General features: G+C 59.6%; 44 protein-coding genes. 11 read left to right on the forward strand and 33 right to left on the reverse strand.

Annotation, left to right across the window (positions count from 1 at the left end; genetic code table 11):
• The 4 genes from KGA82_RS17970 to cmoB form a co-directional block, all read left to right on the forward strand.
• The coding region (locus KGA82_RS17970) for a protease inhibitor I42 family protein (protein WP_223451664.1) at positions 1-391 on the forward strand (391 nt) is incomplete at its 5' end.
• A 2-nt stretch (positions 392-393) separates the two neighbouring features.
• Positions 394-1,029 (forward strand): lysoplasmalogenase, encoded by a 636-nt coding sequence (locus KGA82_RS17975; RefSeq protein ID WP_223451666.1) that lies wholly within the window; start codon positions 394-396, stop codon positions 1,027-1,029.
• Between the two features lie 152 nt (positions 1,030-1,181).
• Positions 1,182-1,961 carry a carboxy-S-adenosyl-L-methionine synthase CmoA gene (cmoA, locus tag KGA82_RS17980; RefSeq protein WP_177318187.1) on the forward strand — a complete coding sequence of 260 codons (780 nt, stop codon included), beginning with the start codon at positions 1,182-1,184 and terminating at the stop codon, positions 1,959-1,961.
• Positions 1,958-2,914 (forward strand): tRNA 5-methoxyuridine(34)/uridine 5-oxyacetic acid(34) synthase CmoB, encoded by a 957-nt coding sequence (gene cmoB / locus KGA82_RS17985; RefSeq protein ID WP_223451668.1) that lies wholly within the window; start codon positions 1,958-1,960, stop codon positions 2,912-2,914. Before cmoA ends, cmoB begins: the two co-directional genes overlap by 4 nt.
• Before the next feature lie 113 nt (positions 2,915-3,027).
• On the opposite strand, the gene tadA is transcribed toward cmoB, so the two are convergent.
• The 7 genes from tadA to treP all read right to left on the reverse strand — a co-directional run bounded on the left by tadA (position 3,028) and on the right by treP (position 12,372).
• On the reverse strand, positions 3,028-3,525 hold the full coding sequence (tadA, locus tag KGA82_RS17990) for a tRNA adenosine(34) deaminase TadA (RefSeq protein ID WP_223451669.1): 498 nt from the start codon (positions 3,523-3,525) through the stop codon (positions 3,028-3,030).
• Positions 3,525-4,901, reverse strand: a complete 1,377-nt coding sequence (locus KGA82_RS17995; RefSeq protein WP_223451671.1) for a multicopper oxidase family protein — start codon at positions 4,899-4,901, stop codon at positions 3,525-3,527. The genes tadA and KGA82_RS17995 overlap by 1 nt, the downstream gene beginning before the upstream one ends.
• A 125-nt stretch (positions 4,902-5,026) precedes the next feature.
• Positions 5,027-5,317 (reverse strand): PTS transporter subunit EIIB, encoded by a 291-nt coding sequence (locus KGA82_RS18000; protein WP_008042402.1) that lies wholly within the window; start codon positions 5,315-5,317, stop codon positions 5,027-5,029.
• A gap of 2 nt (positions 5,318-5,319) precedes the next feature.
• Positions 5,320-7,854, reverse strand: coding sequence for a phosphoenolpyruvate--protein phosphotransferase (gene ptsP / locus KGA82_RS18005; protein WP_223451673.1), 2,535 nt, complete (start codon positions 7,852-7,854; stop codon positions 5,320-5,322).
• 62 nt (positions 7,855-7,916) lie between these two features.
• Positions 7,917-9,140: a maltoporin gene (locus tag KGA82_RS18010; protein WP_008025558.1), complete on the reverse strand. Its 1,224-nt coding sequence runs from the start codon at positions 9,138-9,140 to the stop codon at positions 7,917-7,919.
• Between the two features lie 104 nt (positions 9,141-9,244).
• The gene (gene treC, locus KGA82_RS18015; RefSeq protein WP_223451675.1) at positions 9,245-10,894 is read right to left on the reverse strand and encodes an alpha,alpha-phosphotrehalase; all 1,650 of its coding nucleotides are present in this window, start codon (positions 10,892-10,894) and stop codon (positions 9,245-9,247) included.
• A gap of 35 nt (positions 10,895-10,929) precedes the next feature.
• On the reverse strand, positions 10,930-12,372 hold the full coding sequence (gene treP / locus KGA82_RS18020) for a PTS system trehalose-specific EIIBC component (protein ID WP_223451681.1): 1,443 nt from the start codon (positions 12,370-12,372) through the stop codon (positions 10,930-10,932).
• Between the two features lie 238 nt (positions 12,373-12,610).
• Between treP and treR the strand changes: the two genes are divergently transcribed.
• Both treR and KGA82_RS18030 read left to right on the forward strand, forming a co-directional pair.
• Positions 12,611-13,315: a trehalose operon repressor gene (gene treR / locus KGA82_RS18025; protein ID WP_192420129.1), complete on the forward strand. Its 705-nt coding sequence runs from the start codon at positions 12,611-12,613 to the stop codon at positions 13,313-13,315.
• A gap of 99 nt (positions 13,316-13,414) precedes the next feature.
• Entirely contained in the window at positions 13,415-16,468 is a 3,054-nt protein-coding gene (locus KGA82_RS18030) for a membrane-targeted effector domain-containing toxin (RefSeq protein WP_223451683.1), read from the forward strand.
• A 71-nt stretch (positions 16,469-16,539) separates the two neighbouring features.
• Here the strand turns inward: KGA82_RS18030 and guaA are convergent, their stop codons facing one another.
• The 4 genes from guaA to KGA82_RS18050 all read right to left on the reverse strand — a co-directional run bounded on the left by guaA (position 16,540) and on the right by KGA82_RS18050 (position 21,284).
• Positions 16,540-18,117, reverse strand: coding sequence for a glutamine-hydrolyzing GMP synthase (gene guaA / locus KGA82_RS18035; RefSeq protein ID WP_008025547.1), 1,578 nt, complete (start codon positions 18,115-18,117; stop codon positions 16,540-16,542).
• 84 nt (positions 18,118-18,201) lie between these two features.
• Complete coding sequence (gene guaB, locus KGA82_RS18040) at positions 18,202-19,671, reverse strand: IMP dehydrogenase (RefSeq protein WP_008042411.1); 1,470 nt, start codon at positions 19,669-19,671, stop codon at positions 18,202-18,204.
• A gap of 207 nt (positions 19,672-19,878) precedes the next feature.
• Positions 19,879-20,427 (reverse strand): hypothetical protein, encoded by a 549-nt coding sequence (locus tag KGA82_RS18045; RefSeq protein WP_008025543.1) that lies wholly within the window; start codon positions 20,425-20,427, stop codon positions 19,879-19,881.
• Between the two features lie 89 nt (positions 20,428-20,516).
• Entirely contained in the window at positions 20,517-21,284 is a 768-nt protein-coding gene (locus tag KGA82_RS18050; protein ID WP_008042415.1) for a sulfite exporter TauE/SafE family protein, read from the reverse strand.
• 100 nt (positions 21,285-21,384) lie between these two features.
• Between KGA82_RS18050 and KGA82_RS18055 the strand changes: the two genes are divergently transcribed.
• From KGA82_RS18055 to KGA82_RS18065, 3 genes are all read left to right on the forward strand, one after another.
• A complete protein-coding gene (locus tag KGA82_RS18055; protein ID WP_008042417.1) occupies positions 21,385-22,332 on the forward strand; it encodes a LysR family transcriptional regulator in 948 nt (315 codons plus the stop codon).
• Positions 22,333-22,410: 78 nt separating this feature from the next.
• Positions 22,411-23,790, forward strand: coding sequence for an exodeoxyribonuclease VII large subunit (gene xseA / locus KGA82_RS18060; RefSeq protein ID WP_032832722.1), 1,380 nt, complete (start codon positions 22,411-22,413; stop codon positions 23,788-23,790).
• 3 nt (positions 23,791-23,793) lie between these two features.
• Entirely contained in the window at positions 23,794-24,615 is an 822-nt protein-coding gene (locus KGA82_RS18065) for a M23 family metallopeptidase (RefSeq protein WP_008042419.1), read from the forward strand.
• A gap of 126 nt (positions 24,616-24,741) precedes the next feature.
• Here KGA82_RS18065 and KGA82_RS18070 read toward each other — a convergent pair whose 3' ends face one another.
• Positions 24,742-25,098 carry a hypothetical protein gene (locus KGA82_RS18070; RefSeq protein ID WP_192420772.1) on the reverse strand — a complete coding sequence of 119 codons (357 nt, stop codon included), beginning with the start codon at positions 25,096-25,098 and terminating at the stop codon, positions 24,742-24,744.
• A gap of 387 nt (positions 25,099-25,485) precedes the next feature.
• On the opposite strand from KGA82_RS18070, the gene leuA reads away from it, so the two are divergent.
• Positions 25,486-27,165 (forward strand): 2-isopropylmalate synthase, encoded by a 1,680-nt coding sequence (gene leuA / locus KGA82_RS18075; RefSeq protein WP_008025530.1) that lies wholly within the window; start codon positions 25,486-25,488, stop codon positions 27,163-27,165.
• A 194-nt stretch (positions 27,166-27,359) separates the two neighbouring features.
• Here the strand turns inward: leuA and KGA82_RS18080 are convergent, their stop codons facing one another.
• From KGA82_RS18080 to trmJ, 21 genes are all read right to left on the reverse strand, one after another.
• A complete protein-coding gene (locus KGA82_RS18080; RefSeq protein ID WP_223451685.1) occupies positions 27,360-28,151 on the reverse strand; it encodes an amidohydrolase in 792 nt (263 codons plus the stop codon).
• Positions 28,139-29,287 carry a pyridoxal phosphate-dependent aminotransferase gene (locus tag KGA82_RS18085; RefSeq protein ID WP_223451687.1) on the reverse strand — a complete coding sequence of 383 codons (1,149 nt, stop codon included), beginning with the start codon at positions 29,285-29,287 and terminating at the stop codon, positions 28,139-28,141. The genes KGA82_RS18080 and KGA82_RS18085 overlap by 13 nt, the downstream gene beginning before the upstream one ends.
• A 240-nt stretch (positions 29,288-29,527) precedes the next feature.
• Entirely contained in the window at positions 29,528-30,997 is a 1,470-nt protein-coding gene (der, locus tag KGA82_RS18090) for a ribosome biogenesis GTPase Der (RefSeq protein ID WP_008025521.1), read from the reverse strand.
• Positions 30,998-31,136: 139 nt separating this feature from the next.
• Positions 31,137-32,288 (reverse strand): outer membrane protein assembly factor BamB, encoded by a 1,152-nt coding sequence (gene bamB, locus KGA82_RS18095; RefSeq protein WP_032828591.1) that lies wholly within the window; start codon positions 32,286-32,288, stop codon positions 31,137-31,139.
• The gene (locus KGA82_RS18100) at positions 32,281-32,922 is read right to left on the reverse strand and encodes a tetratricopeptide repeat protein (RefSeq protein ID WP_192228439.1); all 642 of its coding nucleotides are present in this window, start codon (positions 32,920-32,922) and stop codon (positions 32,281-32,283) included. The genes bamB and KGA82_RS18100 overlap by 8 nt, the downstream gene beginning before the upstream one ends.
• A 42-nt stretch (positions 32,923-32,964) precedes the next feature.
• Entirely contained in the window at positions 32,965-34,254 is a 1,290-nt protein-coding gene (gene hisS, locus KGA82_RS18105; protein ID WP_008042422.1) for a histidine--tRNA ligase, read from the reverse strand.
• Positions 34,255-34,277: 23 nt separating this feature from the next.
• Positions 34,278-35,387, reverse strand: coding sequence for a flavodoxin-dependent (E)-4-hydroxy-3-methylbut-2-enyl-diphosphate synthase (ispG, locus tag KGA82_RS18110; protein ID WP_007903603.1), 1,110 nt, complete (start codon positions 35,385-35,387; stop codon positions 34,278-34,280).
• A gap of 3 nt (positions 35,388-35,390) precedes the next feature.
• Positions 35,391-36,467, reverse strand: coding sequence for a helix-turn-helix domain-containing protein (locus KGA82_RS18115; protein ID WP_223451689.1), 1,077 nt, complete (start codon positions 36,465-36,467; stop codon positions 35,391-35,393).
• The gene (gene pilW, locus KGA82_RS18120; protein ID WP_223451691.1) at positions 36,467-37,225 is read right to left on the reverse strand and encodes a type IV pilus biogenesis/stability protein PilW; all 759 of its coding nucleotides are present in this window, start codon (positions 37,223-37,225) and stop codon (positions 36,467-36,469) included. The genes KGA82_RS18115 and pilW overlap by 1 nt, the downstream gene beginning before the upstream one ends.
• A gap of 17 nt (positions 37,226-37,242) precedes the next feature.
• Complete coding sequence (gene rlmN, locus KGA82_RS18125; protein ID WP_008025507.1) at positions 37,243-38,385, reverse strand: 23S rRNA (adenine(2503)-C(2))-methyltransferase RlmN; 1,143 nt, start codon at positions 38,383-38,385, stop codon at positions 37,243-37,245.
• Between the two features lie 28 nt (positions 38,386-38,413).
• Positions 38,414-38,839, reverse strand: a complete 426-nt coding sequence (ndk, locus tag KGA82_RS18130) for a nucleoside-diphosphate kinase (protein WP_007916882.1) — start codon at positions 38,837-38,839, stop codon at positions 38,414-38,416.
• 88 nt (positions 38,840-38,927) lie between these two features.
• Positions 38,928-39,128, reverse strand: a complete 201-nt coding sequence (gene iscX / locus KGA82_RS18135) for a Fe-S cluster assembly protein IscX (protein ID WP_008025505.1) — start codon at positions 39,126-39,128, stop codon at positions 38,928-38,930.
• 14 nt (positions 39,129-39,142) lie between these two features.
• On the reverse strand, positions 39,143-39,484 hold the full coding sequence (fdx, locus tag KGA82_RS18140) for an ISC system 2Fe-2S type ferredoxin (RefSeq protein ID WP_008025503.1): 342 nt from the start codon (positions 39,482-39,484) through the stop codon (positions 39,143-39,145).
• Positions 39,484-41,349, reverse strand: a complete 1,866-nt coding sequence (gene hscA / locus KGA82_RS18145; RefSeq protein WP_008025501.1) for a Fe-S protein assembly chaperone HscA — start codon at positions 41,347-41,349, stop codon at positions 39,484-39,486. Before hscA ends, fdx begins: the two co-directional genes overlap by 1 nt.
• Positions 41,350-41,400: 51 nt before the next feature.
• A complete protein-coding gene (gene hscB / locus KGA82_RS18150; protein WP_223451692.1) occupies positions 41,401-41,922 on the reverse strand; it encodes a co-chaperone HscB in 522 nt (173 codons plus the stop codon).
• A gap of 8 nt (positions 41,923-41,930) precedes the next feature.
• Complete coding sequence (gene iscA, locus KGA82_RS18155; RefSeq protein WP_003227904.1) at positions 41,931-42,254, reverse strand: iron-sulfur cluster assembly protein IscA; 324 nt, start codon at positions 42,252-42,254, stop codon at positions 41,931-41,933.
• Between the two features lie 34 nt (positions 42,255-42,288).
• A complete protein-coding gene (gene iscU, locus KGA82_RS18160; protein ID WP_003443374.1) occupies positions 42,289-42,675 on the reverse strand; it encodes a Fe-S cluster assembly scaffold IscU in 387 nt (128 codons plus the stop codon).
• 86 nt (positions 42,676-42,761) lie between these two features.
• A complete protein-coding gene (locus tag KGA82_RS18165; RefSeq protein WP_008025496.1) occupies positions 42,762-43,976 on the reverse strand; it encodes an IscS subfamily cysteine desulfurase in 1,215 nt (404 codons plus the stop codon).
• A gap of 50 nt (positions 43,977-44,026) precedes the next feature.
• The gene (gene iscR / locus KGA82_RS18170) at positions 44,027-44,518 is read right to left on the reverse strand and encodes a Fe-S cluster assembly transcriptional regulator IscR (RefSeq protein ID WP_008042436.1); all 492 of its coding nucleotides are present in this window, start codon (positions 44,516-44,518) and stop codon (positions 44,027-44,029) included.
• Between the two features lie 253 nt (positions 44,519-44,771).
• Entirely contained in the window at positions 44,772-45,548 is a 777-nt protein-coding gene (gene cysE, locus KGA82_RS18175; RefSeq protein WP_008025494.1) for a serine O-acetyltransferase, read from the reverse strand.
• Positions 45,549-45,550: 2 nt separating this feature from the next.
• Positions 45,551-46,321, reverse strand: a complete 771-nt coding sequence (gene trmJ, locus KGA82_RS18180) for a tRNA (cytosine(32)/uridine(32)-2'-O)-methyltransferase TrmJ (protein ID WP_008045111.1) — start codon at positions 46,319-46,321, stop codon at positions 45,551-45,553.
• Positions 46,322-46,627: 306 nt separating this feature from the next.
• On the opposite strand from trmJ, the gene suhB reads away from it, so the two are divergent.
• A complete protein-coding gene (gene suhB, locus KGA82_RS18185; RefSeq protein ID WP_008014726.1) occupies positions 46,628-47,446 on the forward strand; it encodes an inositol-phosphate phosphatase in 819 nt (272 codons plus the stop codon).
• The last annotated feature ends 146 nt before the right edge of the window (positions 47,447-47,592 follow it).

The raw sequence follows: 47,592 nt of genomic DNA on the forward strand, positions 1-47,592 counted from the left end.
GTCCCCCACCCGCCTGTTTGTCCCCCTCGCCCTCGCCTTGCTGGCCGCGTGCGCCACGCAACCGAAACAGAACGTGACCGTGGAAAAACAAAGCGAATGCCCCGTGCAACTGCACAACGGGCAAAACCTGATCCTGTCCCTGCCGAGCAACCCGACCACGGGTTACCGCTGGGCGATCCAGGATTCGGCCGGTGGCGTATTACGCGCTCTGGGGCCAGAAGTTTATCGAAACCCGGAAGATGCCGGTGTCGTGGGCGCAGCCGGTGTGTCGACCTGGCGCTTTCAGGCGTTCGCGGCCGGTTCGGGGCGCTTGCGCCTGACTTCGCAACAACCCTGGGCGCCGGAAGTGCCGGCGGTGGAAACCTTCGACTGCGCGATCTCGGTTAACTGATCATGGGCTGGCTGATTCTGGCGCTGATGGGCGCGGTGACCTTTCTTTACGGCCTGAGCGTGCACGCCGCGCTGCTCTGCCTGCTGGTCAAACCGTTGCCCGTGCTGGCCTTGCTCGGCTGGCTGCACGATGCACCGCCCAGCGAGTATCGACGCTGGATCAGCCTGGGTTTGATCTTTTCCCTGTTGGGCGATGTGTTGCTCGCGTGGCCGGGGGATTTGTTTGTGTTCGGCCTCGGGGCGTTTTTGGTCGCGCACCTTGCCTATCTGAAAGCGTATTTGAGTGATTGCCGGCGGTTGGCGGTGCTGCCGTTGATCCTCGCGCTGGGCGTCGGCGCGGTGCTGTTGGGGATATTGATTGCCCACGGACTGGGGCCATTGCTGATTCCGGTGATCGTCTATGGCCTGGCGATCAGCGCCATGCTCTGGCGTGCGCTGGCTCGCCTGGGCACCGATGTACCGAAGCGCTCTGCGCTGCTGGCGGCTGCGGGTGCGTTGGCGTTTGTGTTTTCAGATAGCGTGATTGGTATCAATCGGTTTGTTGCGCCGTTTCATGCCGCGCCTTACGTGATCATCCTCAGTTACTGGCTGGGGCAATGGGGGATTGCGGCATCCGCGTTCGGCACCAAACCGCGCTGAACTCATCGCGAGCAGGCTCGCTCCCACAGGTACAGCGCAATCCCTGTAGGAGTGAGCCTGCCCGCGAAGCAATGTCCCTGAACACGAATATCTAAAAGCCTGCCCACCGCTTTATCAGACAACCCGCGCATCCCCGCGCCAAGTTGGCTAAAATGCCGGCCTTTTCCACATACGCCGCTGGAACCGCCGTGAGCAAAGAACCCGATCGCCTTTTCGCCCAGCCTTTGGCCCAGGTGCCCGACTTCGCCTTTAACGAGGACGTGGTGCGGGTGTTCCCGGACATGATCAAGCGCTCGGTGCCAGGTTATCCGACCATTGTCGAAAACCTCGGCGTGCTCGCCGCGCAATTCGCCCAGCCCAACAGCGTGCTCTACGACCTCGGCTCGTCCCTCGGCGCCGTGACCCAGGCGTTGCGCCGTCACGTGCGCACCGACGGCTGCCGCGTCATCGCTGTGGATAACTCGGCGGCGATGGTCGAACGCTGCCGCGAATACCTCAACGGTCAGGACTCGATGTTCCAGGAGTTGCTGCCGGTGGAAGTGATCGAAGGCGACATCCTCGCCCTCGACTTTCAGCCAGCCTCCGTAGTGGCGCTGAACTTCACGTTGCAATTCATTGCTCCCGAGCAGCGCACCGCGTTGCTGAGTCGCATCCGCCAGTCGCTGCTTCCCGGTGGCGCGCTGATTCTGTCGGAGAAACTGCGCTTCAACGACCCAGAAGAACATGCGCTGCTCACCGACCTGCACGTTGCCTTCAAACGCGCCAACGGCTACAGCGAACTGGAAATCGCCCAGAAGCGCAGCGCCATCGAAAACGTCATGAAGCCCGACAGCCTCGAAGAACACCGCGAGCGCCTGTTGGCCGCCGGGTTCTCGAAAGTCGTGCCGTGGTTCCAGTGTCTTAACTTTGCCTCGTTGATTGCCTTGCCATGATTGATCTGTCCCCCCTCGCCCGCCGTCTGGCCGGTACACCGCTGGCCGAATGGGCCAACACCCTGCAAGCGCAACTCGACAAGAAAATGGAAAAGGGTCACGGCGACCTGGAGCGCTGGCAGAGTGCGCTGGACGCCTTGCCAAAAATCCAGCCGAGTGAAGTCGACCTACTGAATGGCCTGACCCTGGACACCGATTGCGACGCTGAGACCCGCGTGCAAATGCGTACCGCATTGATGGGGTTGTCACCGTGGCGCAAGGGCCCGTTCGATTTGTTCGGCGTGCATGTCGACACCGAATGGCGTTCGGACTGGAAATGGTCGCGAGTCGCGCCGCATCTGGACCTGAAGGGCAAACGCATCCTCGATGTCGGCTGCGGCAATGGTTACTACATGTGGCGCATGCTCGGCGCCGGCGCGGACAGCGTGATCGGCGTCGACCCGAACTGGCTGTTCTTCTGTCAGTTCCAGGCGGTTCAGCGCTATTTGTCCGAGCCGAATGCCTGGCACCTGCCGTTTCCTTTTGAAGACCTGCCACCGGAACTCGAAGGCTTCGACACGGTGTTTTCCATGGGCGTGTTCTACCACCGCCGCTCGCCGATCGAGCATCTGTTGGCGCTGAAGGATTGCCTGGTCAAGGGCGGCGAACTGGTGCTGGAGACGCTGGTGATCGAAGGTGATCAACAGCAGGTGCTGGTGCCGGAAGACCGTTATGCGCAGATGCGTAACGTGTGGTTTTTGCCGTCGGTGCCGGCGCTGATGCTCTGGTTGCGGCGTGCCGGTTTCACGGACGTGAAGTGCGTGGATGTCAGCGTGACGACCGTCGAGGAACAGCGCGGGACGGAGTGGATGAAGTATCAGTCGTTGAGTGATTTCCTCGATCCCGAGGATCACAGCAAGACGATTGAAGGACTGCCGGCGCCGATGCGTGCCGTCATCGTCGCCCGTAAGTAAAAGCTTCGCGGGCAAGCCTCGCTCCTACAGGTTATGCGTCGGTCGCGGAATTGGCGTACGACACAACCCTGTAGGAGCGAGGCTTGCCCGCGAAGGCTGCTTCATTGTCGCCTCTAGTCTGCGGGTTTGGCGCGCCGGGCCTTGAAGAATTCGCTGAGCACCGCCCCGCATTCCTCGGCCAACACCCCACCTTCATACAGCACCCGGTGATTCAAAAAGCCCTGGCTAAAGAACTGCCCCTGACTCTGCACAATCCCCGCCTTGGGCTCCAGCGCGCCGTACACCACCCGCGCAATCCGTGAATGAACGATCAGCCCGGCGCACATACTGCACGGCTCAAGCGTCACGTACAGCGTACTGCCGGGTAAACGGTAATTACTGGCGGCCAATGCCGCTGCGCGGATCGCGACCATCTCCGCATGCGCGCTCGGGTCGTTGCCGCTGATCGGGCAATTGAAGCCACGGCCGATGATTTCACCGTCCTGCACCAACACCGCGCCCACCGGCACTTCACCCAGCGCAGCGCCTTGTGCGGCCAGCGCCAGCGCTTCGCGCATGAAGTCGCGATCACGACTGCGGTCGATGATCGCGGCGGGACGAATCTGACGCATCACGCCACCTCGATCGCGGCCATCAGGCCGGTTTCCATGTGGTCGATCACATGGCAATGGAACATCCACACCCCAGGGTTATCCGCTACCAGCGCCACTTGCGCCCGCTCGTTCTTGCCCAGCAAATAGGTGTCGGTGAAATACGGGATGACCTTGTGCCGGTTCGAGGCAATGACCTTGAAGCTCATGCCATGCAGGTGAATCGGGTGCTGATACTGAGTCATGTTCTTCAATTCGAAAATGTAGCTTTTGCCCTTCTCGAGCTTGGCAATCGGGCGATCGGCGCAGGTCTTGTCGGTGATGTCCCAGGCCTTGCCGTTGATCTGCCACAGGCTCGGCGGCCGGCCGTTGTCGACGTTCACCGAAACCGAGCCGACCCATTCGAAATTGAAGTTGAGTTTCTCGGCATTGGCCAGGTCCGGCTCGGCCACCGGGTTGGCGGGCAGCGCGGGCGGCCACTCGGTTGGGGCATCGGTGTTCGCCACAGAGCGGAACGTGCCCAAACGTACCGGGCCGTTGCGCAGGGATAATTCTTCACCGGCCACAGGTGCCTTGATTGCCAGGCAAATGCGCATGCCCGGCCCGAGCCAGTATTCCTTGCCCAACGGACGCGGCTCGACGGGATTGCCGTCCAACGCGTAGATCTGCGCCTCGACACCGGGAATGTTGAGGCGATAGGTCAAGGTGTTATCGAGATTGAGCAGGCGCACGCGGGTGATCTGCCCGGCCGGCAAATCGATGACCGCTTGCGGCACACCGTTGATCGTCGCCAGACGCCCCGCCGTGCCGCCCCGGGCCGCTTCCCGGGGAATGCTGAACTCGACGAAATTGCCCACCTCGTCGACATGCCAGCTCTTGAGGCTCAAGGTTTTCTCGTACTTGAAACCGGTCGGCTCGCGCTCTTCGACAATCAGCGGCCCCACCAGACCTCGGCCCAGTTCTTCGCTGCTGTTCACATGCGGGTGATACCAGTAGCTGCCGGCATCGGGCACGCGGAATTTGTAGTCGAAGTATTCACCCGGCAGCACCGGCAACTGCGAGACGTAGGGCACGCCGTCCATCTCTAGCGGCAGGCGGATGCCGTGCCAGTGAATGGTGGTCGCCACCGGCAAGTGGTTGATGAACCGCACCCGCAACCATTCACCCTGACGCACGCGCAACTCGGTGCCCGGTGCCGACGGGCCGAACGCCCAGGCTTGGGTCTTGTGCCCGGCCACCAGTTCGACGTCCAGCGGCGCCGCAATCAGCTCATAGTCGTGGCCCGCATCGGCGTCGGCCATCTTGCCCAGCCAGTAACGCGATGCGCCCCCCGCACCGACGCCAACGACAACAAGACCGGCCAGGCCACCGAGGATTTGGCGACGGGTAAAGGACATGAACTCAACTACCTCACGTATCAGCGACAGGTCCGGGGACCTGGAAAAGGCGAATACGATACACCTGCGGTTGAGAAACGGTAAGGGCGACCGAGAGACGCACATCATCTGTGTCGAGGGATCGGTTATGGCTGAAGGCCAGTGATCAGGTGCACCACGCCGCCCTCCAGCATCATGACGCCTGGCACACCTGCCAGATTCAAAGCCTGTCGATTCATCCGCCCCACATCGCGCAATTCCACCCGAACCCGGGTCAGCGCCACAGGCTGCTGCGACTTGAGGTTATCCACACCACCCAACGCAGCCACCACATTCGCTGCCAGGCCAGGTGCCGATGGCGCAGCCACCTTCGGTTCATCCACGATCAGATCCGGCGTCAAGGCTTTCCAGAACGCTCGCTGCATTTTCTCGAACATGTTCAATTCTCCATAACCAGTGAAGTTTCGACCGTCGCGTCGCGATACAGCCTCAAGACATCGCGTACTTGCCCGGCACTTTCCAGACCCAGGATCTGTTGGGCCATGGCCTGGCAATCCGCCAGGTCCACTGTGCGAACCGCCGCTTTGACCGCCGGAATCAACGGCACACTCACCGACAACTCATCCACGCCCAGCCCCAGCAAAAGCGGCGTGGCCAGGGTTTCGGAGGCCAGGGCGCCGCACACGCCCACCCACTTGCCGTGGCTATGGGCGGCTTTCACGGTGCTGGCGATCAATCGCAGCACCGCAGGATGAAAACTGTCAGCCTGACTGGCCAGCCGCGGATGATCGCGGTCCATGGCCAAGGTGTATTGGGTCAGGTCATTGGTGCCGATGGAGAAAAAATCCACTTCGGGCGCAAACAGATCAGCCATCAGCGCCGCTGCTGGCACCTCGATCATGATCCCCAGCTTCGGCAGTTCCGTGAGGCCCAGGACCAGCGCCTCCTCTTCGAGCAGTTGACGAGCCACACGCAACTCCGACAGCTGCGTCACCATCGGCAGCATGATGTGCAAACGCGTCAGTCCCGCACAGCTCAGGATTGCCTTGAATTGATCGCGCAACAGCTGCGGACGCTCCAGGCACAGACGAATCCCGCGCACGCCCAGAAAGGGGTTGGTTTCACTGTCCATCGGGACATAGGCCAAAGGCTTGTCACCGCCAACATCCAGCGTGCGCACCACCAGATTACGCGCAGGCCCGAGAGCTCGGGCGATGGCGCTGTAGGTGGAGGCCTGCTCGTCCTGGCTCGGCGCATGATGGCGATCCAGATATAGAAACTCCGAACGCAGCAAACCTACACCCGCACCTCCCAGCGCCATGGCCTGTTCGGCTTCAGCCAGCGAAGCGATGTTGGCTGTCACCTCGACATGATGTCCGTCGCGAGTACAGGCAGCCAGTGACGCCTGCGCCAATTCATGACGCTGACGTTGCTGCGCAAGCGCGCGCCTGGCTTGAAGTTCTTCAATGGCGGACAGATCCGGGTCGAGCTGCAACTCCCCCTTATCGGCATCGAGCAACACCTGGGTGCCGTTGACCAGCGCCAGCACTTGCACCGGTAACCCACAGATCGCCGGCAAACCAAACGCCCGCGCCAGGATCGCGACATGGCTGGTGGCGCCACCGCCGACCGTGGCAAAACCCAGCACCTTACGGGTATCGAGCCCGGCGGTCTGGGACGGTGTCAGTTGTTCAGCAATCAGAATGGCGCCTTCAGGCAACTCCAGCTCGCGGTCCCGCACGCCGAGTAGCAACTTGAGCACTCTCTGACTGACATCGGCCAGGTCTGCCGCTCGTTCGGCCAGCAGCGCATTACCCAGGCTTTTGAATAAGGTTGCCGTCGACCCGGTGGCCGCACGCCAGGCGAATCCGGCGCTTTTGCCTTCGTCGATCAGCACATGAGCCACCTCTAACAAACCCGGGTCTTCGAGCAGTTCCTGATGCGCCCTGAAGATCTCTGCCTGAGCATCGCCCGTGGCGTTATCACGCATCTGCTGCAACGCTGAAATTGCCTCGGTCAACGCTGCGGACAGGTGATCGCGCTCAACCCGCGAACTCTCACCCCATTCGCTGACATCAAGGACCTGCTCGGCGATCTGTACCACTTGGCCAAATGCCGAACCCGCCGAAGCACATACCCCACGCAGCACCTTGGGCGATGATGCCTCCAGGGGCTGCGGGGCAACATCCGCCGTCACGGGCACGGTCTCGCCGCATCCGGCGGTCAGCAGCTCGGCCAGTGCCTTGATCGCCTCCTCAGCATCCGGGCCGACCGCACTGATTTGCACAACATCATTGTGAACGGTCTGCAATGCCATGATCGCCACCAGGGATTTCGCATTCGCACTCTCCTGCTGTTTATGCAGGTGAATGCTTGCCGAGAAACCTTTCGCCGCTTGGGCGAACACCGCCGCAGGACGGGCGTGCAAGCCGTTCGGGTTGGGCAACGTCACCGGTTTGGAGAACAGCGCCTCGCCCTCTTTAGCCACAGACTCATCCGTTGTCAGCTCGACTGAATTCAAACCCAGCAACGGCTGACCACTGTCTACCCACCCGGTTTCCGCCGTCAGCCAAGTGAACGGCTCACCGCTGACCACCAGCATCAAGGTCAGCAGGCTGCGTGCATTCAACGCAACAAAATCAGCATCGAACTCGATCAGCGACTGCCCGACGGCAACCTGCTGCCCCTCCTCCACCAACCGCGTGAACCCCTTTCCTGCAAGGTTCACCGTGTCGAGCCCAATGTGCATCAACACCTGCACGCCATTTTCATCGGTGATGCTGACCGCATGCCCACTGGCCTGCACATTGCTGACAACCCCTGCCAGCGGCGCGCACAACGTTGTTGACGTCGGATCGATGCATAGCCCATCGCCGATGATCCGGCTGGAAAAAACTCGATCGGGCACAAGGTCCAAGGGCATCAATACGCCGGACAGGGGTGCGTGAAGCTGCAATTGTTGGGGTGTGGCCATGACTTCACCTGCTGTTCTGTTCTTTGAAGTGCCGATGGAGCGCGACGCTCCGACAGCATCGCTTATTTCCACCAGTACTCGACCTGCAATCCGACGTTCGCACCGTGTCGCGCCGTGCCGAAGGCTCCGGTGTCGGACAACGCTGAACCCGCTGCCAGTTCATTGGCCGCACGCTTGGCCGCCTCGTTCCAGCTGGCATAGGTGTAATACAAGCGCACTTCGGGCCGCGCCCAGAATTCAGGCCCCTTGGGCGACCAGGTCGGGGCAAAGGTGAACTTGCTCAGCTTGCGCGTGCCACCTGTGGCTTCGACCTGATCGTGACCCAGCTCGGTCACCAGTTTGAACTGCTCGGTAATCGCGTAGGCCGGCCGAACGCCCAGGGAAATCCAGTTCTGGTCTGATCCGTCGGGGCGAATATCCTTCTGGTAAACCGCTTCGACCTGCCCGCCAAACCGGGGCGTCACCTGCCAGTCGAAGAACTCCACCACCCGGTAGCTTTTATTGCTGTCATCCAGCTTCACGTTACCGGTATAGCCCAACCCGGTGCCCGGCCCTTCACCGTACTGAAACGCGAGTTTGTTCTTGCCACCCAGAAATCCTTTTTGCACATGCTGAGTGGTAATCGCCCAGCCACGATGAGCGTCGCGGCTGTCGGGTTTGTCGATGTAGCTCAGGCCAAACTCCAGCTCACCGCCAGGGTTAGTGTTGAAACCGGCAACGTTGAAATCGTGACGATTGATGTAATCCTTCTGGTACAGGTTGTCCTTGCGCGAAAAGGCGTAGCTGTATTTCAGATCTCCGATCAGCACGTCCTCGATGCCGCCGCCGGTGGCGCTCTGGTTCCAGTAGTAGAAGTCGGAAATGTGGATGTCGTTCCGTTTGTAATAGCGGCGACCGGCCCACAGCGAACCGCCGTTGAGGCCAGGCATGTTCGACCATTGCGCGTACAGCTGCGGCAAGCGCACCGAGCCGTTGTCGCCATTGAACGTCAGGTCCTTGTCGTACTGGTTATACAGTGAGGCCATGCCATCGACACTTAGCACCGAACCGTCATCCAGCGTGTACAAGTCCTGACGAAGTTCCAGTTCCCCATATTGCTCGCACTCGTTACCGAGGCGGTATTTGGTCTGTGCTCCGGGCAGTTGGAAACACTGTTGTTTACCACTGTTGACCGACGTACCGACGCCGCTGCGCAGGTAACCGCCGAACTCCAGCGCATGGGCCGTCAGTGGCAACGCCAGGCAAATGCCAGCGGCTGCAAGGCCGCGATTTATTGTTGTTTTCAAGAAACACTCCATTATTTTTATTGTGTGCAGCAGCAAAATCGGCGCGCAAAACTCCCCCGCGCAGCGTTCTGCGTGTTTTTGAAACGGTGTTTTTTTGTGAGGGGTCAGTGGTCAGTCAAGTGCAAGACAAACGACTCATACGGTCGTAAAAACACCTGTCGATTTCGCGGCGGACAGTCCGCATAGTTGCTGATGACCAAGCGCTGACTCATGAATTCAGCGATCACTGCATCCGGCAATTCAACTTCGCAAGGCGTCCCGTAAAAGTTGTTCAATACCAGCAACCGTTCGCCGCTTCCTTCCCGTACATAAGCCCAAACTTGCGCGTGCTCAGGCAACAGCTGACGGTAAACACCGTCGGATATCAGCACTTCGGTACGCCGCAAATTGATCAACTGGCGGTAGTGATGCAGCACTGAATTCGGGTCGTCGAGTTGAGTGGCGACGTTGATCTGCGCCGAGTTGGCCGGTACGCCGATCCAGGGTTGCGCCGTGCTGAAACCAGCGTTCGGTCCGGTATTCCAATGCATCGGCGTACGGCCGTTGTCGCGGGACTTCTGCATGATCGCCGCCATGTTGTCGGCATCGCTCGCACCCGCCTCGCGCTTGAGCCGGAAGATGTTCAGGGTCTCGACGTCTCGATATTGATCGATGTGATCGAAACCCGGATTGGTCATACCCAGCTCTTCGCCCTGATACACAAATGGCGTGCCCTGGAGAAAATGCAGCGCGGTGCCGAGCATCTTCGCCGACACCACACGGTGCACGCCGTCATGACCAAACCGCGAGACCACCCGAGGTTGGTCGTGATTACACCAGAACAGCGCGTTCCAACCTCCGCCGGCCTGCATGCCGGTTTGCCAGTCGGAGAGGATGCGCTTGAGCTCGAGGAAGTCGAAATCGGCGCGAATCCACTTTTGCAGGTTCGGGTAATCGACTTTCAGGTGATGGAAGTTGAAGGTCATCGACAGCTCTTTGGAGCCCGGCCGCGAATAACGAATACAGTGTTCGAGACTGGTAGACGACATCTCGCCGACATTGATCAGGTCATGGCCTTCGAACACTTCGCGGTGCATTTGCTGCAAGTATTCGTGAACATTCGGCCCGTCGGTATAGAAGCGTCGGCCGTCGGTATTGTCCTCGGGAAAGTCCGCCGGTTTCGAGATCAGGTTGATCACATCCAGCCGGAACCCGCCCACACCTTTATCCCGCCAGAATCTCATCATCTTGAAAACTTCGGCGCGCACCTTCGGGTTGTCCCAGTTCAGGTCGGCCTGAGTGTGATCGAACAGGTGCAGGAAATACTGGCCGGTCTGAGCCTCGTACTCCCATGCCGAACCACCAAACTTGGACTCCCAGTTATTGGGCTGATCGCGCCAGATGTAGAAGTCACGATACGGATTGTCGAGACTGCTGCGCGCCTGCTGGAACCAGGTGTGCTCGATCGAGGTGTGGTTGACCACGATATCGAGCATCAATTTGATCCCGCGCTTGCCGGCCTCGGCGATCAGCAATTCACAGTCGGCCATGGTGCCGTAGCTCGGATCGATGGCGTAGTAATCGCTGATGTCGTAACCGTTGTCACGCTGGGGCGAACGCAGGAATGGCGTGATCCACAGGCAATCGACGCCCAGCCAGTGCAGGTAGTCGAGCTTGGCCACGACGCCGAGCAAATCACCCGTGGGATTGCCTGCGTGGCTGTAAAAACTCTTCGGGTAGATCTGGTAGATCACCGAACGTTGCCAGTCTTGCATGGCTGTATTCCTTCTTGAACTGCGATAGCGATCTATCAGGCGACCCGATACCCAGGCCGAACAATCTTCATGCTCAACCCACAGGTCAAAACAAACGGCACGACCATGGCGATGATCATCCCGATCACAAACATCGGGATGAACTGCGGAATGATCGAGATAAATCCGGGCAAACCGCCGACACCGATGGCCGAGGCCTGGACCTTGTTCATCGACAGGAAGATGCCCCCCAGCGCCGAGCCAATCAGTGCCGCGTAAAACGGAAACTTGTAGCGCAGGTTGACCCCGAACATCGCCGGTTCGGTGATGCCGAAATAGGCCGAAATCGCTGAGGTCGACGCCATGGACTTGTCCCGCGCATTACGGGTCATGTAGAACACCGCGAGCGCCGCGCTGCCTTGGGCGAGGTTGGACATGACGATCATCGGCCAGATGAAAGTACCGCCTTGGGTCGAGATCAGCTGCAAGTCGACCGCGAGAAACATGTGGTGCATGCCGGTGATCACCAAGGGGGCGTAAAGCAGGCCGAAGATCGCGCCGCCGACCATCGGCGCCAGATCAAACAGGGTGACCACACCTTCGGTGATGAGAATCCCCAGATGCCGGGTCACCGGGCCAATGACCGCCAGCGCCAGCACGCCGGTAACCACGATGGTGGTGATCGGCACCACCAGCAATTGCACCGCATTAGGCACTCTCGCCCGCAGCCATTTTTCGATGACGCTCATCACGTATGCCGCCAGCAGGATGGGCAGGATCTGCCCCTGATAACCGACCTTTTCGATCTGGAACATACCGAGGATGTCGAAATACGGCAGGCTCTGGCCGTCGAGACCTGCGACTGCCTTGCCATAGTTCCAGGCATTGAGCAGATCGGGATGAACCAGCATCAGGCCGAGCACAATGCCGAGGATTTCGCTGCCGCCAAACCGCTTGGCTGCTGACCAGCCCACTAGCGCAGGCAGAAACACGAACGAAGTGTTGGCCATCAGGTTGATCAGGCTCCAGAGCCCGTCAAGCTTGGGGTAAGCGTCCAGCAGGGTCTGGTCCTCGATGAACATGCCCTTGGCGCCGATCAGGTTGTTGATGCCCATCAGCAGGCCCGCGATGATCAACGCCGGAAGGATCGGCATGAACACGTCGGAAAACACCCGCACCAGACGCTGCATGGCGTTTATCTTGTCGGCGCTTTTCTGTTTAACGTCGGCGATTGTTGACGCGGCAAGACCGGTTTGATGGCGCAGCTCTGCGTAAACCTTCTCCACCTCGCCAGGACCGATGACCACCTGGAACAGGCCGCCGGTAAAGAATGAGCCTTTGACCAGGTCAATCTGGTTCAGCGTGGCGCTGTTAACCCGGCTCGGGTCCTTGAGGGCAAGGCGCAGGCGTGTGACGCAATGCGCGGCTTGCTCGAGGTTGTCGCTGCCACCGAGGCTTTGCAGCAGCTCGCTGACGATGTTCGGATAGTCGTGGCTCATGCTTGTTTTTCCGCTGTGGTTTTTTGTTATTGGCAGCACGCCGAAGCGAAAAGTACTCGTCTGTACGAGTTAAATCAACAACTCGTACAGACGAGTTTGAATTTGTTTACTTGTCACCCGACCGGCGGCGATTTTTCCCACCCTCTCAGACGATGAAAACCCAAACCCGCATGGACAAACCCCTACCCTGCCCTTAAGGTTCGAAACCTTGAGCACATTGCGGCACAGAGCCATCCCCATGAGTAAATACAACCAGATCTACAGCGATCTGCTTGCCAGCATCACGACCGAACGTCTGGAGCGCGGCGCCCGGTTGCCCTCCGAAACCGAACTGATGGACAGCTACCAGGCCAGTCGCGGCACCGTGCGCAAGGCCATCGAGCAATTACAGGAGCGCGGGTTCGCCCAGAAAGTCCACGGGAAAGGCACCTTTGTGTTGTCGACCGACCCGATCGAATTTCAGTTGGGCGGCATCGTCAGCTTTCAGGAAACCTATCCGCGACTGGGCAACAACGTCAGCACCGAAGTGGTCGAGTTCAGCCAGATCCCTCTCGAAGGTGCGCTGCTGGAACATATCAAGGCTGAAGAAGGCAGCCTGATCACGAGGATCAAACGCGTACGGCGGATCGATGGAAAACGAGTGATCCTCGACATCAACCATTTCGTCAGCGACGTGATCCCCGGACTATCGCGGGACATCGCCGAACACTCGATCTACGCCTTCATCGAACAGACCCTGCAACTGCAAATCGCCTACGCCCAGCGCACCATCGAAGCCGTGCCCCGCAGCAAGGATGACCAGCAACACCTCGACCTCGACGGCCAGAGCCATGTGATCGTGGTCAGCAACCATACGTTTCTGCAGGACGGCCGGCAGTTCGAGTACACGGAATCACGGCACACCCTCGACAAGTTCTACTTTTCGGATGTGGCACGGCGCTGACCCTACAGGTTCTTGAATCGCGTTTGGGCATAACTATGTAGTGCACCTCCTGCATGGAAACGGGCAATCATCGCTGCCCATTTCTCAAGGAGCGAGAGCATGTCCACCGAACAAAACACCCCCGCATCAAGCAATGCCGCCGAACAGGAAACACTCAGACTCATCGCGCCGCTCGTGGTGACAGCCTGCCCCGGTTTGCAGGAGGAAGCCCATGCGGTCGCCAGTGAAATCCTGCAAAAACACGGCATCACCCACCTGGACCCGGATCAGGTCTGGTGGCATCGCTTCGACAATGTCTCGGCCAGCAGCACCAAGGCTTTTCTGGGTTGGGAGCACGCGCCCAAACCCAGTGAATCTTTAACCCTGACGCAACTGGTGATCCATCGATACCGCGTGACCGACCAGGACGACGCCCTCGAACTGGACAGCAATGGCGGTTTTTACACGGCGGATGCGAACGCCAGTATTTACAACGAAACCAATGAAGTGCGGATGTACCCCAGGCAGGTGCTCGCGGACCTGTGGGAGAAGAACCTCAGTCAACGCTACCTGGATAAGCTGAATGCGTTCTGGGCCAGCCATTTTGATGACTTCCGCACCCTGGCCAAATGTAACTACCTCAGCAAAGCCGTGCAGGCGCGGCAAAGCGGGCAACTCGAAGAGGAGGATTTCCAGACAGTCATCAGGGCCGTCATCGGTGGCGCGTCGTGGCCGATTACCTTGGCTACCCTGAAAGCGCAAACCGCTGCGCCTGCGGATCTTCGTGTTTGCGCGCTGGATGTCGCAGGGCATGTCGCCACCGATATTCTGCGCATTGTTGAGCCCAACGGTCGGCAAATCACCTACGTTCCCGGCGCCGCAGAACCCTTCCACGTGCACCCGACATTGACGGATATGCATTGGTGGATGCTGTTGCAGATGAACGAAGAACACCCCCGAACCGAATTCATGACCCATTTCCCGCTGTCGGTTCGCAAGGAGGTTCACGACAACATCACCCCACTCATGAATCAACTGGTCGGTACCTGGGGCAAGTACGACCACCATTTGATCAATCAAAAAGACATCACCATCAGCGGTGACGTGTTCACCTGGCAGAGCCAGGCTGTCCAGCGCACGATGCTGGAAGAGGCCGACCTGACGCTGGTGAGCAATGGACAGATGCGTAAGCAGCTATGGCTGGGTTATCTCACCGCCGCACTCCGCGTTTTCGGCCCGTTGGCGGTGCTTGGCTGGCCGATCGCATTGCCGGTGATCGGGGCCAGCATCGCGGCCATGGGTTTGAACATCGACAAAGCGGTGAATGGAAAAACCGCCGCGGAACGCAAGGCTGGCGTGATTAGCGCGGTGCTCGATGGCATCAATGTGCTGTTCAATCTCCCGCTACTCAAAGAAGTCAGTGTGTTGGACGAAACCGGGGCTGCGGCTGAGGCGGCAGAAGCGGCCGAGATGGCGGACTTGAACAAGACGCTCGATCCCGAAGAAACCGTCGGCACGCAAGAACCGCAGGCGCCCGGCGAATCAGAGGAAGTCACCCTGCAACCTGGAGTGTTGCCGGGCGTGCCCGATGAAACCGCGCAAGCGTTTGATGTACCGGAGCACTGGCAAAGCAATGAAATCCTCGAAAGCTACCCGATGGCCACCAGCGGAAAATTTCAGGGTGTCTACACACTCGATTCACAACCCTCCAATGCCATCCTGATCAACGAGCAGGCTTACTTCGTACGTTTCGAAGCAGACGCCAATGGTGGCGGAACATGGGCCATCATTGATCCGCAGAACCCGAATGCCTTTACGGGTTCGATTCCCGTACGCCTGAATGCCGAAGGTGAATGGGAGCTGGCACCGAAAAGCGGGTTGAAGGGTGGCGGCAAAGGCCCCAGCAAACTTGTTCCCGGCCCCTCCCGGCCCGCTGCCCCATTGCCGCCCAAAGTGAATGATCACGCACACTTGACCCGATACGATGCCCCTAACGGTCGCTCGTTGAGTTTCCTGGCGTTGGGAAAACAGGAAACCCATATAAAAGTCGTCAACATGTCTGGTGGGCAAATCAGAGGGGTCTCCCCCTACGAAGAGTTTGTCGCCGGACGTCACGCGGTACTGGTCAGGGATGCAAACGGTTTCCAGATGCCCAAGGACTTCTTTGCCTCGCTGCCTCCCCGCCCGGTCCAGCCCGTTATCACGCCATCCACGACGGTTACCGAACTCATCGAGAAGGTATTCGACACAGCGTCGGGGCTGGTGGTCGGTGAAAGTCAGGATCGCATTGCCAGCATGCGGTTCCTGATCGAGAACATGCCGACGTTGGCCAGGAAAGGCGTCAAGACGATCTACATGCATCGTTTGCTCAACGACTTCAATCAAGTCGACCTGAACAACTTCGCCGAGACCGGAAAGATGCATGGCATGCTGGAGATGTACCTGAAAAAGCTGCCAGGCGATCCTGCAGGACAGTTCACGCCGCTGGAGGTCGTCAAAACGGCCCAACAGAACGGCATTCGAATCCAGGCCACTGACTGCCTGGCAAGTTATCGCTATACAGACTCGAACATGACCGCCGTATCACGACAATCCATCAAGACCTATCTCACCCACACCATCATGCAGGCCACTCAAGCCCGCAACGGCGGCGGTAAATGGCTGGCGCTCACCGACCAGGAGAGTACCAACACGTTCAGGGGATTGGCCGGCATCAGCGAAACGGAGGGAGGTATCGGTTTGCGCATCGAAGAAGTGCAAACCGATCAGAGCCTGCACCTGGACATCGACCATGGCATCGAAGTAGGCCATGAGATTGCCGGGGGAACTGGCCCGATGCGCGGCAATACCAACACCCTGTATGCCGATATCAGCCTGCAGATGCCGACGCCGTTCATTCAACGAACGCCTGAGCAGGTCAATCAGCTGCTGTTCCGCCAAGGTATGTTCACCATTGAAAGCTCGGAGGAAACACTCACGCTGATTCATCGCAGCCGCAACAACCAGATTGTGCGAACGACAATCGAGCGAACGATGGATAGCGGCTTTCGGATCAACCGTCCGGCCTGGGCGGGTGTGCATCAGGTCACCTACACGAATCTGATCAGCCTTTCCCACGCACTCAACCGCATGGGCCTGACGCTGCAAGGGCGCCTGCCCGCTGTAGCGGCCTGATACGCAAAAGGCCCCGTGAATTCACATTCATGGGGCCTTTGCGGTGTTACAGGCGATCAGTCAGACCGGGATCATTCCCACTCAATGGTCGCCGGCGGCTTGCTCGACACGTCGTAAGTGACGCGGGAGATGCCTTCGATTTCATTGATGATGCGGCCGCTGACGGTTTCCAGCAGTTCGTAAGGCAGGTGAGCCCAACGCGCGGTCATGAAGTCGATGGTTTCCACGGCACGCAGGGCCACGACCCAGGCGTAACGACGGCCATCGCCTACAACGCCAACCGATTTCACCGGCTGGAACACCACGAACGCCTGGCTGACTTTGTGGTACCAGTCGGCCTTGCGCAGTTCTTCGATGAAGATGTGGTCGGCGCGACGCAGCAGGTCGGCGTATTCCTTCTTCACTTCACCGAGGATCCGCACACCCAGGCCCGGACCCGGGAACGGGTGACGGTAGACCATGTCGTACGGCAGGCCGAGTTCCAGGCCCAGACGACGGACTTCGTCCTTGAACAGCTCACGCAGCGGTTCAACCAGCTTGAGGTTCATTTCTTCCGGCAGGCCGCCCACGTTGTGGTGCGACTTGATCACGTGCGCCTTGCCGCTTTTCGCGCCAGCCGACTCGATCACGTCCGGGTAGATGGTGCCTTGGGCGAGGTACTTGATGTTGTCCAGTTTGTTGGACTGGGCATCGAAGACGTCGATGAAGGTACGGCCGATGATCTTGCGCTTCTTCTCTGGATCGCTTTCGCCAGCCAGGTTGTTCAGGAACTGGTCTTCAGCGTTGGCGCGGATCACCTTGACGCCCATGTTCTCGGCGAACATGGCCATCACTTGCTCGCCTTCGTGCAGACGCAGCAGGCCGTTGTCGACGAAGACGCAGGTCAGCTGGTCGCCAATGGCTTTGTGCAGCAGCGCGGCAACCACCGAGGAGTCAACGCCGCCGGACAGGCCGAGCAATACGTTGTCGGTGCCGACCTGGGCGCGAACCTGGGCGATGGCGTCTTCAGCGATCTTCGACGGCGTCCACAGTGCTTCGCAGCCGCAGATCTCGAGGATGAAGCGCGACAGGATGCGGCCGCCCTGCTTGGTGTGGGTCACTTCCGGGTGGAACTGCACGCCGTAGTAGCGCAGGTCATCGTTGAACATGCCGGCAATCGGGCAGCTCGGGGTGCTGGCCAGGATGTGGAAGTCCTGCGGCATTTTGGTGACTTTGTCACCGTGGCTCATCCACACGTCGAGGCCGAACAGGCCGTCGGCGTCGATGTGGTCTTCAATGCCGTCCAGCAGCTGGCTCTTGCCGACCACGTCGACACGGGCATAACCGAATTCACGCAGTTCGGAACCTTCGACCTTGCCACCCAGCTGTTCAGCCATGGTCTGCATGCCGTAGCAGATGCCGAAGACCGGCACGCCCAGGTCAAACACCGCTTGCGGGCAGCGAGGGCTGTTGGCTTCGTGCACGGACTCGGGACCGCCGGCGAGAATGACGCCTTTTGGAGCGAATTCGCGAATCGCTTCGTCGTCCATGTCGAACGGATGCAGTTCGCAGTACACGCCGATTTCACGCACGCGGCGGGCGATCAGCTGGGTGTACTGGGAACCGAAGTCGAGGATCAGGATGCGGTGGGCGTGAATGTCGAGGGCCATGAAGTCAGTCTCGTCTATGTAATTCAGAAACAACTCGGGGCTGAATAAAACAGCCCCGGGTTACTTAACGTTTTGCTAGAAGGCTCAACCTACGCGGTAGTTTGGCGCTTCTTTGGTGATCTGTACGTCATGAACGTGGGACTCGGCCATGCCAGCGCCGGTGATCCGCACGAACTCAGGCTTGGTGCGCATTTCTTCGATGTCGGCACTGCCGGTGTAACCCATCGAGGAACGCAGGCCGCCCATCAGTTGATGGATGATCGCGCTCAGGGTGCCCTTGTACGGAACACGCCCTTCGATGCCTTCCGGAACCAGTTTCTCGGCGCCTGCCGAGGAGTCCTGGAAGTAACGGTCGGAGGAACCTTGAGCCTGGGACATGGCGCCCAGCGAACCCATGCCACGGTAAGCCTTGTACGAACGACCCTGGAACAGTTCGATCTCGCCTGGCGCTTCTTCAGTACCGGCGAACATCGAGCCCATCATCACGCAGGAAGCACCGGCTACGATGGCCTTGGACAGGTCACCGGAGAAACGGATGCCGCCGTCGGCGATCAACGGAACACCGGTGCCTTCAAGGGCGGCGGCGACGTTGGCGATGGCACTGATTTGCGGGACGCCGACACCGGCGACGATACGGGTGGTGCAGATCGAGCCAGGGCCGATACCGACCTTGACCGCATCGGCGCCAGCTTCGGCCAGGGCCTTGGCGGCAGCGCCGGTGGCGATGTTGCCGCCGATGACCTGCACTTCAGGGAAATTCTGTTTGACCCAGCGAACGCGGTCGATCACACCTTTGGAGTGACCGTGAGCGGTGTCGACCACCACCACGTCAACGCCGGCATTGACCAGCGCGGCAACGCGGTCACCGGTGTCTTTACCGGTGCCGACCGCAGCGCCTACGCGCAGACGACCTTGATCGTCCTTGCTGGCCAGCGGGTAAGCCTTGGCTTTTTCGATGTCTTTGACGGTCATCATGCCTTTGAGGGCAAACTTGTCATCGACGATCAGGACTTTTTCCAGGCGGTGCTTGTGCAGCAACTCGCGGACTTCGTTCTTGTTGGCGCCTTCACGGACGGTGACCAGACGCTCTTTAGGCGTCATCACTTCACGTACGGTGGCTTCCAGACGGGTTTCGAAGCGCACGTCACGGGAAGTGACAATGCCGACCAGGTCGCCATCGTGCAGTACCGGAACGCCGGAGATATTGTGCATGCGGGTCAGTTCGAACAGATCACGGACCGTGGCGTCAGCCTCGATGGTGATCGGATCCTTGACGACGCCGGCTTCGAACTTCTTGACCTTGCGAACTTCGGCAGCTTGCTGCTCGATGGTCATGTTCTTGTGGATAATGCCGATGCCACCTTCCTGAGCCATGGCGATTGCCAGACGGGCTTCAGTAACGGTGTCCATGGCGGCAGAAACCAGAGGAATGTTCAGCTCGATGCCACGGGTAAGGCGGGTCTTGAGACTGACTTCGTTAGGAAGCACCTCGGAATAACCGGGCACTAGGAGAATGTCGTCGAATGTCAGAGCTTCTTGGCTGATACGCAGCATCGCGGGGGCTCCCGAGCGGGAAAATGGAAGCGCGCCATTATAGTCAGACACCCCCTCGGGTTCAATGTAAAACTCTGTCTATTATCGACGTAGTGATCGACGGGAGATTTTAAGAGCATCGCCAGCAAGCCGGCTCCTACAAAAACACCGTCGATCTGTAGGAGCCGACTTGCTGGCGATGAACGATAACGCGGTCTCCCGGACGTATTACAACTCGACTTTCACCCAGCTCACGGGCTGATCCAGCCAATCGGCAAACTCATCGATAAAGCTCTGCTTGAACCCGGCCTCGGCCCAGTTGTTGAAAATGAACCCCAGGTTGGAAAACCCGCACTCCTGCAAAAACAGAAAGCCGTTGATGTCATCTTCATGCCCGCATTCGGGACAGGTGAAGTTATCGGTACGCCCCGGCATCCAGTCTTCAAGGCTTTCGAACAACGCTTCGCCGACTTCCTTGCGGCACTCGGCGCAACCCGCCTCCCCCAGAAAACCTTTGGCCGGCGTATAAATGCAGCGTTTGGTAATGATCTCCAGGCCATTGACCGGCTCGCCGAACGGCAGCGCATCCGGGTGCAGCACCACGGCGCGGGCACCATCGGCGATCGCGTGGCCCATGCGGTTGCCGGTGCGGCCGCAAGTGGTCAGCTCTTCCTTGATGATGTCCTTGCGCACCAGCCACCGCACGACCGCCCGGGCCCGGGGTTCGTGCACCGGCAGCGTGGAGATTTTCGGGACGATGATGCTTTGGGAATTCATGGGTGCAAGCCTGCTGCGTCAAATGGATATTCTGCGGTGCGCCGTCCGACGCCTTCGCGGGCGGCAGCTTAATCCCTGACACTCTGAGGTCAAGTACTCAAATACCGCCCGATCAACGCAATCCCGCTGGCCAGCACCAACCAGGTCACCAGCCGCACAAACGCCTCGCGGGACAACCGCATGGTCAACCGCCGGCCGACCCACAACCCCAGCGCCATGGCCGGCAACAAACACAGCGCCAGTACCAACAAGGGTAGCTCGGCATACACACCCGCGACAGCAAACAGGCTCAGGCGCACCACGGTGCTGCAACTGATCAGCGCACTCTGGGTCGCCCGCGCCGCGTCTTTCGGCAACCGACTGTTCAAATAGATCGCATACAAAAAGCCGCCACTGCCAAACAACGCCCCGAACATCCCACCCACCGTGCCCATCGGCACTGCCCAGGCGGCAGACAACTGTGTCGGTCGGGTTTTGACCCACAGGCTGTAAACCGCATAGACGCTGATAAACAGCCCCATCAACAGCAGCAACACGTCGGATTTCAGGTTCAGCAGAAAGATGACCCCCAGCGTGCAACCCACCGCCATGCACGGCAACAGCCGCAGCAACTCAGGCCTGGCCACATCCCGTCGCGAGGGCAGCAGATTGCCGAACGCGGCGACAAAATCCAGCAGCACCAGCAACGGCACGATCTTCGACAGCGGCATGAACACAATCAGAATCGGCCCTGCCACCAGTGCGGTGCCGAACCCGGCGATGCCAAACACGATGTACGCCAGGGCAATGGCCAGGCCGATCACCAACCAATCCGTCGCGCCGAATGGCCATTGGTGTAACAACTCCAGCACGTTCATCTGCACGCCTTTATCAAATACCTGTGATGACTTTAGCCAGCGCCGAGCCTTGCGACTAATATCTTCAAAGCCGACCTCTCATCTCAAAAAGGCATGACTCGTGCTTTCAACCCGTCAATTGCGTTACTTCGTGGAAATCGCCGAGTGCGGCAGCTTCAGTGCAGCCGCTGAGCGTTTGTTTGTTGCGCAGTCAGCCTTGAGCCGGCAGATCAAGGACATGGAAACCCGCCTGCAAACTCCGTTGTTCGAACGCACGGCGCGCCAGCCGCGACTGACCGCCGCTGGTGAGGCGTTCTTGCCGCGCGCCAGAAACCTGCTGAACGAACTGACCAAGGCCAGTGAAATGGCCACCCAAGTGGGCAACGGGCAACTGGGCACCTTGCGCCTGAGTCACTCCAGCACCGTGCCCATGAGTGGTCGCCTGCTACGGGGTATCAGTGCTTATCTGGACCAGCAGGCCGGCGTGTCCATGGAGATCGTCAAGCTGTCTTCCGAAGCGCAACTTGAAGCGTTGGTCGACAATCGACTTGATGTCGGACTGCTGCGCCTGCCGGTGTTGCGCCAACGTGAAGGCGTGCAGATTGTTCCTTTGTATAGCGAACGATTACTGCTGGCCGTTCCACCCAATCATCGGCTGGTTGTGGATAAGTCCGCTCAGGGCATCGATCTGGCGCAGTTGAAGGATGAAGCCTTTATCTCCATCCCTCACCCGCAGCGCGGCGGTTTGAGTTATCTGTCCGCCGAGCTGTGCATGCGCCAGGGATTTTTCCCGAAGGCGGCGCGGGTGGTCTCGCGCAAAACCACGCAACTGCAATTGATCCAGGCCGGATTCGGCATCGCGCTGCTGCCGGAGTCGATGCAGGACATCGCGCCACCCGACATTCATTTTCTGCCCCTGGCCGACCCGGATTGCCACAGCACCGTCGCCCTCGCCTGCCGGCAGAATCCCACGGCGCTGATTCAACACTTCATAAATGTCTGCACAGACCATTGTGGGAGCGAGCCTGCTCGCGATAGCGGTTTAACATTCAATAGCACTGTCGACTGACACACTGCCATCGCGAGCAGGCTCGCACCTACAGGGGGATCGTGCATTCGGTTGGAGAATGCCTTTATCATGCGCCCCATGATTAAAGATCCCTTTGCAAGACTCGGCCTGGACCGTGAAGTCCTGACTGTCAGCCAGCTCAACGGCCGCGCGCGGGTGTTGCTCGAAGACGTGTTCAGCAATATCTGGGTCGAAGGCGAAATCTCCAACCTCGCACGCCCGGCGTCCGGCCACGTGTATTTCACCCTCAAGGACAGCGGCGCCCAAGTACGTTGCGCGCTGTTTCGGCAGAACGCGGCGCGGGTTCGTCAGGCGCTGAAGGACGGCCTGGCGGTCAAGGTGCGCGGCAAGGTTTCGCTGTTCGAAGGCCGTGGCGACTATCAGCTGATTCTCGACACCGTCGAGCCGGCTGGTGACGGTGCGCTGCGCCTGGCCTTCGATGCCTTGAAGGAAAAACTCAGCGCCGAAGGCCTGTTCAGCGCCGAGCGCAAAGTGCCGCTGCCGGCGCATCCGCAGCGCATCGGCATCATCAGTTCGCCGACCGGCGCGGTGATCCGCGACATCATCAGCGTGTTCCGCCGTCGCGCACCGCAGATCCAGCTGACGCTGATCCCCACTGCCGTGCAGGGCCGCGAAGCGACCGCGCAGATTGTCCGCGCGTTGAAACTGGCGGACGCCCGTGGTTTCGATGCATTGATCCTGGCCCGTGGCGGCGGCTCGCTGGAAGACCTCTGGTGTTTCAACGAAGAAGCCGTGGCCCGTGCCGTGGATGCATGCGTGACGCCGATTGTCAGCGCCGTCGGCCATGAAACCGATGTATCGATCAGTGATTTCGTGGCCGACGTTCGCGCCCCGACGCCGTCCGCCGCCGCTGAACTGCTGGCGCCGGATTCCAGCGACCTGGTGCGTCGGGTCGAAAGCCTGCACCGCCGGCTGGTGATGCGCATGCGTGACCGTTTGATGCGTGATCGCCTGCGTCTGGAAGGCATCTCTCGTCGCTTGCGCCATCCCGGTGAACGTCTGCGCCAACAGGCGCAACGTCTGGATGATCTGGACATGCGCATGCGCCGCGCCTTCGAACGCAGCCTCAATACCCGTCGCGAACGGCTGATCCGCCTGGAAACCCGCCTCGCCGGGCAACATCCGGGGCGGCAACTGGCGATGTTGCGTCAGCGCCTCGACAGCCTCGCCGAACGCCTGCCCCGGGCCATGCGCGAAGGGCTCAAGTCCCGTCGTCTGCAACTGCAAAGTCAGGTGCAGACTCTGCACGTGGTCAGCCCTTTGGCGACCCTCGGGCGTGGCTACAGCATATTGCTGGACGAGCGCGGCAACGCGATCCGCAACGCCGCGCAAACCCACAACGGCCAGCGCCTGAAAGCCAAACTGGGTGAAGGCGAACTGCAAGTGCGGGTCGAAGACAATCACCTGACGCCTGTCACCCTTTCTTTACTGGATTGATCCATGCCGCGTTTTTTAGCTTCGCTGCTGTTGCTGTGCCTGACCTTCAACGCCCACGCCGACAGCTACATCACCCGCCTGTTGAACAAACCGGTGCCGGGGGGTGTGGCGGTGGTGGATCTGGGCGCGGCGGCCCAGGCGCCGAAAGCCAGCTATCAAGGCAAACCGGTGCTGGTGGTCAAGGAACAGGACAATTGGCTGGCGATTGTCGGTGTGCCGTTGACGGTCAAGCCAGGGGCGCAGTCCATCAGCAGCGGCGGCCGCAACCTGAGTTTCACCGTTGGCAACAAGAAGTATCCGGAACAGCGCATCACGTTGAAAAACACTCAACAGGTCAACCCGGACCCGGACAATCTCAAGCGCATCGAGCGCGAACTGGCCGAGCAGATCGCCGCGTACCGCACGTTCAGCCCGAATACGCCGAGCAACCTGCTGCTGGACAAACCGGTCAACGGCCCGCTGTCGAGCAAGTTCGGCGTGCGCCGTTTCTTCAACGGTGAAGAGCGCAATCCCCACTCTGGCCTGGATTTCGCCGTGGGCGCCGGCACGCCAATCAAGACCCCGGCAGCGGGCAAGGTGATTTTGATCGGTAACTACTTCTTCAATGGCAACACAGTGTTTGTCGACCATGGGCAGGGCTTTATCAGCATGTTCTGCCACATGTCGAAGATCGATGTGAAGGTGGGGCAGCAACTGGCGCGTGGTGGTGTGGTTGGCAAGGTCGGTTCGACTGGACGGGCGACCGGGCCGCACATGCACTGGAATGTCAGCCTGAATGATGCTCGAGTCGATCCGGCGATTTTCATAGGCGCGTTTCAACCTTGAATCTTCGCTGAAGCGAATGGCCATTTCGCGGGCAAGCCTCGCTCCTACAGGAGTTCACGCAATTACTGTAGGAGCGAGCGGTGCGGCGACCCGACTTGCCCGCGAAGGCGGTATCACTGACGCCGCCTATTCCGCGTCCAGGTCCTCTATCCCATGGACCTCTCGATCCGCCAGGCAGTGTTTGACCCACTCCTGCGTCTCCGCTGAAAACCAGCTCAACTCCTCTGCCGTGATCAATTCCCGCGCGCACAACCCAAGCAAGTGCGAGCGGGCTTCATGACGCGAAAACCTGAAAACACCAAACGCCCAATACAGTTCCTTTTGCCCGGCTTTCAGCAGCTCCTCGCTGGCATCTATTCGTTCGTAGGGCGCGTTGCTCTTATCCAGCAGCGTTTTTTCGACATCCGACAAAATCCGCTCGCACATCCGCTCATGTGCCACCGGCCGTAACACGCAATACTGCTTCCAGTCAGACTCGTTCATCGCCGACTCCTGAATGCCAGTCGAGGCTTTAAGAATAGCCCGACTGTCAGCGCCCGGCGCTCAAACCATCAATTGCGCATCGCTTGAAGCTCGCGCAAAAAACCAAACAATCACGGGGACTCACAGCAATAAAATCTCGATAAATACGCGCTAGCGAGTATTCCTCTCAATTTTTTTCGACTGCTTGCCATCCTTCACCCTCGCGGTTAGGGTTGAAGACATGAAACCTCTCACACCCTCATTCAGCTTCGCCAGCACCGCAGCCTGTGCCTCGTCAGCGCACGACTGCCGGGCTGAATCGCGACGCCTCGTTTTACGCTTTTCCCCAAGAACTTTTGATCCACCGGCAGGCCGCCTTTTTTCGGCCCACACAATAAGGATTTCCCGATGAGCATGCTCAAAGACCCGTCTTCGAAATACCGCGCGTTCCCGACCATCGACATTCCGGACCGCACCTGGCCGTCGAAGACCATCACCGCCGCGCCGATCTGGTGCAGCTCCGACTTGCGCGACGGCAACCAGTCGCTGATCGAGCCGATGGACGCGGTCAAGAAGCTGCGTTTCTGGAAAACCCTCGTACAGGTTGGCGTGAAAGAAATCGAAGCGTCCTTCCCGGCTGCGTCGCAAACCGACTTCGACTTCGTGCGCACCCTGATCGAAGGCAACCACATCCCGGACGACACCACCATTCAGGTGCTGACCCAAGGCCGTGAAGACCTGATCGAGCGGACCTTCGAATCCCTGCGCGGGGCGAAGAAAGCCATCGTTCACCTGTACAACGCGACCTCCCCTTCCTTCCGCCGCATTGTCTTCAACCAGGACAAGGACGGGATCAAGGCCATCGCCGTGAACGCCGCCAAGCTGTTCGTCAAATACGCTGCCCAGCAGCCGGACACGCAGTGGACCTTCGAATACTCGCCGGAAACCTTCAGCGCCACCGAGCTGGAGTTCGCCAAGGAAGTCTGCGACGCGGTCATCGAAGTCTGGAACCCGACGCCTGAGCACAAGGTGATCCTCAACCTGCCGGCCACCGTCGAATGCGCGACCCCGAACATCTATGCCGACCAGATCGAATGGTTCGGTCGTCACATCAATCGTCGTGACAGCGTGATCATCAGCCTGCACACCCACAACGACCGTGGCACCGGCGTGGCCGCCACCGAGCTGGGCCTGATGGCGGGTGCAGATCGTGTAGAAGGCTGCCTGTTCGGCAACGGCGAGCGTACCGGCAACGTCGACCTGGTCACCGTGGCACTGAACCTCTACACCCAGGGCATCCACCCTGAGCTCGATTTCTCGGACATCGACGGCGTGCGCAAAGTCGTCGAAGAATGCAACCAGATCCAGGTGCACCCGCGTCACCCGTACGTCGGCGACCTGGTTCACACCGCGTTCTCCGGCTCCCACCAGGATGCCATCCGCAAGGGCTTCGCCCAGCAGAAACCGGACGCCCTGTGGGAAGTGCCGTACTTGCCGATCGACCCGGCCGACATCGGCCGCAGCTACGAGGCGGTGATCCGCGTCAACAGCCAGTCGGGCAAGGGCGGTATCGCTTACCTGCTGGAACAGGAATACGGCATCAGCTTGCCGCGCCGCATGCAGATCGAGTTCAGCCAGGTCGTGCAGCGTGAAACCGATCGCCTGGGCCTCGAAATGACCGCCCAACAGATCCACGCGTTGCTGCACAGCGAGTACTTGCAGGCCAACACCCCGTACGCGCTGGTCAGCCATCGCCTGCAGGAAGAAAACGGTCACAGCGCCGTGGAAGTGGAAGTTTCCGGCAAGGGCCAGGGCGAAACCAACCTGCACTGGCGCGGCAAAGGCAACGGCGCGCTGGAAGCGCTGGTGGCCGGTCTGCCGATTCCGGTGGAGATCATGGACTACAACGAGCACGCCATCGGTGCGGGCACCAACGCCAAGGCGGCGGCCTACATTGAACTGCGTGTGGAAGGCCAACGTGCGGTGCACGGTGTGGGCATCGATGAAAACATCACCACCGCCAGCTTCAAGGCCCTGTTCAGCGCGCTGAACCGCTCGTTGAGCCAGCCGGAAGCGAAAGCGGCGTAAGCCTTCGCTGTAATGCAAAAGGCCCCAAGGTGCGAACCTTGGGGCCTTTTTGTTTGCCGGCAATATTTATGTTGTCTGTCCCGGCCCCATCGCCAGCAAGCTGGCTCCTACAGTTGACCGAGTTGTTCTGACAGACGCGGTCCTCTGTAGGAGCCAGCTTGCTGGCGATGGGGCCCTGTCAGGCAGCAAAAATCTCAGGTGAACTCAAATGTGTCCGCATCCAGATTCGCCGGAAACCGCGTGCGATAAGCCGCCAGTTCCGCCGCATCCAGAACAACCTGAAACACCCCATCCGCCTCACCGGCACTGAGCAATGTCTCGCCCTGAAAATCCAGGACCTGACTGTCGCCGGTGTACGCAAAGCCTTTCCCGTCAGTGCCGATGCGATTCACCGCCGCCACGTAGCACAGGTTTTCGATTGCCCGCGCCGGCAGCAAACGGTTCCAGTGCTGACGCCGCGCCCCCGGCCAGTTGGCGGTGTACAGCAACAGATCTGTGTCCTGGGCATCGCGGCTCCACACCGGGAAACGCAGGTCGTAGCAAATCAGCGGCCGGACGCGCCAGCCTTTGAGCTCGAACTGCACCTGGCGCTCGCCCGGCGTGTAGTGATTGTGCTCGCCGGCCATGCGGAACAAGTGGCGCTTGTCGTAATGCCAGACTTCGCCATCCGGCCGCGCCCACAACAGGCGATTGCGATGGCTGCCATCAGCGGCCTGAACGATGATACTGCCGGTGATCACCGCATCGAGTTTTGCCGCCTGTGCGCGCAGCCATTTGCTGGTGGGACCGTTTTCCGCCTCGGCAAGCGTCTCGGACTCCATGGAAAAACCGGTGGTGAACATCTCCGGCAGGATGATCAGGTCCGCGCCGCGAGCCTGCTCCAGCAGTTGCTCGAAATGCTCCAGATTGGCCTGGCGGTCGTGCCAGGCCAGGGTTGTCTGGATCAGCGCGATGGTCAGATTCGGCAATGCACTCAGATCACGCATAGTTTTGCCGCTGCTTCACGCAGGGTCTCCTCGCGTTTGGCGAAGCACAGGCGCACCAGGCGCTGGCCTTCGGGTGGCGTCTGGTAGAACACCGAGATCGGGATGCTCGCCACGCCGTGTTCGCGGGTCATCCACAGCGCCATCTCGACATCGTTGAGGTCGGGACGGATCTGCGAGTAATCGACCAACTGGAAATAGGTGCCGGTGACGCGGGTGAAACTGAAACGCGATGGCATCAGCAAGTCGCAGAACAGATCGCGCTTGGCCTGGTAGAAGCCGGGCAATTCTTCGACGTGTTCAGGATGCTCCGCCATGAAGTCGGCCAAGGCGTATTGCAAGGGGGTTACGCCGCAAAAATTGACGTACTGGTGCACCTTGCGCAGCTCTGCCGACAAGGCCGGTGGCGCGACCACGTAGCCGGTTTTCCAGCCGGTGACGTGGTACGTCTTGCCGAAGGAGCTGACCACGAAGGCGCGCTGATACAGCTCTTCATGGGCCAGCACACTGACATGGGGCACACCGTCGTAGACCAGGTGCTCGTAGACCTCATCGCTGATCACATAGATGTCGCGGTCACGGATCAACGCCGCCAGTTGGTCCAGCTCGGCACGGTTGATCAGTGCGCCGCTGGGATTGTGCGGGGTATTGAGGATGATCATCCGCGTGCGCGGACTCAGCGCCTGGGCGAGCTTTTCGAAATCGATGCTGAAGTCGTCCAGCCCCAGTTGCACGTGAACGCAACGGCCACCGGCCAGCTGGACCGAGGGCTCGTAACTGTCATAGGCCGGATCAAACACGATGACTTCGTCACCGTTGTGGATAACGGCCTGAATGGCGCAAAAAATCGCCTCAGTCGCACCGGGAGTCACGGTCACTTCGCTGTCCGCATCGACGGTGGCGCCATAGCTGCGGGCAATTTTCGCCACGATCTGCTGACGCAGTACCGGCAGGCCGGTCATCGGCGAGTACTGGTTATGGCCATTGGCAATGTGCCGACCCACCGCATCGCACAAGGCTTGCGGGGCATCGAAATCGGGAAAACCCTGTGACAGGTTGATCGCCCCGGTTTGCGCCGCGAGCTGAGACATCTGCGTGAAGATAGTGATGCCGACATTCGGCAGCTTACTGGTGATCATCGGTGATTCCCTGCTCTACACCCGGCTCTAACGGCGGCGCGGGAGAGCCCGAGGATAGCCAAACGGCGCCCATAAAAAAAGGGCGCCAGTGGCGCCCTTCTTCTCGAACCCGATCCCGTAGGAGCGAGCGGTGCGGCGACCCGACTTGCCCGCGAACGCAACACCGCGGTGTATCAGATACACCGCGTTATCGTTCTTCGCGGGCAAGCCTCGCTCCTACAGAGGCGAGCCAGCCTTGAATCAGCGCTTGTCGCGGCGCTTCTTGTCGGCTTTCTTGTGGTGCGACATCAAGCGACGCTTCTTGTTGACCTGACGGTCAGTAAGCGAATTCTTGTTGCCTTCGTACGGGTTCTCGCCGCCCTTGAACTCGATGCGGATCGGCGTACCGACCAGCTTCAAGACACGACGGTAAGTGTTTTCCAGGTAACGCACGTAAGACTTCGGCACCTTCTCGATCTGGTTACCGTGAATCACGATGATCGGCGGGTTGGCACCACCCAAGTGCGCATAACGCAGCTTGATCCGGCGGTTGTTGACCATCGGTGGCGCGTGCTCGCCAACCGCATCTTCCAGAATCTGGGTCAGGCGGTTGGTCGGCCAGCGGGTGACCGCGGACTTGAACGAGTTCTGTACGGAAGCGTAGAGGTTGCCCACGCCCGTGCCGTGCAGCGCCGAGATGAAGTGGATGTCGGCGTAGTCAACGAAGAACAGTCGACGTTGCAGCTCGACCTTCACGAAGTCACGCTCGCTCGGCGTCATGCCGTCCCACTTGTTGATCGCGATAACCAGCGCACGACCGGACTCAATGGCGAAGCCCAGCAGGTTGAGGTCGTGGTCCACCACGCCTTCGCGGGCGTCCATCACGAAGATCACCACGTTGGCGTCTTTGATCGCTTGCAGGGTTTTGACCACGGAGAATTTTTCGACTTCTTCGTGGATCTTGCCGCGCTTGCGCACACCGGCGGTGTCGATCAGCGTGTACTTCTCGTCGTTACGCTCGAACGGGATGTAGATACTGTCGCGGGTAGTGCCGGGCTGGTCATACACGATGACCCGGTCTTCACCGAGCATGCGGTTGACCAGGGTCGACTTGCCGACGTTCGGGCGGCCGATGATGGCGATCTTGATCCCGTCTTTTTCGCTTGGGCCAGGAATGCGCTTGGCTTCCTCGCCTTCGGCAACGTCCTCTTCCTCGCCTTCTTCCAGCTCTTCTTCGTCTTTCGGGAAGTCGCTCAGGGCGATTTCCAGCATCTGGGTGATGCCACGACCATGAGCACCGGCGATCGGGATCGCGTGGCCCATGCCCAACGGGGCGAATTCGGCGCGGGCCATTTCAGGGTCGATGTTGTCGACCTTGTTGGCAACCACGTACGAACGCTTGTTACGTTTGCGCAAATGCTCGGCGATCATCTGGTCGGCGGCGGTGAAACCGGCCTTGGCATCTACCAGGAACAGAACGACATCGGCTTCTTCAATGGCCAGCAGCGACTGCTCGGCCATTTTTTCGTCCATACCGTGCTCGTCACCGGAGATACCACCGGTGTCGACCAGAATGTAGGAACGCCCTTGCCACTTGGCCTCACCGTATTGGCGATCACGGGTCAGACCGGACAAGTCGCCGACGATGGCGTCGCGAGTCCTGGTCAGGCGGTTGAACAAGGTGGACTTGCCGACGTTCGGTCGGCCCACCAGGGCGATTACGGGAACCATGCGGCTCTCCACTTCGTTATTTCAGAAAATACAAAAGCCGCTGCGAGGCAGCGGCTGGTGCTCGGGGCAGCGTTTGAGAACGCTGCGAGCCCCGCAGAACGGGGCCGCTTGGGGGTTAACCCCAAGCATAGTCAAAACATTACTTGATGGTCAGGGCTTCCAGTTTGCCGCTGTTGCCATACAGATAAATCGTGTCACCCACCACCAGCGGACGGGCACGCAGGCCGTCGCTGTCGATGCGTTCGCGGCCGACAAAACGACCGTCCACCTGGCTCAACAGGTGCACATAGCCTTCCATGTCACCGACTGCAACATAGCTGGAGAACACTTCTGGAGCCGACAGTTGACGGCGAGCCAGCGAGTCGTTGCTCCACAAAGCTGTGGTGGAACGCTCGTCAACGCCTTCAACGGTGCCCGAAGCCAGGCTCACGTACACAGTGCCGAAGCCCTGCGCAACGCCGGCATAGCTGGAAGCATCACGCTGCCAGAGCTGACGACCGCTTTCCAGGTCCAGTGCCGCAACGCGACCCTGATAGCTGGCGACGTACAAGGTACCGCCGGACAGCAGCAGGCCACCGTCGATATCGACAACGCGCTCCAGTTCCGAACGACCTTGTGGGATCGCAACCCGCTGTTCCCACACCGGCACGCCGTTGGAGATATCGAGCGCAACCACTTTACCGGTCGACAGGCCAGCCACCGCGAGGCGGTTGGTCACGATCGGCGCACTGGTGCCACGCAGGGTCAGGACCGCAGGCGTGCTGTCATACAACCAGCGCTGGTTGCCGGTGGAGGCATCCAGACCGATCAGACGGTCATCCTGAGTCTGAACGACCACCACGTCACCGTTGTTGGCCGGCGGCGCGAGAACTTCACTGGACACGCGAGCGCGCCATTTCTCTTCACCGTTGGTGGCGTCCATCGCAACGATTTCGCCCTTGGTCGTACCGATCACGAGCAGGCCATAACCTACGCCAACGGCGCCGGAAACAGGCAGTTCGAGGTCTTTCTTCCATTTGACGTCGCCATTGCTGCGATCCATCGCCATCACCACGCCAGTGACGTCGGCGGCATAGATGGTATCGCCATCGATCGCCGGAACCAGCATGTTGTAGGTTTCGCCCTGACCGTCACCGATCGAACGACTCCACTGCTTTTGCAGGACCACTTCTTCTTTGAAGTCGACCAGCTCGGCAGGCGGCAATTCTTTTTTGCTGTTGCTGCTGCAACCCGCGGCCAAAACGGCCAGAGCCAGCAATGCTGCATGTTTCCAACGGATCACGTCACGCATCCCCTTTGGCCAGATCGTCCAACTTGATTTGTAGGCCACCGACTGCCGCTTCATCCGACAGTGCCGCCTTGGCTTTTTGATACGCAGCGTGCGCTTCGTCGGTACGACCCAACTGCACCAGCAGGTCGCCCTTGAGTTCTTCGCGGGTGGCGAGGAATGCTTTATCGGCATCGCCTTCGAGCAGTTTCAGGGCTTCATCGACCTTGTTCTGCGCGGCCAGTACCTGCGCCAGGCGCTGACGGGCGATTTCGCCCAGTGCCGGGTTGGCCGGTTTGGCAACGATGGCTTTCAGCTCGGTGGCAGCGTCGTCCAGCTTGCCGCTGTCGACCGCGACTTTCGCCACGAACAGGCTGCCGTATTGCGCGTAGGCGCTGCCGCCAAATTCGCTGTTGAGCTTGCCGGCCAGGTCCGAAACACGGGCGGCATCAGGCTTGCCGTTGGGCGTCAGCGTGGTTTCGAGCAATTGCTGATAGAGCATCGAGGCGCCTTGCGACTGATTGCTCTGATACTTTTGAAAGGCCTGCCAGCCGAACACGATGACCAGCGCCAACAGGCCGCCAGTGACCAGGGGCTTGCCGTTGCGTGTCCACCAGTCCTTCAAATCCGCCAGCTGTTCGTCTTCGGTACTCGACACCCCAATACTCCTTAATCGCTAAATCGGCTGTTTATGACAGCTTCAACCCTGCACGACGCAGGTGGCCAGGTGTGCAGCAAGCGCATCCCAGGCAATGCTTTGTTGTTCGCCCTGGCCACGCAGGGGTTTGAAACCTACCACTTGCTGGGCCATTTCGTCGTCACCGAGGATCAGCGCGTACAGCGCACCGCTCTTGTCGGCCTTCTTGAATTGACTTTTGAAGCTGCCGGCGCCGGCATTGATCTGCAAGCGCAGGTTGGGCAACTGATCGCGCACCTTCTCGCTCAACGTCAGGGCCGCCAACTCGGCAGCCTCGCCGAATGCGCAGAGATAGACGTCGACCTGACGGGAGATCTCTTCCGGGATCTGCTCCAGGGTTTCAAGCAGCAGCACCAGGCGCTCGATGCCCATGGCGAAACCAACGCCCGGGGTCGGCTTGCCGCCCATCTGTTCCACCAGACCGTCGTAGCGGCCGCCGGCACACACGGTGCCTTGAGCGCCCAACTTGTCGGTGACCCACTCGAAAACCGTCTTGCTGTAGTAATCCAGCCCGCGTACCAGCTTCGGGTTGATCACGTAAGGAATACCGGCGGCGTCCAGGCGAGCCTTGAGGCCCTCGAAGTGCACGCGGGATTCGTCGTCGAGGTAGTCGGCCATTTTCGGCGCGTCGACCAGGATCGCTTGAGTGTCGGCGTTCTTGGTGTCCAGAACACGCAACGGATTGGTCTTCAGACGGCGCTGGCTGTCTTCGTCGAGCTTGTCCAGGTGAGCGGACAGGAACTCGACCAGCGCTTCGCGATAACGACCACGGGATTCGCTGGTGCCCAGGCTGTTGAGTTCGAGCTTGACCGCATCACGGATGCCCAGCTCGCCCCACAGGCGCCAGGTCAGCACGATCAGCTCGGCGTCGATGTCCGGACCGTCGAGGTTGAACACTTCGACACCGATCTGGTGGAACTGGCGATAACGGCCTTTCTGCGGACGTTCGTGGCGGAACATCGGGCCGATGTACCAGAGTTTCTGCACCTGGCCGCCGCCAGTGATGCCGTGCTCGAGCACCGCACGCACGCAGGCCGCCGTGCCTTCAGGGCGCAGGGTCAGCGAATCACCGTTACGGTCTTCGAAGGTGTACATCTCTTTTTCGACGATGTCGGTCACTTCACCGATCGAGCGCTTGAACAGCTCGGTGAACTCGACGATCGGCATGCGGATCTGCTTGTAACCGTAGTTATCCAGCAGACGCGAAACGGTGCCCTCGAAATGACGCCACAGGGGAGTCTGTTCGGGCAGGATGTCGTTCATGCCACGAATGGCTTGCAGAGACTTGCTCACTTTAAATCCTTAAATTCGTTCGATCAGCCGCGAGCGATTACAGCTGCGTCAGCTTCGACCTTCTCGGCCGCTTTCTGGCGGATCAAGCGTTCAAGCTCATCCACCAGATTGTCATTCGTCAGTTTCTGCGACGGCTTGCCGTCGATGTAAATCAGGTTTGGCGTGCCGCCGGTCAAGCCGATATGGGCTTCCTTGGCTTCGCCCGGCCCGTTGACCACGCAACCGATGACCGCGACATCCAGCGGCACCAGCAGATCTTCGAGGCGCCCTTCCAGCTCGTTCATGGTCTTGACCACATCGAAGTTCTGCCGCGAGCAGCTCGGGCAGGCGATGAAGTTGATGCCACGGGAACGCAGGTGCAGGGATTTGAGAATGTCGTAGCCGACTTTCACTTCCTCGACCGGGTCGGCCGCCAACGAGATGCGGATAGTATCGCCAATCCCTTCGGCGAGCAGCATACCGAGGCCCACGGCGGATTTCACTGTGCCTGAACGCAAACCACCGGCTTCGGTGATGCCCAAGTGCAGCGGCTGGACGATTTCCTTGGCCAGCAAGCGGTAAGCGGCGACGGCCATGAACACGTCGGAGGCTTTCACGCTGACCTTGAAGTCCTGGAAGTTCAGGCGCTCAAGGTGCTCGACGTGACGCAAGGCGGATTCGACCAGCGCGGCCGGGGTCGGCTCGCCGTATTTCTTTTGCAGGTCTTTTTCCAGGGAACCGGCGTTGACGCCGATGCGGATCGGAATCCCGCGATCGCGGGCGGCATCGACCACCGCACGCACGCGGTCTTCACGACCGATGTTGCCCGGGTTGATCCGCAGGCAATCAACGCCCAGTTCGGCTACGCGCAAAGCGATCTTGTAGTCGAAGTGGATGTCGGCCACCAACGGTACTTTGACCAGTTGCTTGATCTTGCCGAAGGCTTCGGCGGCGTCCATGTCCGGCACGGAAACCCGCACGATATCGACGCCAGCGGCTTCCAGACGATTGATCTGGGCGACGGTGGCGGCAACGTCATTGGTGTCGCTGTTGGTCATGCTCTGCACAGCGATGGGCGCATCGCCGCCAACAGGCACGTTACCGACCCAGATTTTCCGGGATTCGCGACGCTTGATTGGAGATTCGCCGTGCATGACTTATTGACCCAACTTCAGGCGAGCAGTCTCGCCACTGGTGAATGGAGCGACATCAACCACCTGACCGTTGTAGCTGACCTGCGCGCCACGGGCGAAGCCCAGACGCACGGCAAACGGCGGCTTACCACTGAGGGAAACGGTTTCGCCTTTGCGCTTGAGACCACTGAGCAGCACTTTGCCAGTGCCGTCGGTGACTTGTGTCCAGCAATCAGCGGTGAATTGCAGTTGAACCTGGCCTTGGCCAGCAACCGGAGCAGCCGGTGCAGCCGCTGCCGGAGCAGGAATGGTCGGCGTTACCGAGGCGGTTGCAGGCGGGGTCGACACAACCGGAGCCGTCGGGGCCGCAGGCGCGACAACTGGCGCGGTGCTGTGCGCCGGGGCAACGGGGGCCGGAGCAGCCGGCGCGGTGTTATGTGTCGGTGCAACTGGCACCGGGGTAGCCGGTGCGGCCGGAGCGACCACAGGCGTAGCCGGCTCAGCTTCAGTCGGCGCTTCAGTCGAAGTCTCGGCTTGCGGCAATGCGAGAGCGGTCGAACTTTCAGCCTGACCTTCCGCGACAGCCTGGTCTTCCGGCTCGTCCAGCGGATGGATCTGGGTGGTGCCGTCGGCGCCTTCGACTTCAACGTGCTCCGGGCTCAGGCTGATCAGGTCCTTGGTGCGCAGTGAGGTTTGATCCTGCCACCAGATGAAACCGCCGCCGATCACCGCGATCAGCAACAGCAGGCTGACGATTCGCAAAATAGTGTGGGAAACCCGAACCGGCTCTTCGATGCGACCCAGGCTGTGGACGTTGGCGCCCTGGGAGTCGGTACCGGTGGACTGGTCGAATTGCTGAACCAGAACGGTCTGGTCCATGCCGAGCAATTTGGCGTAGGCGCGAATATAACCGCGGGCAAAGGTATGCCCCGGCAGCTTGTCGAATGCGCCGGCTTCCAGATTACTCAGGGAATTAACGGTGAGGTTGAGCTTGAGGGCCACTTCGGCCAGCGACCAGCCATTGCTTTCGCGGGCCTGGCGCAAAGTCTCACCGGGGTTAACGCGATTCGCTGCTACAACTTCGGGATGCGCCGCTTTCATCATTGCTCCGACAGGTATTGCTGATATTCCGGCGTACCGGGATAGAGTCGTTTTAGTTGCAGGCCATAACTGGCTGCCTTGTCGCGATCTTCGAACACTTTTGCCAGCCGAACGCCGAGCAATAGACTACGTGCATTTTGCTCGGTGAGCAGGCTAAAACGGTCGTAATAGTCACGCGCGGGCACATAATGCCTGTCTTCGTAAGACAACTCAGCCATTTCCAGCAATGCACGGGGTTGCTGACGGTTCAAACGCAAAGCTTTTTCCAGCTGCTGCTGGGCCAGATCACGCTGGCCAAGCTTGGAAGCGGTCATGCCCAGGTTCTCGAACACTCGCGAACGCTCAGGATACAGGGTATCGGCAGCGGCTTGCTCGAAGCGCTCGTAAGCCTCTTTGTAACGTTTCTGTTCGAAAAGAAAACTGCCGTAATTGTTCAGGATACGGGCATCGTTAGGTCGGGAAGAAAGCGCCTTGCGAAAGTGCTCATCCGCCAGCTCCGGCTCCATCTCGGCCTGAAACACTAGACCCAATGCGGCATTGGCGTCAGCATCCGAACCGTCCAGCTCCAAGGCCTTTTTCAGCGGGACCTTGGCGCGTTCGGTCATGCCCTGCTGCAAATAGCCCAAGCCCAGTTGCACGTAGGCAACTCGCGCTTCATCGCGGCCCTTGCTGGTCTTCATCGGATTGAAATCGCCCGACAGGACGCAGCCAGTACAAAGACTGGCCAACAGCAAAAGCAGCGCAAAGCGCAGGGACATAGAGATCCTCTCTTGAATTATTTCGCAGCGTTCGAAGCCATATCGTTGTCGGCGCTCAACTCGCGCACGGCGATATAACGTTCACTGCGACGGGTGCGATCCAGCACCTGCCCTACCAATTGGCCACACGCGGCATCGATGTCTTCACCGCGGGTGGTGCGTACGGTGACATTGAAACCTGCATGGTGAAGCTGATCCTGGAAGCGACGAATCGCATTGTTGCTCGGACGCTCGTAACCGGAATGCGGGAACGGGTTGAACGGAATCAGGTTGATCTTGCACGGGATGTTCTTGAGCAGCTCGATCATCTCAACGGCATGTTCAACCTTGTCGTTGATGTCCTTGAGCAAGGTGTACTCGATGGTCAGCACGCGTTTTTCGCCCAGGGACGACATGTAGCGCTGGCACGACTCGAGCAGCATCTTAAGCGGATATTTCTTGTTGATCGGCACCAATTGGTTACGCAATGCGTCATTCGGTGCGTGCAGGGACAACGCCAGGGAGACGTCGATGTGCTTGGACAGCTCATCGATCATCGGCACCACGCCGGAGGTCGACAGGGTCACACGGCGCTTGGAAATGCCGTAACCCAGGTCGTCCATCATCAGATGCATGGCCGCAACGACGTTGTCGAAGTTCAGCAGCGGCTCGCCCATGCCCATCATCACCACGTTGGTGATGGCACGGTCGGCGGTCGCCGGGATGCTGCCGAACGATTTATTGGCAATCCACACCTGGCCGATGACTTCGGCGGCGGTGAGGTTGCTGTTGAAACCTTGCTTGCCGGTGGAGCAGAAACTGCAATCCAGGGCACAGCCTGCCTGGGACGAAACGCACAGAGTGCCGCGTTTGCCCTGGGGAATGTAAACGGTCTCGACGCAGCTGCCGGACGCCACGCGCACCACCCACTTACGGGTGCCGTCGGTGGAAATATCCTCGCTGACGACTTCGGGACCGCGAACTTCGGCAATGGCCTTGAGCTTGTCGCGCAGGGCCTTGCTGACGTTCGTCATGGCGTCGAAATCATCGACGCCAAGGTGGTGAATCCATTTCATTACCTGACCGGCACGGAAACGCTTCTCCCCGATTGAGTCGAAGAATTTTTCCATTTCCTGTTGAGTCAGACCCAGCAGGTTGGTTTTTACAGTCGATGTAGTCATGGATTCACCTTCACTCTTAAGCCAATGCTTAGCGAGTGGTTACTTCAGTAGCTGCGAAGAAGTACGAGATTTCGCGAGCAGCAGCGGCTTCGGAGTCCGAACCGTGTACAGCGTTGGCGTCGATGGAATCAGCGAAGTCAGCACGGATGGTGCCGGCAGCAGCTTCTTTAGGGTTGGTAGCGCCCATCAGCTCACGGTTCAGAGCGATAGCGTTTTCGCCTTCCAGAACCTGAACAACAACAGGACCGGAGATCATGAAAGCAACCAGGTCGCCGAAGAAACCACGAGCGCTGTGCTCAGCGTAGAAGCCTTCAGCTTCGGCTTTGGACAGTTGCTTCAGTTTCGAAGCTACAACGCGCAGGCCTGCTTTTTCGAAACGAGTGGTGATCTCGCCGATGACGTTTTTTGCAACAGCGTCAGGCTTGATGATGGAGAAAGTACGTTGAACAGCCATGGTGTAACTCCAGAAACGGTAATTTGTGAAAAATTAAACCCGCGAATTATACGCGGGTTCTTGGGTATTGCCTAACCTGCAGCGTGGCTCAGTCGCGTTCTTCGATCCAGTGGGCCTGAATGGCCTCGAGGATCTTTTCGCCACAATGCTCAGGCAGGTCGTCGAACTCGGGCAATTCCATCACCCATTTGCGCAGATCGACGAAGTTGACCGACAAAGGGTCAACATCGGGCTTGCTTTCAGCCAGCTGGATTGCGATTTCCAGCACATCAGTCCACTTGAGACTCATGACAGTTCCTTGAATCAGTGCGGCGCTTCGGCGGCATGGTTGAGCGAATACTTCGGAATCTCGATGGTCAGGTCTTCAGTCCCGACGATCGCCTGGCAGGCCAGACGCGATTGAGCTTCCAGACCCCAGGCACGATCGAGGAAATCTTCTTCCAGTTCGTCCGCTTCTTCCAGCGAATCAAACCCTTCTCGAACGATGCAGTGACAAGTGGTACAGGCGCAAACGCCGCCACAGGCACTTTCCATCTCGATGTGGTGCTCATGGGCCAGTTCGAGAATCGATGTACCGGGCTCAGCCTCGACCACCATGCCTTCCGGGCAAAACTTCTCGTGTGGCAGAAAAATGACCTGCGGCATCAGTTATCCTCGATTTCATTCAGATTGCGCCCCGCCAGCGCGGCTTTCACCGTCGAGTCCAGGCGGCGGGCAGCAAAGGCGTCGGTGACTTGCGACAGACGCTTGGTCTGCTGCTCAATGGCGTAACCATCGGCACCTTTCATCAGTTCGGTCAGTTCCTGCATCTGCAATTCGATGACCATGCGCTCTTCGGCGTCGAGCAAGCGCTCGCCGTCGGCTTCGAGAGCGGCTTGCACCGCTTCGATCAGACGCTGGGCATCGACCTGCTGCTCACGCAGCACACGGGCGACCTTGTCGTCGTTGGCGTGCTGGAACGAATCCTTGAGCATCTTGGCGATTTCGCCGTCGGTCAGGCCGTAGGACGGCTTGACCTGAATGCTTGCTTCAACACCCGAACCCAACTCACGGGCCGAGACGCTGAGCAGACCGTCGGCGTCGACCTGGAAGGTCACGCGGATCTTCGCTGCACCGGCGACCATCGCCGGAATGCCGCGCAATTCGAAGCGCGCCAGGGAACGGCAGTCGCTGATCAGCTCGCGCTCACCCTGCAACACATGGATCGCCATGGCCGACTGGCCATCTTTGTACGTGGTGAAATCCTGGGCACGAGCGACGGGAATGGTGGTGTTGCGCGGAATCACCTTCTCCATCAGGCCGCCCATGGTTTCCAGCCCCAGGGACAACGGAATCACGTCGAGCAACAGCAGCTCGCCGCCATCGCGCTTGTTGCCGGCCAGCGTATCGGCCTGGATCGCGGCACCGATGGCCACCACTTGATCCGGGTCGATTTCAGTCAGCGGCTGGCGACCGAAGGCTTCAGCGACGGCTTCGCGAACGCGAGGCACACGCGTCGAACCGCCAACCATGACCACCGCGTGCACGTCTTCCAGCTCGACGCCGGAATCACGCACCGCGCGACGGCAGGCTTTCAGGCTGCGAGCAACCATCGGCTCGATCAGCGCATTGAAAGCTTCGCGAGTCAGCTCGGCTTTCCAGTCGCCATAAGCGACTTCAACGGCCGCAACATTGGTCAGCGCTTCTTTGGCCGCGCAGGCAGTTTGCAGCAGGTTACGTTGCGCCCCCGGATCAAGATCAGCGGACAAACCGGCGCTCTCGATGATCCAGCCGGCAATCGCATGGTCGAAGTCATCGCCGCCCAGGGCGCTGTCGCCGCCGGTGGCCAGCACTTCGAACACGCCGCCGGTCAGGCGCAGAATCGAAATATCGAAGGTGCCGCCGCCCAGGTCATAAATCGCGACCAGGCCTTCTGCATGTTGATCCAGACCGTAAGCCACGGCAGCGGCGGTCGGCTCATTGAGCAAACGCAGCACGTTGAGGCCGGCCAGTTTGGCCGCGTCCTTGGTGGCTTGACGCTGAGCATCGTCGAAATAGGCCGGAACGGTGATCACCGCACCCACCAGCTCGCCACCCAATGTCGCTTCAGCGCGCTGTCGCAATACCTTGAGGATATCGGCGGAGACTTCGACCGGGCTTTTCGGCCCCTGAATGGTTTCGATGAACGGCATGTGCGACTCGCCGCCGACAAAGCGGTACGGCAGTTGCTCGCCCAATTGCTTGACGTCGGACAGACCACGACCCATCAAGCGCTTGACCGACAGCACGGTGTTCAACGGATCGGTAGCGGCAGCCAGCTTGGCCGACTCGCCCACTTCGACGCGATCGGCGTGGTAACGCACGGCGGACGGCAGGATGACCTGCCCGTCAGCGTCGGCCAGAGGCTCGGAAAGACCACTGCGCAATGCAGCGACCAGCGAATTGGTAGTGCCCAAGTCGATCCCCACAGCCAGACGACGCTGGTGCGGTTGAGGACTTTGGCCGGGTTCGGCGATCTGCAGTAGGGCCATCGTGATCAGGACTTATCTGTATATCAGGCGTGCGACCGGAGCGGCACTGGGTTAATCGTCGAGGCGCTCTTCTAACTGGCGCACTTCGTAGGTGAGCTTGTCGAGGAACTGCATGCGCCGCATCAGGCGTTCGGCCTGTTCACGTTGCGCTGCATCATTCCAACAGGCTGCGAAACTGTCGTTCAGTTTTTCCTGAGCAACTTTCAAACGACGCTTGAAGACGGCAACGCCATTCAGGTCGGCGCTGTCCTGCAGGTCTTCGAGCTCTTCGCGCAACTCCATCTGTTGCAGAAGAAACTCCGGATCATGCACCGTGACCTCCAGCGGCAGCTCGCCACCATTCAGGGCGAGCAGGTATCGCGCGCGCTTCGGGGGACTTTTGAGCGTCTGGTAGGCCTCGTTGAGGCTCGCGGATTGCTCTAGCGCCAACCGTTGCTCGCGCTCGGAAGCGTCCGCAAAACGGTCCGGATGAACACTGCGCGCCAACTCACGGTAGCGCGTAGCCAGCTGATCGAGATCCAGATTGAAACCCGGTTGCAGCTCAAATAAAGCGAAATGACAAGGAGTACCCACAAGAAGCCTCAGATGTTGAAGCTTTCGCCGCAGCCACATTCACCGCGTACGTTGGGGTTGTTGAACTTGAAGCCTTCGTTCAACCCTTCCTTGACGAAATCGAGCTCGGTGCCGTCCAGGTAGGCCAGGCTTTTCGGGTCGATGATCACTTTCTCGCCGTGACTTTCGAACACCTGATCCTCGGCAACCACCTCGTCGACAAACTCCAGCACGTAGGCAAGGCCGGAGCAGCCCGTGGTGCGAACACCCAGACGAATCCCTTCACCTTTGCCGCGCCCGTCAAGGGAGCGTCGCACGTGTCGAGCAGCCGCTTCTGTCATGCTGATAGCCATCGGTGACTCCTTACTCGTCGCAAAATCTTGAAAATCAGATCAAGCCTTTCTTCTGCTTGTAGTCGCGAACGGCCGCTTTGATAGCGTCTTCAGCGAGTACGGAGCAGTGAATTTTCACCGGCGGCAGAGCCAGTTCTTCGGCCAGTTGAGTGTTTTTGATGGTCTCTGCTTCATCCAGAGTCTTGCCTTTCATCCACTCGGTCGCCAGGGAGCTGGAGGCGATAGCCGAACCGCAACCGTAGGTCTTGAACTTGGCGTCTTCGATGATGCCTTGCTCGTTGACCTTGATTTGCAGGCGCATCACGTCGCCGCACGCCGGAGCGCCGACCATGCCGGTGCCGACATCCGGGTCTTCCGCGTCCATCTTGCCGACGTTACGCGGGTTTTCGTAGTGGTCGATGACCTTTTCGCTGTAAGCCATGATTCTTAATCCTCACTCATCAGAGAGTCGCTCTTGAAGCCCTGCCTACCTTAAGTTTACAGGGCCTGGTTTGCGGCGACTTGAAATCAGTGTGCCGCCCACTCGATTTTCGAAATGTCGACACCGTCTTTGTACATGTCCCACAGCGGCGACAGAGCGCGCAGCTTGGTAACGGCCTCGCAGACTTTCTGCGCGGCGTAGTCGATTTCTTCTTCGGTGGTGAAACGACCGAAGGTGAAACGGATCGAGCTGTGTGCCAGTTCGTCGTTGCGGCCCAGGGCGCGCAGTACGTACGAAGGCTCCAGCGAAGCCGAGGTGCAAGCCGAACCGGACGAAACGGCCAGATCCTTGAGCGCCATGATCAGCGACTCGCCTTCAACGTAGTTGAAGCTCAGGTTCAGGTTGTGCGGAACGCGAGCGGTCATGCTGCCGTTGACGTACAGCTCTTCCAGGTCTTCGACCTGCTTGAAGAAACGGTCGCTCAAGGCTTTGATGCGCACGTTCTCGGCAGCCATGTCTTCTTTGGCTACGCGGAAGGCTTCACCCATGCCGACGATCTGGTGGGTCGCCAGGGTGCCGGAACGCATGCCGCGCTCGTGACCGCCGCCGTGCATGGTCGCTTCGATGCGCACACGCGGCTTGCGGCTGACGTACAGCGCGCCGATGCCTTTAGGGCCGTAGGTTTTGTGGGCGGAGAACGACATCATGTCGACTTTCAGCTTCTGCAGGTCGATCTCGACCTTGCCGGTGGACTGAGCAGCGTCGACGTGGAACAGGATCCCTTTGGAGCGGGTCAGTTCGCCGATGGCTGCGATGTCGTTGATGGTGCCGATTTCGTTGTTCACGTGCATGACCGAAACCAGGATGGTGTCGTCACGCAGTTCAGCTTCGATCATTTCCGGCGTAACCAGACCGTCAGTGCGAGGCTCGATGTAGGTCACTTCGAAGCCTTCACGCTCCAGTTGGCGCATGGTGTCGAGGACAGCCTTGTGCTCAATCTTGGTGGTGATCAGGTGTTTGCCCTTGGTCGCATAGAAATGCGCCGCACCCTTGATTGCCAGGTTGTCGGACTCGGTGGCACCGGAGGTCCAGACGATTTCACGCGGATCGGCGTTGACCAGGTCTGCGACCTGACGACGGGCGTTTTCGACGGACTCTTCAGCTTTCCAGCCGAACACGTGGGAACGGGACGCCGGGTTACCGAAGTTTCCGTCGACCAGCAGGCATTCACTCATCTTTTGCGCAACACGCGGATCAACCGGGGTGGTCGCAGAGTAATCAAGGTAAATCGGCAATTTCATGGACTATCTCCTAAATCAGGCTGGCTGGCGTGCCGCTAGCTCTTTGGCTGTCATTCGACGGCGGACGCTTCAATCTTGTCCAGGCGTGGCGTCTTGCTGTTGCAACGACGCTGGTCCTGACGCTGGGCTACTTCTTGTACCTCACGGCGAGTAACAAGATCAGCCAAGCTGATACCGCTCAGAAATTCGTGGATCTGCAGGCTCAGGTCGCACCACAGGTGGTGGGTCAGGCAAGTGTCGCCTTGATGGCAATCGCCCTGCCCCTGGCACTTGGTGGCATCAACCGATTCGTTTACCGCATCGATCACCTGGGCGACCTGGATGCCCTGCATGTCGCGGGACAGCTGGTAACCGCCGCCTGGACCACGGACGCTGGACACCAGATTGCTGCGGCGCAATTTGGCGAAAAGCTGTTCGAGGTAGGACAGGGAGATGCCTTGGCGCTCGGAGATATCGGCCAGGGACACGGGCCCGTGCTGCGCATGCAACGCCAGATCAAGCATGGCGGTCACGGCGTATCGGCCTTTTGTAGTCAGTCGCATGGACAATTACCACGGAGTTCGGAATGGGGCGAGTATGCAATTCCCGAGTATTTAAGTCAACTATAAGACCTAGTACTTTAGTCAGGTTTACCCGCAAAAGAGCGGCCGCATCATAACAAAGGCTGGGCGGTTACAGCCAGCAATTGCGCGTTATCGTTCTTCGCGGGCAAGTCGGATCGCCGCCCGCTCGCTCCTACAGGATTAACGAAACCCTTGCAGGAGCGCGGCTTGCCCGCGAAGGGGTCGACTCGGTCTAGCTGGCCTGGCTCTGATCCTTGTCCTTCACACACGCAAAGTCTTCTTCGCGCAGCTCAGGCAGATCTTTCGCACAGTAATTACTGCCCAGATCCTTCAACGCCCCGCACATCCCCTCCAGACGACCATCAACAGCCTGCAGGTGATCGAGCAATTGGTTAATGGCACGCGCCACCGGGTCCGGCATGTCTTCGCCAACACCGTAGGCATCGAAACCGATCTTCTCGGCCATGGCCTTGCGCTTGGCGTCCTGCTCTTCATCGGATTTAACGATGATCCGCCCCGGAATGCCGACCACTGTCGCACCGGGCGGCACAGCCTTGGTCACCACGGCATTGGAACCGACCTTGGCGCCGGCACCCACGGTGAACGGGCCGAGCACCTTGGCTCCAGCCCCCACCACCACACCGTCTTCCAGTGTCGGGTGACGCTTGCCTTTATTCCAGCTGGTGCCGCCCAGTGTCACACCCTGATAAAGGGTGACGTCGTTGCCGATCTCGGCGGTTTCACCGATGACAATACCCATGCCATGGTCAATGAAGAACCGACGCCCCACCTTGGCACCTGGATGGATCTCGATCCCGGTCAACCAGCGACCGAAGTTCGACACCAGCCGCGCCAGCCATTTCAGCTCGGCGCGCCACAAGGCTGCCGACAACCGGTGGATCCAGATGGCGTGCATGCCCGGGTAGCAAGTCAGGACTTCAAAAGCGTTACGCGCCGCCGGGTCACGATGGAAAACACTCTGGATATCTTCACGCAAACGCTCGAACATCATTAATCCTTCCGCTTTAGAAGCTCACCACGGGCCGCTTTCTGGGTTTCCGTGAGGATGCCACGCAATATATTCATTTCCGCCCGGCTGACCGAGCTTCGTCCGTACAACCGACGCAGGCGCGCCATCAAGTGCCGCGGCTTTTCAGGATCGAGGAACTCGATGGCCACCAGGGTTTGCTCCAGGTGTTCATAGAATCGCTCCAGCTCATCCATGGTCGCCAGCTCAGCGCTTTTGACCGAGGCCACTTCTTCCTTCTCGACCTTGCTCGGCTGGCCTTGGGCCGCCAACCAGGACATGCGCACTTCATAGCTCAACACCTGCACCGCCGCCCCAAGGTTCAGCGAACTGAATTCAGGGTCTGATGGGATGTGCACGTGATAATGACATCGCTGCAGCTCTTCATTGGTCAGGCCGGAATCTTCACGACCAAACACCAAGGCAATTTCGGCGCCCTGCCCGGCCTCCTCGACCACTTTCGTCCCGCATTCGCGGGGATCGAGCAGCGGCCAGGGAATGCGCCGGTCACGGGCGCTGGTGCCGAGCACCAGATTGCAGCCGACCAAGGCATCTTCCAAAGTGGCGACGACTTGCGCGTTTTCAAGGATGTCCCCGGCGCCAGATGCACGGGCATCGGCTTCGTGGTGCGGGAACAACCGTGGTTCGACCAGCACCAGCCGCGACAGGCCCATGTTCTTCATGGCACGCGCAGCCCCGCCGATATTGCCGGGGTGGCTGGTATTGACCAGGACGACACGAATGTTATGCAGCAAGGGAGGCGCTCTCGAACACTTTAATGGGGAGCAGAATCTTACAGCTCAACAGGGTGCCCCGCCTCAAAAATAACGATTCACTTTTGACGGCGCTCAATGTCGGCATGCTGCGTTGCCGCTTCTCCCCATAGCGCGCTATGAGTCGGCGCGGCGCCTTGCCTGCCAACATTGATCACTCGTCAAAAGTGACCGTATTTCTGAGGCGGGGGCACACCGTTCAGCTATGAAAGCGAACACTGACCTTCTCCTGTAGAAACTTTCTGATAGAATGCCCGGCTTTCTTTAACAACCTTAGGTGACACATCCATGCAGCCCATGCTGAATATCGCGCTGCGCGCCGCCCGCAGCGCCAGTGAATTGATCTTCCGCTCCATCGAGCGCCTGGATACCATCAAGGTCGACGAAAAAGACGCCAAGGATTACGTATCCGAGGTGGATCGCGCCGCTGAACAGAAAATCATCGACGCGCTGCGCAAGGCTTACCCGAACCACTCGATCATGGGTGAAGAAACCGGCATGCACGCCGGCACCGGGATCGAAGGCGAAGAATACCTGTGGATCATCGATCCGCTGGACGGCACCACCAACTTCCTGCGCGGCATTCCTCACTTCGCTGTCAGCATCGCCTGCAAATACCGCGGTCGCCTGGAACACGCTGTTGTTCTGGACCCGGTTCGCCAGGAAGAATTCACCGCCAGCCGTGGTCGCGGCGCTCAACTGAACGGTCGTCGCCTGCGCGTCAGCGGCCGCACCAGCCTGGACGGCGCCCTGCTGGGTACCGGCTTCCCGTTCCGTGACGACCAGATGGACAACCTCGACAACTACCTGGGCATGTTCCGCGCCCTGGTTGGCCAGACCGCCGGCATCCGCCGCGCTGGCTCGGCGAGCCTGGACCTGGCCTACGTGGCTGCCGGCCGCTTCGACGCGTTCTGGGAGTCGGGCCTGTCCGAGTGGGACATGGCTGCAGGCGCCCTGCTGATCCAGGAAGCTGGCGGCTTGGTGAGCGACTTCACCGGCGGTCACGATTTCCTTGAGAAAGGCCACATCGTTGCCGGCAACACCAAGTGCTTCAAGGCAGTGCTGACGGCGATCCAGCCGCACCTGCCGGCCTCGCTGAAGCGCTAAGCTGCCAGCGACAGAAAAAGCACCCTGCGGGGTGCTTTTTTTATGCCTGGAATTTGCCCCTGACAACACCACCCCCTGTAGGAGCCGGCTTGCTGGCGATAGCGGTGCAACAGTCGACATCAATGTTGAATGACCGACCGCTATCG

Source organism: Pseudomonas sp. BF-RE-22, assembly GCF_019956155.1.
In the GTDB taxonomy this organism is placed as follows: domain Bacteria; phylum Pseudomonadota; class Gammaproteobacteria; order Pseudomonadales; family Pseudomonadaceae; genus Aquipseudomonas; species Aquipseudomonas migulae.

What these genes read in the sequence shown, in the direction of transcription:
- treR (WP_192420129.1), top strand. Translation starts at nt 12,611, where the DNA reads ATGAGTAAATACAACCAGATCTACAGCGATCTGCTTGCCAGCATCACG.
- iscA (WP_003227904.1), bottom strand. Translation starts at nt 42,254, where the DNA reads ATGGCTATCAGCATGACAGAAGCGGCTGCTCGACACGTGCGACGCTCC.
- cmoB (WP_223451668.1), top strand. Translation starts at nt 1,958, where the DNA reads ATGATTGATCTGTCCCCCCTCGCCCGCCGTCTGGCCGGTACACCGCTG.
- suhB (WP_008014726.1), top strand. Translation starts at nt 46,628, where the DNA reads ATGCAGCCCATGCTGAATATCGCGCTGCGCGCCGCCCGCAGCGCCAGT.
- fdx (WP_008025503.1), bottom strand. Translation starts at nt 39,484, where the DNA reads ATGCCGCAGGTCATTTTTCTGCCACACGAGAAGTTTTGCCCGGAAGGC.
- pilW (WP_223451691.1), bottom strand. Translation starts at nt 37,225, where the DNA reads ATGTCCCTGCGCTTTGCGCTGCTTTTGCTGTTGGCCAGTCTTTGTACT.
- KGA82_RS18115 (WP_223451689.1), bottom strand. Translation starts at nt 36,467, where the DNA reads ATGAAAGCGGCGCATCCCGAAGTTGTAGCAGCGAATCGCGTTAACCCC.
- der (WP_008025521.1), bottom strand. Translation starts at nt 30,997, where the DNA reads ATGGTTCCCGTAATCGCCCTGGTGGGCCGACCGAACGTCGGCAAGTCC.
- iscR (WP_008042436.1), bottom strand. Translation starts at nt 44,518, where the DNA reads ATGCGACTGACTACAAAAGGCCGATACGCCGTGACCGCCATGCTTGAT.
- KGA82_RS17975 (WP_223451666.1), top strand. Translation starts at nt 394, where the DNA reads ATGGGCTGGCTGATTCTGGCGCTGATGGGCGCGGTGACCTTTCTTTAC.
- cysE (WP_008025494.1), bottom strand. Translation starts at nt 45,548, where the DNA reads ATGTTCGAGCGTTTGCGTGAAGATATCCAGAGTGTTTTCCATCGTGAC.
- ispG (WP_007903603.1), bottom strand. Translation starts at nt 35,387, where the DNA reads ATGCACGGCGAATCTCCAATCAAGCGTCGCGAATCCCGGAAAATCTGG.
- treP (WP_223451681.1), bottom strand. Translation starts at nt 12,372, where the DNA reads ATGAGCCACGACTATCCGAACATCGTCAGCGAGCTGCTGCAAAGCCTC.
- KGA82_RS18050 (WP_008042415.1), bottom strand. Translation starts at nt 21,284, where the DNA reads ATGAACGTGCTGGAGTTGTTACACCAATGGCCATTCGGCGCGACGGAT.
- guaA (WP_008025547.1), bottom strand. Translation starts at nt 18,117, where the DNA reads ATGGCCCTCGACATTCACGCCCACCGCATCCTGATCCTCGACTTCGGT.
- cmoA (WP_177318187.1), top strand. Translation starts at nt 1,182, where the DNA reads ATGCCGGCCTTTTCCACATACGCCGCTGGAACCGCCGTGAGCAAAGAA.
- KGA82_RS18000 (WP_008042402.1), bottom strand. Translation starts at nt 5,317, where the DNA reads ATGTTCGAGAAAATGCAGCGAGCGTTCTGGAAAGCCTTGACGCCGGAT.
- KGA82_RS18065 (WP_008042419.1), top strand. Translation starts at nt 23,794, where the DNA reads ATGCCGCGTTTTTTAGCTTCGCTGCTGTTGCTGTGCCTGACCTTCAAC.
- KGA82_RS18045 (WP_008025543.1), bottom strand. Translation starts at nt 20,427, where the DNA reads ATGAATTCCCAAAGCATCATCGTCCCGAAAATCTCCACGCTGCCGGTG.
- KGA82_RS18030 (WP_223451683.1), top strand. Translation starts at nt 13,415, where the DNA reads ATGTCCACCGAACAAAACACCCCCGCATCAAGCAATGCCGCCGAACAG.
- KGA82_RS18070 (WP_192420772.1), bottom strand. Translation starts at nt 25,098, where the DNA reads ATGAACGAGTCTGACTGGAAGCAGTATTGCGTGTTACGGCCGGTGGCA.
- KGA82_RS18080 (WP_223451685.1), bottom strand. Translation starts at nt 28,151, where the DNA reads ATGCGTGATCTGAGTGCATTGCCGAATCTGACCATCGCGCTGATCCAG.
- KGA82_RS18165 (WP_008025496.1), bottom strand. Translation starts at nt 43,976, where the DNA reads ATGAAATTGCCGATTTACCTTGATTACTCTGCGACCACCCCGGTTGAT.
- KGA82_RS18085 (WP_223451687.1), bottom strand. Translation starts at nt 29,287, where the DNA reads ATGATCACCAGTAAGCTGCCGAATGTCGGCATCACTATCTTCACGCAG.
- leuA (WP_008025530.1), top strand. Translation starts at nt 25,486, where the DNA reads ATGAGCATGCTCAAAGACCCGTCTTCGAAATACCGCGCGTTCCCGACC.
- rlmN (WP_008025507.1), bottom strand. Translation starts at nt 38,385, where the DNA reads ATGACTACATCGACTGTAAAAACCAACCTGCTGGGTCTGACTCAACAG.
- iscX (WP_008025505.1), bottom strand. Translation starts at nt 39,128, where the DNA reads ATGAGTCTCAAGTGGACTGATGTGCTGGAAATCGCAATCCAGCTGGCT.
- bamB (WP_032828591.1), bottom strand. Translation starts at nt 32,288, where the DNA reads ATGCGTGACGTGATCCGTTGGAAACATGCAGCATTGCTGGCTCTGGCC.
- xseA (WP_032832722.1), top strand. Translation starts at nt 22,411, where the DNA reads ATGATTAAAGATCCCTTTGCAAGACTCGGCCTGGACCGTGAAGTCCTG.
- guaB (WP_008042411.1), bottom strand. Translation starts at nt 19,671, where the DNA reads ATGCTGCGTATCAGCCAAGAAGCTCTGACATTCGACGACATTCTCCTA.
- ptsP (WP_223451673.1), bottom strand. Translation starts at nt 7,854, where the DNA reads ATGGCCACACCCCAACAATTGCAGCTTCACGCACCCCTGTCCGGCGTA.
- tadA (WP_223451669.1), bottom strand. Translation starts at nt 3,525, where the DNA reads ATGCGTCAGATTCGTCCCGCCGCGATCATCGACCGCAGTCGTGATCGC.
- iscU (WP_003443374.1), bottom strand. Translation starts at nt 42,675, where the DNA reads ATGGCTTACAGCGAAAAGGTCATCGACCACTACGAAAACCCGCGTAAC.
- treC (WP_223451675.1), bottom strand. Translation starts at nt 10,894, where the DNA reads ATGCAAGACTGGCAACGTTCGGTGATCTACCAGATCTACCCGAAGAGT.
- ndk (WP_007916882.1), bottom strand. Translation starts at nt 38,839, where the DNA reads ATGGCTGTTCAACGTACTTTCTCCATCATCAAGCCTGACGCTGTTGCA.
- KGA82_RS17995 (WP_223451671.1), bottom strand. Translation starts at nt 4,901, where the DNA reads ATGTCCTTTACCCGTCGCCAAATCCTCGGTGGCCTGGCCGGTCTTGTT.
- hscA (WP_008025501.1), bottom strand. Translation starts at nt 41,349, where the DNA reads ATGGCCCTACTGCAGATCGCCGAACCCGGCCAAAGTCCTCAACCGCAC.